The sequence below is a fragment of the Dyella koreensis genome, assembly GCF_044904565.1.
GTDB classification, from domain to species: Bacteria; Pseudomonadota; Gammaproteobacteria; order Xanthomonadales; family Rhodanobacteraceae; genus Dyella_D; species Dyella_D koreensis.
Map to the genome: position 1 here is coordinate 114,344 of NZ_JADIKD010000008.1, position 57,671 is coordinate 172,014.

44 protein-coding genes and 1 riboswitch (1 of these 45 cut by a window edge) are annotated in these 57,671 nt (G+C 63.3%); of the genes, 15 read left to right on the forward strand and 29 right to left on the reverse strand.

The annotated features are described in order from the left end of the window. Positions 1-55 precede the first annotated feature (55 nt). The 9 genes from ISS97_RS06270 (at position 56) to ISS97_RS06310 (ending at position 13,232) form a co-directional block, all read left to right on the forward strand. A complete protein-coding gene (locus tag ISS97_RS06270) occupies positions 56-508 on the forward strand; it encodes an ATP-dependent zinc protease family protein (RefSeq protein WP_379987114.1) in 453 nt (150 codons plus the stop codon). After that, a complete protein-coding gene (gene rimK / locus ISS97_RS06275) occupies positions 505-1,383 on the forward strand; it encodes a 30S ribosomal protein S6--L-glutamate ligase (protein WP_379987113.1) in 879 nt (292 codons plus the stop codon). The genes ISS97_RS06270 and rimK overlap by 4 nt, the downstream gene beginning before the upstream one ends. A gap of 317 nt (positions 1,384-1,700) precedes the next feature. Beyond that, entirely contained in the window at positions 1,701-2,387 is a 687-nt protein-coding gene (locus ISS97_RS06280) for a response regulator transcription factor (protein ID WP_379987112.1), read from the forward strand. Continuing rightward, positions 2,371-3,654 (forward strand): sensor histidine kinase, encoded by a 1,284-nt coding sequence (locus tag ISS97_RS06285; protein WP_379987111.1) that lies wholly within the window; start codon positions 2,371-2,373, stop codon positions 3,652-3,654. Before ISS97_RS06280 ends, ISS97_RS06285 begins: the two co-directional genes overlap by 17 nt. A 610-nt stretch (positions 3,655-4,264) precedes the next feature. Next, a complete protein-coding gene (locus ISS97_RS06290; RefSeq protein WP_379987110.1) occupies positions 4,265-8,293 on the forward strand; it encodes an amino acid adenylation domain-containing protein in 4,029 nt (1,342 codons plus the stop codon). Then, a complete protein-coding gene (locus ISS97_RS06295) occupies positions 8,286-9,626 on the forward strand; it encodes a glycosyltransferase (protein WP_379987109.1) in 1,341 nt (446 codons plus the stop codon). The genes ISS97_RS06290 and ISS97_RS06295 overlap by 8 nt, the downstream gene beginning before the upstream one ends. Further along, complete coding sequence (locus tag ISS97_RS06300; protein ID WP_379987108.1) at positions 9,623-10,966, forward strand: condensation domain-containing protein; 1,344 nt, start codon at positions 9,623-9,625, stop codon at positions 10,964-10,966. Before ISS97_RS06295 ends, ISS97_RS06300 begins: the two co-directional genes overlap by 4 nt. Further along, entirely contained in the window at positions 10,963-11,931 is a 969-nt protein-coding gene (locus tag ISS97_RS06305) for a glycosyltransferase family 2 protein (protein ID WP_379987107.1), read from the forward strand. The genes ISS97_RS06300 and ISS97_RS06305 overlap by 4 nt, the downstream gene beginning before the upstream one ends. A 5-nt stretch (positions 11,932-11,936) precedes the next feature. Next, positions 11,937-13,232, forward strand: a complete 1,296-nt coding sequence (locus tag ISS97_RS06310) for a condensation domain-containing protein (RefSeq protein WP_379987106.1) — start codon at positions 11,937-11,939, stop codon at positions 13,230-13,232. 87 nt (positions 13,233-13,319) lie between these two features. Here the strand turns inward: ISS97_RS06310 and ISS97_RS06315 are convergent, their stop codons facing one another. From ISS97_RS06315 to ahcY, 5 genes are all read right to left on the reverse strand, one after another. Next, positions 13,320-14,237, reverse strand: coding sequence for a branched-chain amino acid transaminase (locus ISS97_RS06315; protein WP_379987105.1), 918 nt, complete (start codon positions 14,235-14,237; stop codon positions 13,320-13,322). Between the two features lie 76 nt (positions 14,238-14,313). Further along, a complete protein-coding gene (locus tag ISS97_RS06320) occupies positions 14,314-14,949 on the reverse strand; it encodes a DUF4124 domain-containing protein (protein ID WP_379987104.1) in 636 nt (211 codons plus the stop codon). 28 nt (positions 14,950-14,977) lie between these two features. Further along, positions 14,978-15,805, reverse strand: coding sequence for a methylenetetrahydrofolate reductase [NAD(P)H] (metF, locus tag ISS97_RS06325; protein WP_379987103.1), 828 nt, complete (start codon positions 15,803-15,805; stop codon positions 14,978-14,980). 188 nt (positions 15,806-15,993) lie between these two features. After that, complete coding sequence (locus tag ISS97_RS06330; protein ID WP_379987102.1) at positions 15,994-17,184, reverse strand: carboxylate--amine ligase; 1,191 nt, start codon at positions 17,182-17,184, stop codon at positions 15,994-15,996. 224 nt (positions 17,185-17,408) lie between these two features. Then, entirely contained in the window at positions 17,409-18,842 is a 1,434-nt protein-coding gene (gene ahcY / locus ISS97_RS06335) for an adenosylhomocysteinase (RefSeq protein ID WP_379987101.1), read from the reverse strand. A gap of 38 nt (positions 18,843-18,880) precedes the next feature. Continuing rightward, a riboswitch (S-adenosyl-L-homocysteine riboswitch) is annotated at positions 18,881-18,962 on the reverse strand. A gap of 147 nt (positions 18,963-19,109) precedes the next feature. On the opposite strand from ahcY, the gene ISS97_RS06340 reads away from it, so the two are divergent. From ISS97_RS06340 to ISS97_RS06350, 3 genes are all read left to right on the forward strand, one after another. Further along, positions 19,110-21,629, forward strand: a complete 2,520-nt coding sequence (locus ISS97_RS06340; protein ID WP_379987100.1) for a S9 family peptidase — start codon at positions 19,110-19,112, stop codon at positions 21,627-21,629. A 209-nt stretch (positions 21,630-21,838) separates the two neighbouring features. Further along, positions 21,839-24,544: a phosphoenolpyruvate carboxylase gene (gene ppc / locus ISS97_RS06345; RefSeq protein ID WP_379987099.1), complete on the forward strand. Its 2,706-nt coding sequence runs from the start codon at positions 21,839-21,841 to the stop codon at positions 24,542-24,544. 63 nt (positions 24,545-24,607) lie between these two features. Then, positions 24,608-25,231, forward strand: coding sequence for a TIGR00645 family protein (locus ISS97_RS06350; RefSeq protein ID WP_379987098.1), 624 nt, complete (start codon positions 24,608-24,610; stop codon positions 25,229-25,231). A 79-nt stretch (positions 25,232-25,310) separates the two neighbouring features. Here the strand turns inward: ISS97_RS06350 and ISS97_RS06355 are convergent, their stop codons facing one another. The 3 genes from ISS97_RS06355 to ISS97_RS06365 form a co-directional block, all read right to left on the reverse strand. Further along, positions 25,311-27,185: an ATP-binding cassette domain-containing protein gene (locus ISS97_RS06355; protein WP_379987097.1), complete on the reverse strand. Its 1,875-nt coding sequence runs from the start codon at positions 27,183-27,185 to the stop codon at positions 25,311-25,313. A gap of 114 nt (positions 27,186-27,299) precedes the next feature. Beyond that, positions 27,300-28,499 (reverse strand): methionine adenosyltransferase, encoded by a 1,200-nt coding sequence (gene metK, locus ISS97_RS06360; protein ID WP_379987096.1) that lies wholly within the window; start codon positions 28,497-28,499, stop codon positions 27,300-27,302. A 225-nt stretch (positions 28,500-28,724) separates the two neighbouring features. After that, a complete protein-coding gene (locus ISS97_RS06365) occupies positions 28,725-30,650 on the reverse strand; it encodes a pyrroloquinoline quinone-dependent dehydrogenase (protein ID WP_379987095.1) in 1,926 nt (641 codons plus the stop codon). A 121-nt stretch (positions 30,651-30,771) separates the two neighbouring features. Between ISS97_RS06365 and ISS97_RS06370 the strand changes: the two genes are divergently transcribed. Beyond that, a complete protein-coding gene (locus ISS97_RS06370; RefSeq protein WP_379987094.1) occupies positions 30,772-31,476 on the forward strand; it encodes an SGNH/GDSL hydrolase family protein in 705 nt (234 codons plus the stop codon). 5 nt (positions 31,477-31,481) lie between these two features. On the opposite strand, the gene ISS97_RS06375 is transcribed toward ISS97_RS06370, so the two are convergent. The 3 genes from ISS97_RS06375 to dusB all read right to left on the reverse strand — a co-directional run bounded on the left by ISS97_RS06375 (position 31,482) and on the right by dusB (position 34,381). After that, entirely contained in the window at positions 31,482-32,399 is a 918-nt protein-coding gene (locus ISS97_RS06375; RefSeq protein WP_379987093.1) for an alpha/beta hydrolase, read from the reverse strand. A 78-nt stretch (positions 32,400-32,477) separates the two neighbouring features. Beyond that, a complete protein-coding gene (locus ISS97_RS06380; protein WP_379987092.1) occupies positions 32,478-33,308 on the reverse strand; it encodes a class I SAM-dependent methyltransferase in 831 nt (276 codons plus the stop codon). 83 nt (positions 33,309-33,391) lie between these two features. Next, entirely contained in the window at positions 33,392-34,381 is a 990-nt protein-coding gene (gene dusB, locus ISS97_RS06385) for a tRNA dihydrouridine synthase DusB (protein ID WP_379987091.1), read from the reverse strand. Between the two features lie 110 nt (positions 34,382-34,491). Here dusB and ISS97_RS06390 point away from each other — a divergent pair, with 110 nt between their 5' ends. Then, positions 34,492-36,255, forward strand: a complete 1,764-nt coding sequence (locus ISS97_RS06390; RefSeq protein ID WP_379987090.1) for a tetratricopeptide repeat-containing diguanylate cyclase — start codon at positions 34,492-34,494, stop codon at positions 36,253-36,255. Positions 36,256-36,650: 395 nt separating this feature from the next. Here ISS97_RS06390 and ISS97_RS06395 read toward each other — a convergent pair whose 3' ends face one another. Together ISS97_RS06395 and ISS97_RS06400 are read right to left on the reverse strand one after the other, a co-directional pair. Then, complete coding sequence (locus tag ISS97_RS06395) at positions 36,651-38,885, reverse strand: TonB-dependent receptor family protein (RefSeq protein ID WP_379987089.1); 2,235 nt, start codon at positions 38,883-38,885, stop codon at positions 36,651-36,653. A 130-nt stretch (positions 38,886-39,015) separates the two neighbouring features. Next, positions 39,016-40,287, reverse strand: coding sequence for a nucleoside permease (locus tag ISS97_RS06400; protein ID WP_379987088.1), 1,272 nt, complete (start codon positions 40,285-40,287; stop codon positions 39,016-39,018). Between the two features lie 225 nt (positions 40,288-40,512). Here ISS97_RS06400 and rhtC point away from each other — a divergent pair, with 225 nt between their 5' ends. After that, positions 40,513-41,139 carry a threonine export protein RhtC gene (rhtC, locus tag ISS97_RS06405; RefSeq protein WP_379987087.1) on the forward strand — a complete coding sequence of 209 codons (627 nt, stop codon included), beginning with the start codon at positions 40,513-40,515 and terminating at the stop codon, positions 41,137-41,139. 92 nt (positions 41,140-41,231) lie between these two features. On the opposite strand, the gene ISS97_RS06410 is transcribed toward rhtC, so the two are convergent. The 16 genes from ISS97_RS06410 to ISS97_RS06485 all read right to left on the reverse strand — a co-directional run. After that, entirely contained in the window at positions 41,232-42,602 is a 1,371-nt protein-coding gene (locus tag ISS97_RS06410; RefSeq protein WP_379987086.1) for an FAD-binding oxidoreductase, read from the reverse strand. A gap of 51 nt (positions 42,603-42,653) precedes the next feature. Beyond that, the gene (locus ISS97_RS06415) at positions 42,654-44,336 is read right to left on the reverse strand and encodes a type IV secretory system conjugative DNA transfer family protein (protein WP_379987085.1); all 1,683 of its coding nucleotides are present in this window, start codon (positions 44,334-44,336) and stop codon (positions 42,654-42,656) included. 287 nt (positions 44,337-44,623) lie between these two features. Then, positions 44,624-46,075 (reverse strand): XVIPCD domain-containing protein, encoded by a 1,452-nt coding sequence (locus ISS97_RS06420; RefSeq protein WP_379987084.1) that lies wholly within the window; start codon positions 46,073-46,075, stop codon positions 44,624-44,626. Next, positions 46,072-46,665 carry a hypothetical protein gene (locus tag ISS97_RS06425; protein ID WP_379987083.1) on the reverse strand — a complete coding sequence of 198 codons (594 nt, stop codon included), beginning with the start codon at positions 46,663-46,665 and terminating at the stop codon, positions 46,072-46,074. Before ISS97_RS06425 ends, ISS97_RS06420 begins: the two co-directional genes overlap by 4 nt. Positions 46,666-46,794: 129 nt before the next feature. Continuing rightward, positions 46,795-47,445: a hypothetical protein gene (locus ISS97_RS06430; protein WP_379987082.1), complete on the reverse strand. Its 651-nt coding sequence runs from the start codon at positions 47,443-47,445 to the stop codon at positions 46,795-46,797. A gap of 82 nt (positions 47,446-47,527) precedes the next feature. Next, positions 47,528-48,862 carry an XVIPCD domain-containing protein gene (locus ISS97_RS06435; RefSeq protein ID WP_379987081.1) on the reverse strand — a complete coding sequence of 445 codons (1,335 nt, stop codon included), beginning with the start codon at positions 48,860-48,862 and terminating at the stop codon, positions 47,528-47,530. 33 nt (positions 48,863-48,895) lie between these two features. Then, positions 48,896-49,612: a hypothetical protein gene (locus ISS97_RS06440; RefSeq protein ID WP_379987080.1), complete on the reverse strand. Its 717-nt coding sequence runs from the start codon at positions 49,610-49,612 to the stop codon at positions 48,896-48,898. A 195-nt stretch (positions 49,613-49,807) separates the two neighbouring features. Next, positions 49,808-51,091 (reverse strand): XVIPCD domain-containing protein, encoded by a 1,284-nt coding sequence (locus ISS97_RS06445; RefSeq protein WP_379987079.1) that lies wholly within the window; start codon positions 51,089-51,091, stop codon positions 49,808-49,810. Positions 51,092-51,146: 55 nt separating this feature from the next. Then, positions 51,147-51,737: a hypothetical protein gene (locus tag ISS97_RS06450; RefSeq protein WP_379987078.1), complete on the reverse strand. Its 591-nt coding sequence runs from the start codon at positions 51,735-51,737 to the stop codon at positions 51,147-51,149. 883 nt (positions 51,738-52,620) lie between these two features. Then, complete coding sequence (locus ISS97_RS06455; protein ID WP_404580050.1) at positions 52,621-53,118, reverse strand: DUF4189 domain-containing protein; 498 nt, start codon at positions 53,116-53,118, stop codon at positions 52,621-52,623. 46 nt (positions 53,119-53,164) lie between these two features. Then, a complete protein-coding gene (locus ISS97_RS06460) occupies positions 53,165-53,608 on the reverse strand; it encodes a type IV secretion system protein (RefSeq protein ID WP_379987077.1) in 444 nt (147 codons plus the stop codon). After that, positions 53,559-53,879 (reverse strand): hypothetical protein, encoded by a 321-nt coding sequence (locus tag ISS97_RS06465; protein WP_379987076.1) that lies wholly within the window; start codon positions 53,877-53,879, stop codon positions 53,559-53,561. The genes ISS97_RS06460 and ISS97_RS06465 overlap by 50 nt, the downstream gene beginning before the upstream one ends. Before the next feature lie 449 nt (positions 53,880-54,328). Further along, positions 54,329-54,820, reverse strand: a complete 492-nt coding sequence (locus ISS97_RS06470) for a DUF4189 domain-containing protein (RefSeq protein WP_404580051.1) — start codon at positions 54,818-54,820, stop codon at positions 54,329-54,331. Between the two features lie 16 nt (positions 54,821-54,836). Continuing rightward, the gene (locus tag ISS97_RS06475) at positions 54,837-55,931 is read right to left on the reverse strand and encodes a type IV secretion system protein (RefSeq protein ID WP_379987075.1); all 1,095 of its coding nucleotides are present in this window, start codon (positions 55,929-55,931) and stop codon (positions 54,837-54,839) included. 66 nt (positions 55,932-55,997) lie between these two features. After that, positions 55,998-56,783 (reverse strand): hypothetical protein, encoded by a 786-nt coding sequence (locus ISS97_RS06480; protein ID WP_379987074.1) that lies wholly within the window; start codon positions 56,781-56,783, stop codon positions 55,998-56,000. A gap of 30 nt (positions 56,784-56,813) precedes the next feature. Beyond that, a protein-coding gene (locus ISS97_RS06485) for a VirB4 family type IV secretion/conjugal transfer ATPase (RefSeq protein WP_379987073.1) crosses the window boundary here: on the reverse strand, positions 56,814-57,671 show its 3' portion. It continues 1,614 nt past the right edge of the window; 858 of the gene's 2,472 nt are visible here — the last part of the coding sequence; the start codon falls outside the window, past its right edge — the gene reads right to left on this strand; the stop codon is at positions 56,814-56,816.

Sequence of the window (57,671 nt, forward strand, 5' to 3'; positions counted from 1 at the left end):
TCCGCTCCGTTCCCCACTGAGCCCTCCTTCCCCCGAAACCCTGCGTGCGCTGAAGATGGCGGATGTGATTACCCTCGGTTGGCGGGAGCGCTTGGCATTGCCAGAGCTCGGCATCGCCACCCTCAAGGCCAAGCTCGATACCGGCGCGCGCAGCAGCTCGCTGCACGTCGACACGCTCGATAGTTTCGAGCGCGACGGCGCCATCTGGCTGCGTTTCACCGTCAGCACAGGACGCAAGCATCGCTTGAGTGTGCAATGCGAAGCGCCGGCACTCGATCGCCGCGTGGTGACCGATACCGGTGGCCGGCGTACCGAGCGCTGGTTCATCCGCAGCGAGGTGTCGCTGGCCGGCCAGCGTTTCAGCGTCGACATCAATTTGACTGACCGCCGCCATATGCTGTTTCCCATGCTGCTTGGCCGTACGGCCTTGCTGGGCCGCTTCGCGGTGGATCCGGCGCTCTCCTATACCCAGCCGCGGGCTTTGCCCGCGGTCACGGATACCCCATGAAGATAGCCATTCTTTCCCGCAATACCCGTCTGTATTCCACCCAGCGGCTGGTGGAGGTGGCGCGCGAGCGCGGCCACGTTGTCCGCGTGCTCGATCCGCTGCGCTGTTATGTGCGCATCGCGCCGGGGGATGTGGCGATCCGCTACAAGGGCAAGCCGCTGCGCGACATCGATGCGGTGATCCCGCGTATCGGCACCACCAGCACCTTCTATGGCACTGCGGTGCTGCGGCAGCTGGAAATGATGGGCGTGTACACACCCAACCCGTCCGACGCGGTGCTGCGCGCGCGCGACAAACTGCGCGCCTTGCAGATCCTGGCCGCGCAGGGGCTGGATATGCCGGTCACCGTGTTTGGCGATAACCCGGACGATACCTCCGACGTACTGGCCATGCTCGGCGACCCGCCGCACGTGATCAAACTCAACGAAGGCAGCCAGGGCACCGGTGTGGTGTTGGCCGAAAAGCGCAGCGCCTCACAGAGCGTGATCGAGGCCTTCCGCGGCCTCTATGCCAACTTTCTGGTGCAGGAGTTCATCGGCGAAGCCAACGGCAGCGATCTCCGTTGCTTCGTGGTGGGCGGCAAGGTGGTCGCCGCCATGCAGCGCGATGCCAGCCCCGGCGAGTTCCGCGCCAACCTGCATCGTGGCGGCACCGCGTCGGCCGCCGAGCTCAGCGCCGAAGAAAAGCAGATCGCGGTGCGCGCGGCCAAGGCGCTGGGACTGGGCATCGCCGGTGTCGATCTGCTGCGTTCCAAGCGCGGCCCGTTGATCCTGGAAGTGAACGCCTCGCCCGGCCTCGAAGGCATCGAGGCGGCCACCGGCGTGGACGTATCCGCCCACATCATCAAGCACCTGGAACAGCGCGCGAAAAAGTGACGCGGTCGTCGTGCGTCGTACCCGTGCTGAACGGTTAACAGCGAAGTGAGTACGGGTTAACTCCACCGTAACTCCACCCGCCCTATAAAGTCCCCACTGCAATTTGCTCGGCACTTCAACCGCTAAGGTCTAGTGACAGCAGATTACGGTATCGGGGCAGTAGCTTGGGCCCGGACGCAGCGACCTCGTCGCGTGCCCGGGCCTTTTTCTTTGCCGGCATTCAGCTAGTCGTTCACCCAGCGCCACCTACCGCGATGCAAGCTTGTTAAGCTTGACGCCATGGCCGGCTGGGTGCCGGCGGCGACACGGAGTGGCGTATGCGCGTACTGGTGATCGAAGACAACAGCGATATCGCTACCAATATCGGTGATTACCTGGAAGATCGCGGCCATGTGGTCGATTTCGCCGGCGACGGCGTGACCGGGCTGCACCTTGCGGTAGTTCATGATTTCGACGTGATCGTGCTGGATCTGACTTTGCCCGGCATGGACGGCCTGGATGTCGCGCGCAAGCTGCGCCACGAGGCACACAAGCAGACTCCGGTATTGATGCTGACCGCGCGCGACGCGCTGGAACAAAAGCTCACCGGTTTCGAGTCCGGCGCCGACGACTACATGACCAAGCCGTTCGCGCTGCAGGAACTGGCCGCGCGTCTCGAAGTGCTGGCGCGCCGTGGCAAGGGTCCGCAGAGCCGCGTGCTGAAAGTGGCTGACCTCACCTACAACCTGGATACCTTGACTGTCACCCGTGAAGGCAAGTCGATCCAGCTCAACCCGATCGGTCTGAAGCTGCTGCAAGCCCTGATGGAAGCCAGCCCTTCGGTGGTCACGCGACAGGATCTGGAGCAGCGCGTGTGGGGCGAGGAATTGCCCGACAGCGACAGCCTGCGCGTACACATCCACGGCCTGCGCGCGGCGATCGACAAACCTTTCGACAAGCCGCTGATCCACACGCGGCACGGTATTGGGTATCGCATGGTCGAGCCGGATGCGGTCCAGGCGTAAGCTTCGTTTTCGTCTGGTCGTCTCGTTCGCGCTGTTCGGTTTTGGCCTCAGCGCGCTGTTTGCCGTGGCGTCGCTGGATATCCGCACACGGGTGGAAAATCAGCTGATCACTTCGAGTCTTCAGGACGAGGTGGATCACCTGAATACACAAGTTCTGGAGCACCCGGATCGAGCGCCTGCGTTCGACATTGTGAAGGCGGCCTCGTGGAGCGACCGCACCATCTATAAAGCACCGTTGACCTGGCAGAACCTGGATACCGGTGTCCATGATGTTTATGAAGCCGGCCCCGACGGGCGCCAGCGTCATTACAAGCTCGCCGTACGTCGCAAGGACGGCATTATCAGCTTCCTGCAATACGACGTTTCACGCGATGAGCTTGGCAAGCGGCAACTATTGCTTGCCGTTATCGGTGCGGTTTTCCTGTTTGGCCTGCTCTCGCTCGCCCTTGGCCTGTGGCTGTCGCGCAAAGTGCTCAAACCGGTAACGCAGCTGGCGGAACGCCTACGCCATTTCCGTAAAAACGGCAAAGCCGAGCCGCTGGCACCGCATTTCGCTGACGACGAAGTCGGTGAGCTAGCCCTGGCGCTGGACGAATACTCCAATCGCCTCACCGCCATGGTGGAGCGCGACCGCGAGTTCAACTCCGATGTGAGCCACGAATTGCGCACGCCGCTGGCGGTGATCGCCAGCACCACGGAATTGCTGCAAGGCTCGCCCGATCTCACCGACAAACTGCGCGAGCGCCTCAAGCGTATCGAGCGTGCATCGCGCCAGGCGACCGAGATGATCGAAGCGCTGCTGCTGCTGTCGCGCGCGGAGCGTCGTGGTCCCACGCGCGGTGAAACCACCGAGGTTGCCAAGGTCGCGTCGGATGTGATCGAAAGCCAACGCCCGCAGATGCGCGACAAGCCGCTGGAAGTGGAGCTGGTGGTGCACTCATCGCTGAGCGTCAACGCGCCCGCGTCGGTGCTGTCCGTCGCGCTCACCAATCTGATTGGCAACGCCATCAAATACACGCTCGAAGGCACGGTGACCGTACTGGTGGAGAAGGACCGCATCGACGTGATGGATACCGGTCCGGGCATCAAGCCGGAAGACGCCGAGCGCCTGTTCCAGCGGGGTGTCCGTGGTGAGGGCGCGGGCGGCAGCGGCGCGGGGCTGGGGCTGGCCATCGTGCGCCGCCTGTGCGAACTCTACGGTTGGGACGTGTCCATGCGTCCGCGCGCCGACACTAATGGCGCCATCGCCAGCATCGTATTTCAATAATATTTCGCTCGGTGCGGGGCGCCGGGCGCATGCGTTTTTAAATGCATTAATCGGTTGACAAGCATTTCATGTTTGATCTGTTAATGCGTTTAGATAATCCGTTCCTTGACGCGGATTTCATCTAGTTGAAAATGGTGTGTATTGATCCGAATCGTCGTTCGGTAACATTTCACCATTAATTCCGCATTTCGAGAAACAAATACTGCTGCGTTGCACAAAGCGTGACGCAATGCACGCTTGCCCCCGTGGACAAATTCCAGGTCCGGCATGGACACTCATTGCCGAGAGCGGTTAGGGGCCTTTGTTTCCGCGTATCTCCATCTACGCTAGGCGGAATCCCCATTCCGTTATCGAGTGATAATCCAGTGAACGGTCATGCCTGATGTCGGCGCCTGAAAGGTGGCGATGCGGACGGCTGCGCATATAGAAAAATAATGTCACGCGGGATTTTGAAACTTGGCCGATATCGGCCAGGGCGGCCGTGTTCGGCCGCGATTATGGGCGGGATTCCCGGCCAAGGCTAATCCAGAGTCCGGGCAAATACAGCCGGTAATTGTTTTTCGCGGCGCAGTGGATGCGTGCGGCGATGGCGGTGACAGGAGGTAATGCGATGAATGACAAGCGCGACGATACCCTGCCTTTGACGACCGCTCAGCGCGGCCTGTGGGTGAACCACAAAATAGACGCCGGCGGCGCGATCATGAATATCGCCGAGGCCGTGGAAATCTGCGGGCCGATCGAACCGGGGCTGTTTCGCCACGCGCTACATCGCCTCGCCGATGAGGCCGAGATGATGCGCACTCATATTGTTGAGCGCGACGGCAAGCCGAGGCAGGTGATCCGTCCGGTCTATCCGGGCAACTTCCCGTTCTTCGACATGAGCGCCGAGGCAGACCCGCGCGCGGCGGCCGAAGCCTGGATGCAGGATGAGTTCTCGCGGAACCCGGACCTGGAGCAGGACCCGTTATGGGCCAGCGCTTTGTTCAAGCTGGCCGACGAGCGCTACGTCTGGTATCAGCGCGCGCATCACATCGTGCTCGACGGCTATGGCGGGGGGCTGTTGGCGCGGCGCTTGGCGGAGCTGTACACGGCCTTGGTGGAAGGGCGCGAGCCCGTGCCGTGTGAGTTCAGCCCCGCGGCAACTGCCGTCGAGATGGAAACCGCGTACCGCCACTCGGATCGCTTCCGCCGCGATCGCGAGTACTGGATGGAGCAGCTGGCCGGGCTGCCCGAGGCAGTCACCCTGTCGCGTCACCGCCATCGTCCTGGCCTGGGCGACCGCCTGTGTCGCAGCACGGGTTACCTGCCGCCGGAAACGGCGCGGCGGCTCAGCGAGCTGGGCAAAGCGACGGGTGCGAGCCTGCCGCAGGTCCTGATCGGTCTGGTAGCGGCGTACTACCACCGCGTCACTGGCGCAGACGATCTGGTCTTCGGTATGCCCGTGTCGGCGCGGCTCAACGCCGCAGCGCGCCAGGCACCGGGAATGTTTGCCAACGTGGTGGCGATTCGCCTGCATTTCGCGCCGGGCATGACGGCCGCTCAGTTGTTCGAGCAAGTGTCGCGCGTCGTGCGGCAGGCGCTGCGTCACCAGCAGTACCGCTATGAAGATGTGCGTCGCGATCTTGCGCAAGTCGGCCAGGGGCGCAGCGTGGCCTGGCTGGGAATCAATATCGAACCTTTCGATTATCAGCTCGATTTCGCTGGCGCTGGCACGGTGTCGCACAACCTGTCGAACAGTTCGGCGGAAGACTTGATGGTGTTCGTCTACGACCGCGGCACGGATTCCGGCCTGCGGTTCGACCTGGACGCCAATCCATTGCTGTACGGCATGGAGGAGCTGGATGAACACCTGCGCCGCCTATGCCGCCTGATCGAGAGCGTGCTGGCCGATCCGTCCGTGCCTTTGCAGCAGGTCGATCTGCTGGGCGAGGAAGAGCGGCATCGTCTGTTGGTGGTGTGGAATGACACGGCCGGGCCGGTCGAACCGGTCGGCTTGCCGTCACGTGTCGCGCGGCAGGCCGCGCTGACACCCGATGCACCCGCGGTAATTTTCAGCGACATCGTGTTGAGCTATCGCGAGCTGCACCAGCGGAGCCTGCGCCAGGCGCGGCAACTGCTCGCCGATGGCATCGAACCCGGCGACATCGTCGCGGTAGCGTTGCCGCGTAGCGAACAGTTGTTGATCGTGCTGCTGGCCATCATGCGCACCGGTGCGGCTTATCTGCCGATCGACCCGGATGGTCCGGCCGAGCGCATCGCCTTGGTGCTGGACGACGCGGCGCCGATTGCCCTCATAGCGACCAGCGAGATCCACGGTCGCCTGGCCGTAGGCGGCGTAGCGCGGCTGTTGCCGGAGCAGGTCGACGCGTCCGCGTTGGATCAGCCGCAAGACGCAGATTTCAGTCGGCCTGACGGTATTGCCTATGTGCTCTATACCTCCGGTTCGACCGGCCGCCCCAAGGGCGTGGAGGTGACGCACGGCAATCTCGCCAACTTTCTGCAGGGCATGACGCTGCAGCTCAAACCCACCGCCGGCGACCGTTTCCTGGCCGTCACCACGGTGATCTTCGACATCGCGGGACTCGAGCTGTACCTGCCGCTGACGGTAGGCGCCTGTGTCGTGATGGCTGGCAACGGTGCCGCACAGCAGCCGCTGGAATTGGCGCGCCTGATCCAGCGCAGCGGCGTTACGCATGTGCAGGCCACGCCTTCGCTCTGGCGCATCTTGCTGGCCAGTCCGGAAACTCAGCTGACACAGGTGCATGCGCTGGTCGGCGGCGAGGCCCTCAGTGCGGAACTCGCCGCGCGGCTCAAGGCCGCCGCAGCACGGGTGACCCAGTTCTACGGTCCTACCGAAACGACGGTGTGGTCGACGGCATGCGAGCTCGAGGAGATCGGTTCCGGCACGCCGCCGATCGGACGCCCCATTCTCAACACCCGCCTGTATGTCCTGGATGCCGCGCGAAAGCCGGTGGTGACAGGCGCCATCGGTGAGTTGTGCATCGGCGGCGCGGGAGTGGCCAAGGGATATCTGCATCGTCCGCAGTTGACCGAAGAACGTTTTCCGCTCGATCCCTTCGCCGGCGACGGCAGCCGCATGTATTGCACGGGCGATCTGGTGCGCTGGCGCGACGATGGACTGCTCGAATTCATCGGGCGCGTCGATACCCAAGTGAAGATTCGCGGGCACCGCGTTGAATTGGGCGAGATCGAAAGTTTGTTGGCCAAGCACGTCGCGGTCGCCGCCGCGGCGGTGACCGCGACGTGCGATGCCAGTGGCACGGTGGCGTTGGCCGCCTATGTCGTGCCGCGCGAAGCCTTCGTGCTGGATCTCGACGAGTTGCGTGTGTTTCTGGGCCGCCGGCTGCCGGAGCACATGCTGCCAAGCAGCTTCACCGTGCTGGACGCCATGCCGCTGACACCCAGCGGCAAGCTCGACCGTCGCGCGCTGCCGGCGCCGGACCGTGCCGGCAGCGCGGCTTTCGTCGAGCCCGGTACCGCCATCGAACGCAAGTTGGCCGGGTTGTGGCAGCGTCTGCTGAGCGTCGAGCGGGTGGGCCTGCACGACAATTTCTTCGAACTCGGCGGAGACTCGCTGACCGCCATGGAGATGGTGGCGAGCTTCCCCGAGGAGTTCGGCATGGAGTTGCCCTTGGCTAGCCTGTTCGAAGCCTCCACGGTGGCCAGCCTCGCGGCCTTTATCGAACGGCTCAACGGCGGGCACGACGATCCGTTGGGTCAGATACTCGTGTTGCGCGCGCCACCCAAGTTGCGCGAGGTTGGCAAGGCGCAGCCGCGGCCGCTGTTCTGCATCCACCCGATCATGGGACTCAGCCTGGGCTTCTCCAGCCTGCTGCGCCATCTGGATCCCGCTGTGCCGGTATATGGTCTGCAGTCGCGTGGCCTGCGCGGGGACACGCGGTTGCCGGGTAGCATCGAGGAAGTGGCAGCCGATTACCTGACGCAGATCCGGAGCATCCAGCCGGAAGGGCCGTACCGGCTGGTCGGGCGTTCGCTAGGCGGCCTGATCGGCCACGCCATTGCCGGGCAGTTGCTGGCCATGGGCGAACGGGTAGAGCTGCTGGCCATGATCGACAGCTACCTGTTCACGACCAGCGAGCGCTCCCGGCCGCGCGAAGAAGCCAAGGAAGTACGGGCCGCCCTGAGTTTCCTCGGGCTGCACCATCACGCGCGCGAGAACGCGCCGCAGACCCTCAAGGAGCTGGCCGCCCTGCTGCTGCATGGCTATAACGCGCGCTCGATCCCGCTGGTGCAGGAGATCATCAAGAGCCATCCGCAGTTCATCGAGCACTTGTTCGCAGTGATGCGCAACAACCTGGATCTGGCGCGGCAATACGCGCCGCACAGGGCGGATCTGGATCTGCTCTATTTTCACGCTACCCAGAGCGAAGGCGACCTGGAGGGGATCCTCGATCATCGGCCCTCGGCGTGGCGGCCCTTTATCGCGCGGCGCATCGAAGTGCATGAGCTGGCCTGCCACCACGAGGCGGTATTGGATCCCGCATCGGCGGCGCAGATCGGCACGGTCCTGCGGCACCGCCTGTCCGACATTCTGGAGGAGCGCTTGCCAGCCGCACCGCCGGCGGGGCAGCCGGATTTCGCCGCGGTGTATGCCTGAGCGGGCGGCGGGCATGCATAAGCCCATCGTGATCTTCACTATCGGCACCCAGGGCGACGTGCGGCCTTGCGTGGCGCTGGGGCAGGGGCTGCGCCGCGCGGGGTATCCGGTGCGCATCGCGACCAGCGGCAACTTTGCCGGGCTGGTGCGCGAGGCGGGACTGGAGTTCTTCCCGCTGACCGCCGATTTCCAGGCGATGCTGGAGACCGACCGCAGCATCGCCGATCAGGGCCTGGACCTGCGTGCGATGGCGCGCATCTTCCGCGAGCGCTATGCGCAATGGGCCGTGCACTGGGTCGATGAAGGACTGGCGGCGAGCGAGAACGCCGGCCTGCTGATCGGGGTGAGCAACAGCACCTTGTTGGCCAAGGCCCTGTCCGAACGGCGCGGAGTGCCTTTCGCGATCGCGCGGCTGCAGCCGTTGACGCCTTCGCGCCTGCTGCCGCCCATGGTGCTGAGTGGTTCGCGCGAACGCCTGCCCGGCGCGCTCAGTCTTGCAGCACATCACCTGCTCTATCTGCTGGTGTGGCATGTGATGCGTCCGGCGATCAACGACATCGTGCGACCGCGGCTGGGCCTGCCTCGCTATCCCTGGCACGGTCCTTATCTCGGGCGCGGGGCGTTGGACGCCAAGGTGATCAACGGCTTCAGCCGGCACGTGCTGGCGCGGCCGACAGATTGGCCAGACAGCTCCCAGGTCACCGGCTACTGGTTTTTCGATCCGCCGGCATGGACCCCGCCGACCGACCTTGGCGACTTCCTCGCCGCAGGACCGAAGCCGGTTTATATCGGTTTCGGCAGCATGGTCAGTAATCAAGCTGCGGCGTTCACCCGCACCGTGCTGGACGGCGTGCGCAAGAGCGGCCAGCGCGCGGTGTTCGCCGCCGGTTGGGGCGGCCTGGACATCGCCGAAGGGGTGCTGGACGAACAAATCTACGGCCTGCGCCAGGCGCCGCACGACTGGCTGTTCCCGCGTATGGCCGCTGCTGTGCATCACGGCGGCGCGGGTACGACGGCGGCGGCCGCGCGCGCAGGCATTCCCTCGGCCATCGTGCCCTTCTACGGCGACCAGCCATTCTGGGCGCGCTGCCTGCAGCGTCGTGGCGTGGCACCACCTGCGCTGGATCGCGAGCATCTGGACGCGAACGCCGTGGCGGCGGCGCTGGCCGCGATGCGGCAGCCGTCCATGATCGAGGAAGCGGCGGCGCTAGGCCGAGCGGTACGTGCGGAAGATGGCGTGGGCGAGGCGCTGCGTCAGTTGCGGCGCTGGGGCTTGCTCGGCGAGCCGGCCGCCATCGAAGCATCCCAAGGACAGGCATGGAGCGTGGCATGACGGCTAGGCGTCCCTTCACGTTGTTCGAGCGCGGCATGTATTTGGACGGCCAGCGACCCGTCGCCCTGGTGCTGCCGGCAACCCTGGCCGGCGCACTGGATGAGGAGCGCTTGCGCCTTGCCCTGGATCGCGTGCAGGCCCGGCACGCGGTGCTGCAATGCCTGGTGGAGCACGCCGCCGACGGGCATCCCTGGTTTGTGCAGCAGGCAACACCTCCGCCCATCGCTCTGCGTATCGTTGAGCGACAGACCGAAGACGATTGGCAGGCGCAGGCACGCCTCGAGTGCGAGCGCTTGTTCGACGGGCAGCGCCAACCGCTGGTTCGCCTGGTCTGGCTACGCGGTGCAGAGCGCAGCGAGTTGTTGCTGAGCTGCCATCACTGCATCTGCGACGGCCTGTCGGCCGTGGGATTGATGCACGACATCCTCACTGTCTGTGGTCGGCCCCATTCGAAACTCGGGCGCCGTTTCGCGCTGGGCAACAGCGAAGATATCGTGCCGCCCGAGGCGCAGGGCGACCGTTGGCTGCAGCGACGCGCGCGCTGGAAGGCTGCACTGTTCGCATGGCTGATCCGCCTGCAGCGGATCGGCCCGCCGTTGAGTTACGGTCCAGCGTATACCTTGCGCTGGTCGATCGAGCCCGCGGCGACGCAGGCGCTCGTGCGGCGTAGCAAGCAGGAAGGCGTCAGCGTGTTTGCGACCCTGAGCACCGCTTTCATGCTGGCCTGCTGGTCGGTGCGCGGCGCCCGCGGCGTGGACAAATTCGTTGCGCCGGTCGATGCGCGACGTTACCTGCCGGCACTGCAAGGCGGCGCGCTGTTCACGATGGCACCGACGGTGCAGCTGTCGTTCGGTAGCCGCAAAACCCTGGCCGAGATGGCTGATTTCTGGGCTCTGGCGCGGGCCTTGAACGACGATATGCGTCGCAAGATCGACCGCCTGGCGCCCATGGTCTATGAGCGCCTGCTTGGCCTCGAAAGGCTGCATCCGCTGTTCGATCGCCTGATCGCCTATTCGCGATCGCGGCGAAGCGGCCGCAATGTCTCGCTGTCTTACCTGGGGCGGCTGGACGCCTCGACGCAGGACTACGGCAACCTCCACCTGGAAGCCATTCATGCTCCCTCGGCGCTGCTGGAGCCTACGCCCGCGAACCTGATCACCATCGTGGCTTTCGCAGAGCGGCTGGATATCGCTTTCATTTCGGATGAGAGTTCGCTTCCGCGCGCGCAGGCGGTGCAGATCCGCCAACTGGCGATGGAGCTGCTGCAGACCGCCATCGCATTGCCGGCTTCGGTCGCGTCCGGCATGAGTGCCGGCCCCTTGCCCGTGGAGAGCTTATGAAGCGCTACGGCCTGATCTTTGTGCTCTACCACCCCACCGAAACGTTCCTGCGCAATCTGGATAAAGCCGCGGCGGCGGGGCAGAACCTGATCGCCGTGGACAACTCGCCGCAGCCTGATCTGGCGCTCTACGAGTTGTTGCGGCAGCAGGGCATGACGGTGCTGCACAACGCCAATCGCGGCGGACTTGCGGGAGCCTACAACCGCGGTGCCGAGATGCTGCTCGAGCGCGGCTGCGAGGTGATCTTCCTGCTCGATCAGGATTCGGATATCGGCGAGAACTTCTTCGGCGCGATGATGCAGGCGTGCGAATGCATGGAACGCGAGGAATTCATCCTCGGCCCGAAGATCTACGAGATCAACCTCGAAAAATTCATGGTGGTGCTGTCACCCGGACGACGCTGGCCCAAGCTGATGAAGATGAGCGAGCCGACGGAAGGCCTGTTCGAAACTCTGTTCGTGATTTCCTCGGGCTCGGCGATTTCGGCGCAGGCCTATCGCCGCCTGGGCGCATTTCGCGAAGACTATTTCATTGAGTACATCGACATCGAATATGGACTGCGCGCCAACAGTCAGGGCATCCCGGTCTATATGAATGCGGCGGTGACGATGCGTCAGACCACGGGTGATATCGAGCGTCACGGCCGCATGTTCACCACCAATCATGCGGCCTGGAGGCGCTACTACGGCGCGCGCAACGGTGTTTTCACCCTGCGCATGTATCGGTCGCATTGGGCGCTGCATTGGCTGGGCGGCCTGCTGGCCCTGCATCAGTCGCTCAATGTCCTGCTGTTCGAGCCACAGAAACTGCGCAAGTTGCTAGCGGTCGCCTGGGGCTACCTTGATGGACGTCTGGGGCGGCTTGGTACGTTCGAAAGCCTGCATCCGCGTATCGCCTCGTTCTGCAGAAAGATGCCGACGCAACGCGAAACGTTGGCCGGTGGCTCGTCGGTCGCGGCGGAATAGCGGCCATGAAGCGCAAACTCACCACCATCGAACGCCTGATCGACGGCAACCTCAGTTATCAGCTCGCCATTGCCGGCGAGCTATCGATGGAACGCCTGCGCACTGCGCTGGACTGCGTGCAGAGCAAACATCCGGCGTTGCGCATGCTGATCCGCGAAGAGCGGGACGGGCTGTACTACGAGCTGGATGCGGCCGGGCCGGTGCCTTTGCGCGCGGCGATGTGCAGATCGGAGCCGGATCTTGCGCGCGAAATCGAGCGCGAGGAGGCGGTCGCTTTCGCCCCTCACGAGCCGCAGTTGCGTGTGGCTTGGCTGCGCACCGATCATGGCGGGCTGTTGCTGATCACTGCCGCGCACCGCATCTGCGACGGCATGAGCGTGCTGATCGTGGCAAAAGAGCTGCTCGGCGGGCTGCATCGCGAGCAAGCGCTACTGCCGTACGCGCCGGTCAGTCCCCTGGACGTCGCCGGCGCCGCGCATGGCACGGACGAGTGGAAGCGCCGCTTGGCCGCTGCGGCGATCAATGGTTTGATCGGACTGGTTCCGCCTTCGCACAAGCCGTTACGTCGCGATCCCGTGCGGCGGGAATGGCAAGTCGATACGGGACTGACTGCCGCCTTGAAGGACCGCTGCAGGCGCGAGCGAGTGTCGATGCATGCGGCTTTGCTGGCGATCCTCGATCAGGCCCTGCAAGCGGCTCTGGGCAAGCGCGCGCCCACGCGTATTGACAGTCCGATCGATGCGCGGCGCGGCCGGTTGCCCCTGCTCAAGGACGACATGCTGTTCTTTGGCGGCGGCAGCTTCAAGATCGCGGTCGGTCGTGAGCGCGGCGCCGATCTGTGGGAGCGGGCGCGCAATATCTATCGGGAGATGGGCGAGAAGATCGAGCAAGAGCTGCGAGACATTCCGGGCAAGTATCGCTTCTGCGAGATGCTCAAGCCGCCCTCGGACGACAAGGTCCGTTCCATCGTGCGGCTCGGTGATGCGTTGAGCCGCAACGGCAACTGGAACCAGTTTTCCTTTTCCAATCTGGGGCCGATCGATCTGGTGGGGCCGGATGCGCCGTTCCGCCTGGAGGAATTCAGCGTGTCCGTGCGCTCCTTCGGCGTGCGTATCCTTGGCTTGATGGCCTTTTCGCTGCACGGCCAGTTGCGCTTCGTCTACGTGGGCGAGGAGCAGTGCATGAGCCTGGCCGAGGTCGATGCACTGGAGCGCGCCTTCATGGAGCACTTGCGCGCGCAGGTCGCGCGTGGGGAACGCGCGACCGGGCTTGCGAGGGTGTTGGAGGTAGCGAGTGAATAGGTGGAACGCTGCGGCCAGCCTCCACTTCTCACCCGGCCCTATCTTGTACGCAGGGCAGGGAAATCACGGACGACGTGATGGGGCTGCTTACACCGGCTCCAGCCAGCCCCACTGATCGTTGGTCTTGCCGTTGAACAGGCCGAAGAACAGCTCCTGCATACGACGCGTGACACGTCCAGCCTTGCCGGCGCCGACCTGCTTGCCATCCACCGAGCGGATCGGGGTGATTTCAGCGGCGGTGCCGCACATCAGCAGTTCGTCGGCGAGATAGAGGAATTCGCGCGGGATATCGCGCTCGATCACTTCAATGCCGTCTTCGCGCGCCAGCGTAATCAGCGTGTGGCGGGTGATGCCGGTGAGGATCGAGGCGCTGGCCGGCGTGGTGTGCAGCACGCCGTCGAATACCAGGAACAGGTTCTCGCCCGCACCTTCACTGAGCAGGCCGGTGGACGCCAGCGCAATGCCCTCGCCGAAGCCGAGACGGCGCGCTTCACGCGCGATCAGCTGGCCGGAGAGATAGTTGCCGCCGGCTTTGGCGCCAGCCGGAATGGTGTTGGGCGCAAAGCGCTGCCAGCTCGATACGCAGGCGTCGATGCCGCTTTCCAGCGCCTCCGGCCCGAGATAGGGGCCCATCGGCCAGGCCGCCACGGCGACGTCGATCGGCGTTTCGGCCGACAGGCCGAAACCGCCCAGGCCGCGGTAAGCCACCGGGCGCAGATAAGCGGCGCCGAGGCCGTTCTTCTTGATCACGTCGCGACAGGCAGTGGCGATCTCATCCTGCGTATGCGGCAACACCATGTCGTAGATCTTGGCCGACTGATACAGGCGCTTCAGGTGATCCGTGAGACGGAAGATCGCGGCGCCGTCCGGCGTGGCATAGCTGCGGATGCCTTCGAACACCGACGAGCCGTAATGCAGCGCATGCGACATCACATGCGTGGTGGCTTCGTGCCAGGGCTTGATCTGGCCGTTCTGCCAGATCCATTCGGGATACTGCTGCGCCATGTCGGTTCTCCGGAAAAATGAGCGACATGATACCTGCTGCCGCTACAGCGGGCCTTTCAGCAGGCTTCCGAGGTATTTACTCGGCGTTGCGCAACCACAGGCAGCCGGAGCGGCGCACGATGGCGAAACGGGTCTCGTGCGGTACGCCGCTGCCGTCGGTGGCGGCGGTGCGCAATACCAGCTGGCGTTCGGTGGACGCGGGCGTGGGTGGCGGGGGCGGGGCGCTACTGCTGCTGCCCGCCATCGGCGTTGTATCGAGGTTGTATAGATCGTTGGCCGGCGGCGCGGCCGGCTGTTGCTCTGCACGGTCCTCGCCGAAGTCCAGCAAGGGCTGCTGCATCAGGGTGGTCAGGGCGCGGATATCCGCCACCGCGGCGTTGCGGCCATAGCCGCCCCACAGCATCAGTCCGGCCAGGCGATTGGGGTCGCGAGTGGCAAAGGCGTCGGTGACGCTCTGGCGCAGCTCGGCGATATTGGACGCACACAGAATCGGCGGCGGCACGCTGGCCGGCATGGTTGTAACACTGGGTGTGCTAGCGGGCTGGGGCGCTGGCTGCACCGGCGTTGCGTTCAGCGCAGCACACTGTTGATCAGTGAAAAGCGGATGACCATCGGCGCTGATGCATCGATGGATGCCGGCCTGGGCAAAGCTGGTGGCGGGATGCAGTGACACGCACAGCAACAGCAAGAAGACGAAGAAGGAAAGGCGCATCCCCCCAGCATACGCTGGCTGCACAGCGTCAACCGTGCAGCCGGTCCAGAATCGCCAGCGTCGCCTTGGCGCGGTTGAGTGTGTAGAAGTGCAGCCCGGGCGCACCGCCTTCTAGCAGGCGGCGACACAGCTGGGCAACGACGTCGGCGGCGAGCTCGCGGATCGATTCGACATCGTCCCCGTGCGCCTGCATGCGCTTGGCGATCCAGCGCGGAATCTCAGCGCCGCAGGCGTCGGAGAAGCGCTTGAGCTGGCTGAAATTGGAGATCGGCATGATGCCCGGCACGATCGGCACCTGCACGCCCAGTCGCCGCACGTCCTCCACGAAACGGAAGTACGCATCGGCGTTGAAGAAGTACTGAGTGATCGCGCCGTTGGCGCCGGCATCCACCTTGGTCTTGAAGTGCTGAAGGTCGATCAGCGCGTCGTCGGCCTGCGGGTGGGTTTCCGGATACGCCGCCACTTCGATATGGAAGTGATCGCCGCTGTGCTTGCGGATAAAGCTGACCAGTTCCGAGGCGTAGTGGAAATCGCCCGGCGAAGCCATGCCCGAAGGCAGGTCGCCGCGCAGTGCGACAAGGCGGCGATAGCCGGCCGCGCGGTAGCTATCCAGCAGATCGGCGATCTCGGCGCGCGTACCGCCCATGCAGGACAGGTGTGGGGCCACGTCGAGGCCGTGGTCGCGATGCAGGCGGGCCACGGTTTCGCCGGTGTAGCTGAGGGTGGACCCACCCGCGCCGAAGGTGACAGATACGTAATCGGGCTTACGCGACTTCAGCGACCTGGCGGCACGGTCCAGCTGGTCGCGCTGCTCTTCGGTCTTGGGCGGGAAGAATTCGAAGCTGATCGATGACATTGCTCGGGTCCGGCGGGCAGTGCACGGAGTATATATCTCTCCCTCGCGATAAAGCGATATATGCCCCGATGTGGCCATGGTAGGAGCGCACCCTGTGCGCGAAAGCCCTGCGCAGCAGGGCCGCTCTTTTCTCCGCATGTGGCAAAGACAGCCCTGCTGCGCAGGGCTTTCGCGCACAGGGTGCGCTCCTACAGGCGCCGCTTCAGTTGCTGCGAAATCACTTGCCCTGCGAAACGCAGCCCCGGCCGCGGGTCGTCAAGCCGGAACGAGTGGAAATGGGCGCTCGCCCATTGGCCCAGGATCGTGAGCATCGGCCCGCGCGCCGCGGACGACTGTGCGCGCACCGTGCTGAGATCGCGATAGAGATCCACGCAGCCCGCGCCGATTGGGTAGCTGGTCGGAGACCGCGTTACCGGCAGGCCCAGCGCATCCTGGTAGGCCATCTCGCAAACATTCACCCCGCAGCGCGCGGCGAACTCCACATACGTCCATGCGCGCGTATTCACCTCGAGGATGCGAAACACCCCGTCGCGCGCGTCGCGCTTGAACTCGGCGCTGAAGATGCCGCGGTACTGCAAGCTGGCCAGCAACGCCGTCATGTATTCGATGGGCGCCTGCACCTGCGCCAGCGGAATACTGCGGCAGTAGGAGCTGTTGCCGAAGTCCGGTGGCGAGATGCGGATGCGCTGCCGTGCGAACAAACCTGTCAGCACGCCGTCGCGATCGCGGAAACCATCGACAAAAAAATGATCGGCGGGTGTGCCTGGCACATACTCCTGCGCCATCAGCGTGAAGCCCTGTGCGTGCAAGCGCTGCCAGTTCTCGCGAAGATCTTCACGGCGCTTGACCCAGACACCCTTGACGCCGGTGACTTCGCTGAACTGCTGCGAGTTCACCGGCTTGATGAAGACGCGATCCAGCGATTCGAGCGGAATCGCCTCGATATCGGCGATCGTGTCGATGCGATACGTGCGCGGCTTGGGAATACCCAGCGTGTCGAGATGGGCGGAGAAGCGCGCCTTGTCCTGCAGGATTTCCTGGGTTTCGCGCGAGCTGGTGCTCAGTGAAAAGCGCGCGCCGAGATCGCTTTGCGGCAGGCCAGTCAGCCATAGCGCGGCGTCGTCGGCGCCCGGAATCAACACCGCGTGTTCGAGTGGGATGTCGCGCAGAGCTTCGTAACCCCGCGACCCTAGCGAGCCATCCCAGGGCGGCGACCCTGGCGTGGGATGGAACCAGCGCGAATGGGTGGTCAGATCATCGGCGGGGCAGGCGACATAAGCGGGAATGCCTGCGATATGCAGGCTGCGCAGAATGCCCAGCGCTGTGGCGCCACGGCCAAGCACGATCGCCGGCATTCGATATTGACGGAGCTCCCCCATAGGCACCATCCGGTTATCCAACGAAACGTCAGGGCGTCATCGTTTGTGCGGCGATGCTAGCACTGCGTTTCGGTGTGCGGATCAGGCAAGTTCACGGCGCAAGAACACGCGGCATGGCGCGTCATGGCTAAGTTGAGGATTGTCTGGCGATGTTCTCGCGCCACAAAAAAGCGCGCGGCTGACGCCGCGCGCTTCATTTTGCTGCATGCCCTGACAGCAGCCGATCAGTAGCGGTAATGATCCGGCTTGTACGGACCTTCCACCGGCACACCGATATACGCAGCCTGTTCCGGCGTCAGCTTGGTCAGCTTCACGCCGATCTGCTCAAGATGCAGGCGGGCGACTTCCTCGTCCAGCTTCTTCGGCAGGCGATACACGGTCTTCTCGTACTTGTCCTTGTTCGCCCACAGGTCGAGCTGGGCCAGCGTCTGGTTGGAGAAGCTGTTGGACATGACGAAGCTCGGGTGACCGTGCGCGCAACCCAGGTTCACCAGGCGACCCTCGGCCAGCATGTAGATACTGTGGCCAGTCTTGGCGAAGGTGTAGCGATCCACCTGCGGCTTGATGTTCTCGCGGGTGACGTCCTTGGCGCCGTTGAGGCGGTCGATCTGGATCTCGTTGTCGAAGTGGCCGATGTTGCACACCAGCGCGTTGTTCTTCATCGCCGCCATGTGCTCCAGCGTGATGATGTCCTTGTTGCCGGTAGTGGTGACGTAGATGTCGCCGATGCCGAGGGTGTCTTCGATGGTGGTGACCTGGAAGCCTTCCATCGCCGCCTGCAGGGCGTTGATCGGGTCGATCTCGGTCACGATCACGCGCGCGCCGAAGCCCTTCAGCGAGTGCGCGCAACCCTTGCCCACATCGCCATAGCCGCAGACCACGGCGACCTTGCCGGCCACCATCAGGTCGGTGGCGCGCTTGATGCCGTCGGCCAGCGACTCGCGGCAGCCGTACAAGTTGTCGAACTTGCTCTTGGTGACCGAGTCATTGACGTTGATCGCCGGCACCAGCAGCTTGCCGGCCTCGGCCAGCTGATAGAGGCGGTGCACGCCGGTGGTGGTCTCTTCGGAGACGCCCTTCCACTCGGCCGCAACCTTCTTCCAGAAGCCCGGGCGCTCCTTCAGCACGCGCTTGAGCAGATCCTTGATCACCTGCTCTTCGTGGTTGCCGCTGGGGGTGTTGACCCAGTTATCGCCGTTCTCGAGTTCCAGGCCCTTGTGGATCAGCAGGGTGGCGTCGCCACCGTCGTCCACGATCAGCTGCGGACCGAGCTCACCCGGGTGGGTCAGCATGTCGAGCGTGCAGTCCCAGTACTCCTCCAGCGACTCGCCCTTCCAGGCGAACACCGGCAGGTCGCCGGCGGCCAGCGCGGCGGCCACGTCGTCCTGGGTGGAGAAGATGTTGCACGAGGCCCAGCGCACCGAGGCGCCCAGCGCGCGCAGCGTCTCGGCCAGCACAGCGGTTTCCTTGGTGACGTGCAGCGAGCCGGACAGGCGCACGCCCTTCAGCGGCTGCTCCTTGGCGTAGCGGGCGCGGATCTGCATCAGGCCCGGCATTTCCTCTTCCGCCATGCGGATACGGCGGCGGCCGAGCTCGGCGAGGGAGATGTCGCGGACCTTGAAGTCCTGCGTGGCGGAATCTTTGGTGACTGCGTTCATGGCGTATCTCCGGTGATCGCGACGAGGTATGTCGCATCGTTGACCGGGCGCCGTTACAAAGGCTATCCGCCGAGCCTGGCCGTGGCTAAACCATCCACGGTCGCAGCGCCCCTCGGCGAGAGCCGCAGATTATAGCGTCAGTCCCCTCCGGGTTCTCCGGGTCGGCGTTTGACGGCCGGCACCGAGGCACATGACTGATGGCCTAGGGTCTGGCGCCCGCGGCGCCGTTATGGTCGCAAATTCCTTCGGCTACGGTGCTGACTCGACATGGATAGATCCCTTTCACGCCTCGCTCTTGCCGGTCTCCTGCTCGCGGCGCTGCCGCTGGCGATGCACTCGACGGCGGTGTATTCGCAGGCAGCACCGGTGGCTGTCGCGGCTGCGCCAGCCGGCGGCTATCAATTGCCGCCCAAGCCGCTGCAAGCGCTGGTGGACGCACCCCGCCCGCCGCAGCTGTCGATCAGCCCGCATCGCGATCTGCTCGCGCTGACGCAAGCGCCAGCGCTGCCCGGCATCGATGTGGTGGCCCAGCCAGAATTGAAGCTGGCCGGCTTGCGCATTAATCCGCGCACCTATGCGGAAAGCCGCTTCCTGTTCGGCAGCGACCTGTGGCTGATGGAGATCGCCAGCGGCAAGGAGATCCACCTGCAGGGCCTGCCGCAGCCGCTGTCCATCGCCAGCTCCAGCTGGTCGCCGGATCAGCGCTACCTCGCTTTCAATCAAGTCGATGCCAAGTCGGGCAGCAATGAACTGTGGCTGGTGGACGTGGCGGCGCGCAGCGCGCGCCGGCTCACTGACCTCCCATTGAACACGGTGGCCAGCCGCGGTTATGCCTGGATGCCCGACAGCCAGCAGCTGCTGGTGCAGCTGCGTGCAGAGGGGCAGGGCGCAGCGCCGGTATCCAATGCCATTCCCTCCGGGCCGAACGTGCAGGAAACACAGGCCGGGCAGGGCGTGAAGGCCATCCGCACGTATCAGGACATGCTGCGCAACGAAGACGACGCACGCGTGTTCGAACATTACCTGCGTTCGCAATCGGCTCTCGTCGACCTGCAAGGCAAGGTAACCCGCGTGGGTGAGTCGGCACTGACGCTGTCCGTCGACGCGTCGCCGGATGGCCGTTATCTGCTGCGTCAGCGTGTGGAGCGTCCGTTCTCCTATCTGGTGCCGGTCACCGAATTTCCCCGCCACATCGAAGTGCTCGATCTCAACGGCAAGCTGGTCAAAGAGATCGCCAGCCAGCCGCTGATCGAAGGCCTGCCCACCGGCAACGATGCCGTGCGTACCGGCGTGCGCGATATCGAATGGCGCAGCGATGCGCCCGCCACCCTGGTATGGGCCGAGGCCCAGGACGGCGGCGACCCTGCACGCAAAGCCGATATCCGCGACGCCGTGCTGATGCAGACGGCGCCGTTCGACCATGCGCCCGTCACCCTGGCGAAGCTGGCCACCCGCTACCAGGGCACGTATTGGGGCAACGGCAATCTGGCCCTGATCAGCGAGTTCTGGTGGAAGACGCGCCAGGTGAAAGAGTGGCGCGTGGCACCGGATCACCCGGAACAGGCTCCCAAGCTGGTTCGCGAAGGTTCTTCGGAGGACCGCTACAAGAATCCCGGCAAGCCGATCACCGTCAGGGATGAGCATGGTGAATCGCGCCTGCTGATCGCGGCCGATGGCGAAAGCATCTTCCGGCTTGGCGAAGGCGCATCGCCGGAGGGCAATCGTCCCTTTGTGGACAAGGTTGACCTGCGCGATGGGCAGGCCGCGCGTCTGTTCCATTCGCAGGCGCCGTATTACGAAGCGCCGCAGGCCGTGCTGGATTCGGAAGGACAGGGCCTGCTGACCTCACGCGAGTCGCCCGATGAGCCGACCAACTTCTTCGTTCGCGATGGCAGTGCCAAGGGTTCGCCGCTGCGCGCGCTTACGCACTTCCCGCACCCCACGCCGCAGCTCAAAGGTGTGAAGAAGGAACAGATCCGCTACAAGCGCAAGGACGGCGTGGAACTCACCGCCACGCTCTACCTGCCGCCCAAGTACGACCCGAAAAAAGATGGCCCGCGCCCGATGCTGATGTGGGCCTACCCCACCGAGTTCAAATCGGCCGAGGCGGCCAGCCAGGTCACCGATTCGCCATACCGCTTCAACCGCATCGGCTTCTGGGGGCCGCAGGTGTTCCTGGCGATGGGCTACACCGTGCTGGACAACTTCGCGGTGCCGATTGTGGGCGAGGGCAGCAAGGAGCCGAACGACACCTACATCCCGCAGCTGGTGGCGAGTGCCGAAGCGGCGGTGGACGAGGTCGTGCGTCGCGGCGTGGCCGACCGTAACCGCATCGCCGTGGGCGGCCATTCCTACGGCGCCTTCATGACCGCCAACCTGCTCGCGCATACACGGCTGTTCAAGGCCGGCATCGCGCGCAGCGGCGCCTACAACCGCACACTCACACCGTTCGGCTTCCAGTCCGAAGAGCGCAACTACTGGCAGGCGGAGGAGGTGTACAACACCATGTCGCCGTTCAACTACGCCGACCACATCAAGGACGCGCTGTTGATGATCCACGGCGAGCAGGACAACAACTCCGGCACCTTCCCGATCCAGAGCGAGCGCCTGTATGCGGCGATCAAGGGGCTGGGCGGCACCGCCCGGCTGGTGATGCTGCCGAACGAGGCGCACGCCTACCGCGCGCGCGAATCGATCATGGAAATGCTGGCCGAGTCGAATGAGTGGCTGGAGCGTTACGTGAAGCAGGCGAAGCCGGCGGGTGATGCTGGTAAGACCGTGCGCTGAGTCGATCGGTCGGCCAGTTCAAGAACGGGGCGCCAGGCGCCCCGTTCTCATTTGTAGGAGCCCACCCTGTGGGCGACCGGGGTAGCGGCGCAGCCGTGGTTCGCGCACAGGGTGCGCTCCTACAGGGACAACAAGCCTTTGCGGCGGCGCACAAAAGACGGAAATCTTGGAGTAGTCTTGGCCGTCCAGACATCCAATCCGTGGCATCGATGAGCCAGCAACGCAGTCCTGAGTTCGCCCCGCACGACGCCCCACTCCGCGAAGACGTACGCCGCCTCGGCACCCTGGTCGGCAACATGCTGGCCGAACAGGTCTCGCCGGATTTCTTTGATGAAGTCGAACGTATCCGCACCGCCGCCATCGCGCGCCGCCACGAAGGCGCGCCGCTCACCTTGCTGGCGAGCTTGCTGACCGGGCAGGACACGCAGCGTGCCGAAGCACTGGCGCGCGCCTTCGCCACCTACTTCCAGGCCGTCAATATCGCCGAGCGCGTGCACCGCATCCGCCGCCGCCGCGATTACCAACGTACCGAAGGCGCACCGCAGCCGGAATCGCTGCTGGATGTGCTGACGCGACTGAAAGAGCAGGGCGTAGGCGCGGCCGAGTTGCTGGAATGGCTGGCGCGGCTGCGCGTGGAGCCGGTGTTCACCGCGCATCCCACCGAGGCGATGCGCCGCTCGCTGCTGGAGAAAGAGCAGGCGATCGTGCGCGCGCTGATCGACAACTTCGATCCCAGCCGCACACCGCAGGAACGCAAGGAAGACGACGACCGCATCTTCATGGCGCTGTCTTCGGGCTGGCAGACGGCGGAGGCGTCGCCGATCCGCCCCAGCGTGCAGGACGAGCACCATCACGTCGGCTTCTATCTGGCCAACCCGATCTACCGCATCGTGCCCGCGCTGTACGAGTCGCTGGCCGATGCCTTGCAGGAGGTCTACGGCGTGGCGGTGGCGCTGCCGCGCCTGCTCGCCTTCGCCACCTGGGTAGGTGGCGATATGGACGGCAACCCGAACGTGGGCGCCGACACCATCGCCGCCAGCCTGGGCACGCAGCGTGCGCACGTGCTGGAACACTACGCCGCCGACATCGCCGGCCTGGCGCGTTTGCTCAGCCAGACCGAGGGGCGGGTCGCCGTGGACCGGGGGCTGGCGCAGCGCCTGGCCGACTACCGCGAGCGCTTTCCCGAAGCGGCGGCGCAGGTGCGGCCGCGCCACGCCGACATGCCTTACCGCAGTTTCCTCACCATGGTCGGCGCGCGTCTGCAGGCCACCCATGATGACGATCATCCGGAGGGCTATACCTCTACCCAGGAACTGATCGGCGACCTGCAGCTGATCGCTGACAGCCTGTTCGACCATCGCGGCCTGCATGCGGGCGCTTACGCCGTGCAACGCCTGATCTGGCGCGTGCGTACGTTCGGCTTCCATATGGCGCGGCTGGATGTGCGGCAGGATTCGCGTGTGCACGACGACGCCCTGGCGGCGCTGACGGGTGACGCCGATTGGGTTTCGCTGAGTCCGGCGGCGCGCATCGAGCGACTGCATGCCTATGCTGGTGGCGAGCGCGCTTTTGGGGCGAGCGACGACGCTGGCGCGCAGGCGTTGAAGGCGGTTTTCGCCACATTGCATGACGCACGAAAGCGCTACGGCGCCGAAGCCCTGGGGCTGTACATCATCAGCATGGCGCGTTCGGCAGCGGATGTGCTGGCGGTGCTGGCGCTGGCACGACACGGCGGACTTATTGCAGACGGCGGCGTACCGCTCGATATCGCGCCGCTATTCGAAACCGTCGACGACCTGGCGAACGCGCCAGCGACGTTGCGCGCCTTGTTCGGCGACCCTGTCTATCGCGCGCATCTCGATTCGCGCGGTGGCCGCCAGTGGGTGATGCTCGGTTACTCCGACAGTGGCAAGGACGGTGGCACCCTGGCGTCGCGCTGGGGCCTGCAGCGTGCGCAGGTGGAATTACTGGAAGTTGCGGGCGAGGCTGGCGTGCGCCTGTCTTTCTTCCACGGCCGCGGCGGTTCCGCCAGCCGCGGTGGCGCACGTATCGCGCCGGCGCTGATGTCCTCGCCGCGCGGCTCGGTGGCGGGCGTGCTGCGCGTGACGGAGCAGGGCGAGGTGATCCATCGCAAGTACGGCATCCGCGCACTGGCGTTGCGCAATCTGGAACAGACCGTGGGCGCGGTGCTGCGCGCCAGCCTGCGGCCACGCGAGGTGGAGCAGCGCGAAGCGCTCTGGCGCGAACGCATGGCCACGCTGTCATCCATCAGCCGCCAGACCTATCGCGCCTTTGTGGAGCGTGACGGATTCATCGACTACTTCCGTTCCGCCACGCCTATCGACGTGATCGAACGCATGACGCTCGGCTCGCGCCCGTCGCGCCGCCGCAGCATGCGCGGGGTGGAGGATCTGCGCGCGATTCCCTGGGTGTTCGCCTGGACCCAATGCCGTTCCATCATCACCGGCTGGTACGGCCTGGGCACCGCGCTGGAACGTGGCGCCGCCGAATTCGGCGAGGCCGCGCTGATCGAGATGGCGCGCGACTGGCCCTTCTTCGCCAACATGCTCGACGACGTGGAGATGGTGCTGGCCAAGAGCGACCTCGCTATCGCGGAGGTATTTTCGCGCCTAGCCGGGCCGCTGCATGAACCCTTCTTCGGCCTGATCCGCGACGAGTTCGAACTCACCAGCCGCTGGCTGCTGCGTCTGAAGGGCAGCGACGAATTGCTGCGCGACACGCCGAAGCTGGCCGTGTCGATCCGCTTGCGCAACCCCTACATCGACCCGATGAGCCTGCTGCAAGTGGATCTGCTGCAGCGCTGGCGCGCGTCCGGCAGCGAGGACGATGCCTTGCTGCGGGCGCTGGTGGCCTGTGTGAACGGCGTATCGCAGGGCCTACAGAATACGGGTTGATTCGTCTTGCGTAATTTCTTGCGGAGCCGCTAGGCTGGCCGATCTCTCCCCGCATCGAAGTCTATGCAACCCTCGAACAACCCCCGCCTCGGCCCGCTGCCGTTTCTCATCTTCAGCTCGCGCTGGCTGCAGTTGCCGCTATACCTCGGCCTGATCGTGGCGCAATGCGTCTACGTCTTTCTGTTCGGCAAGGAGCTGTGGCACCTGATCCACGAGGCGCCGAGCCTGGGCGAGCAGGAGATCATGTTGATCGTGCTCGGCCTGATCGACGTGGTGATGATCTCCAACCTGCTGGTGATGGTGATCGTCGGCGGCTACGAAACCTTCGTGTCGCGCCTGGGCCTGGAGAACCATCCCGATCAGCCGGAGTGGCTGTCGCATGTGAATGCGTCGGTGCTGAAGGTGAAGCTGGCGATGGCGATCATCGGCATCTCCTCCATTCACTTGCTGAAGACTTTCATTGCTGCCGGTTCGCTGGGTGGATTGCCGTTCTGCTCCGCCGACGTACTGGCAACCATCGCGGAGAACGCCGGCAGTGGCGCGGCTCTCAAATGCGCCACGCTGACGCCGCAAGGCGTGATGTGGCAGACCATCATCCATGTGGTGTTTATCGGCTCGGCCATCGGCATCGCATGGACCGATCGCCTGATGCAGTCCCACGTGGGGAAAGCGAAAGACCATCATTGATTATCTGTAGGAGCGCACCCTGTGCGCGATCGCCTCACATAACCCGGTCGCGCACAGGGTGCGCTCCTACCGATGGACGTCAGCTATCCAGTTCCGTCCAGCGCGCATAAGCCGCATCCAGTTCGGCCTGCACCTTCGCCAGCGCTTCGTTCGCCTTGATGATCGTGGTGCTGTCCTGCTGGAAGAATGCCGGTTCATTCATCGCCGCGCTGCGGGCGGCAATGTCGTTCTCCAGCGTTTCGATCCGCGCCGGTAGCTGTTCGAGCTCGCGCGCATCCTTGAAGCTCAACTTGCGCTTGGGTGCCGCTGGTGCGGCAGGTGCCGGATCGTTGCGTACCAGCCCTGGTTTGGCCACGGCTGCGGCGAGTACAGCGGCAGCCGCAGGCCGCTGACGCAACCAGTCGCTATAGCCGCCCACGTACTCGCCGATCTGGCCGTTGCCTTCCAGCACCAGCGTGCTGCTCACGACGTTGTCGAGGAATTCGCGGTCATGCGAGACCAGCAGCAAGGTGCCCTGGTATTCGGTAAGCAGTTCTTCCAGCAGCTCCAGCGTCTCGACGTCGAGATCGTTGGTCGGTTCGTCCATCACCAGCAGATTGGACGGCTGCGCGAACAGCTTGGCCAATAGCAGGCGATTGCGTTCGCCGCCGGAGAGGCGGGTGATCGGCGCGCGCGCGCGTTCCGGCGAAAACAGGAAATCCTGCAGATAGCCGATGATGTGTTTGCGCTGGCCATTGAGCTCAATGTATTCGCGACCCTCGGCCACGTTGTCCAGCGCATTGAGCGTGTCGTTGAGCTGCACGCGATGCTGATCGAAGTAGGCGATCTGGATACCCGTGCCGATACTGGCTTCACCACGCTGCGGCTTGAGGTCGCCGAGCATGATCTTCAGCAGCGTGCTCTTGCCGGCGCCGTTCGGGCCGATGATGCCCACGCGGTCGCCACGCATGATGGTGGTGGACAGATCGTCGATCAGCACACGGCCGCCGTAGGCCTGGTGCACGTGTTCGAGATCGACCACTTTTTTGCCGGAAGCCTGCGCATTGGCCAGGGTCATCTTGACCGCGCCGACCAGATTGCGGCGTTCCGCGCGCTCGTTGCGCAGGGCTTTCAGCGCGCGCACGCGGCCTTCGTTGCGGGTGCGGCGGGCCTTGATGCCCTGGCGGATCCACACTTCTTCCTGCGCCAGCTTCTTGTCGAACAGCGCATTAGCCTGCGCTTCGGCGTGCAGGCGCTCCTCGCGGCGGCGCAGGTAGTTGTCGTAGTCGCCGGGCCAACTGGTGAGCTGGCCGCGGTCGATCTCGACGATGCGCGTGGCCAGCGAACGGAGAAAACTGCGGTCATGGGTGATGAATACGATGCTGCCGGCGAACTGCTTGAGGAAGTTTTCCAGCCAGGCGATCGCTTCGATGTCGAGGTGGTTGGTCGGCTCGTCCAGCAGCAGCACGTCCGGCTTGCGCACCAGCGCCTGCGCGAGCAGCACGCGGCGCTTCATACCGCCCGACAACGCGGCAAAATCGGTATCGGCCGGCAGTTCCAGCTTGGTCAGCACTTCGGTGACGCGGCGGTCGAGATCCCAGCCGTGCTGCGCTTCAATCTGCGTCTGCACTTCGCCCAGCGCGTCGAAGTCGTGCTCGGCGAGCAGATGGTGATAACGCGCCAGCAAATGGCCGAGATCGCCAAGGCCTTCGGAGACCACGTCGAACACGCTGCCGGACGTATCCTGCGGCACCTCCTGCGCCATGCGCGCGACGACCACGCCGCTCTGCACGCGCACTTCGCCGTCGTCGGCTTTCAACTCGCCGGCGATCAGTTTCATGAGGGTGGATTTGCCTTCGCCGTTGCGACCGACGATGCACACGCGCTCGTTCGATTCGATCGAGAGATCGACATGTTCGAGCAGGAGAGGGCCGCCGATACTGAAGTCGACGCGCTGAAGCTGGATCAGGGACATGGGTGCATTCTAGTGGATGCGCGGACTTTCCCCGCGCTCGTGGCAAACAAAAACCCCGCGGCAAGCCGCGGGGTTTTATAGGCCGGCAAGCAAAAAACTCGCTTGCGCTGCGCCTTACTTCAGCTTGGCATCCGCGCGCAGTGCCTCGGCCTTGTCCGTCTTCTCCCAGGAGAAAGCGGTGTAGGTCTTGCCGTCCGGACCCTTCACTTCGTACGGGGTACGGCCGAAGTGACCGTAGCTGGCGGTCTGCTGGTACATCGGGTGCACCAGATCCAGCATCTTGATGATGCCGTACGGGCGCAGGTCGAAGTGCTTGCGGATCAGCTTCTCGATCTTCTCGTCGCTGATCTTGCCGGTGCCGAAGGTGGTGACCGAGATCGAGGTCGGCTCGGCCACGCCGATGGCGTAGGAGACCTGCACTTCGCAACGATCGGCGATGCCGGCGGCGACGATGTTCTTCGCCACATAGCGCGCCGCGTAGGCGGCCGAACGGTCGACCTTGGACGGATCCTTGCCCGAGAACGCGCCACCACCGTGACGGGCCCAGCCGCCGTAGGTGTCGACGATGATCTTGCGGCCGGTCAGGCCGCAGTCGCCCACCGGGCCACCGATCACGAACTTGCCGGTCGGGTTGATGTGGAACTTGGTGCCCTTGTGCAGCAGCTTGGACGGCAGCACCGGCTTGAGGATGTGCTCGCGCACGGCCTCGATCAGGTCTTTCTGCTTCACGCTCGGATCGTGCTGGGTCGACAGCACCACCGCGTCGATGGCGACGGCTTCGCCGTTCTCATAGCGCAGGGTGACCTGGCTCTTGGCGTCCGGGCGCAGCCACGGCAACGGCGAGTTCTTCTTCTTGCGGACCTTGGCCTGCTGCTCGACCAGGCGGTGCGAGTAGTAGATCGCCGCCGGCATGTAGTCCTTGGTCTCGTTGGTGGCGTAGCCGAACATCAGGCCCTGGTCGCCAGCGCCCTGTTCTTCCGGCTTCTTGCGGTCCACGCCCTGGTTGATGTCCGGCGACTGCTTGCCGATCAGGTTCAGCACGCCGCAGGTCTCGCCGTCGAAACCGACTTCGGAGGAGTCATAGCCGATGTCGACGATGACCTTGCGGGTCAGCGCTTCCAGGTCGATCCAGGCGCTGGTGGTGATCTCGCCGGCGACGATGGCCACGCCGGTCTTCACCATGGTCTCGCAGGCCACGCGAGCACGCGGATCCTGCGCGAGGATCGCGTCGAGGACGGCATCGGAGATCTGGTCGGCGACCTTGTCCGGATGGCCTTCGGAGACCGATTCGGAAGTGAAGAGGAAGTTGCTCATCGCGGGTTATATCCTTCCTTACGGATAGAGAGATGAAAGAGGTCCGGCATGATACATGCCGGGCCCCGGTTTTGCAGCTACAGCATGTGGGCCGCACATGACGATTTCATGCCGATTCAGCCGTTTGGACGGCCATGAGGCTGTTTGTCGCGCCCTCACGGCGGGCCCGGCGGGCCGCCCGAAAGCGTCGGAGAATAGCCCAGACGAATCGCAATGCGGCTGCGATCAAGGCGGAGAATCCTGGTCTGGCAGGGCGTACGCCACGATCGCGTCCGACTGCGGTTCCTCGGTGATCTTGGCGCTGCCGCCGGCCGCGATCACTACGTACTGCCGGCCGTTGGCCTCATACGTCATCGGCGTGGCATGGGCGCTGGCGGGGAGCTGTGCCTTCCAGAGTTCCTTGCCGCTATCCAGGTCGAAGGCGCGCAGGAAGGGGTCGAGCGTGCCGGCGACAAAAGCGAGCCCGCCCGCAGTGACGATGGGGCCGCCGAGACTGGGCGAACCGGGTGGGAGGTCCTTGATGGCGGGCGCGAGTACCTGCAGCGATCCGAGCGGCACCTGCCAGCGGATCTTGCCGGCAGCCAGATCCACGCCAACCAGGGTGCCCCACGGCGGAGGCGAGCAGGGCAGGTGCGATGGCGACAGCAGGGCGCGGCGATACAGGCCGTAAGGCGTGCCGTGTTGTGGCGCGAACTCGCCGCCGTGGCTGTCGCCCTTGGTGGCTTTGGCGTACTCGGCCTCGGGGATCAGTTTCAGCTCGAACGGCAGGGCGGTGACATTCACTATCAGCAATTGTCGCGACGGATCGAAGGCGTAGCCGCTCCAGTTCATACCGCCGATATTGCCGGGCACCGCGACGCCGCCCTGCACGCTGGGTGGCGTGAACACGCGTGAGCTATCGCGGCCATGCATGGCCTGTCGGCAGGCCTCGCGATCTTCCGGGCGCGGTCCCCATACATCCGCGGCGGCGAGCGATTGCGGGCCGAGCGCGGGCAGGGTGGTGGGAATCGGTTGCGTGGGTGAGGTCAGTTCGCCAGGCACGTCGCTTGGCGGGACGGGGCGTTCCTCCACGGGAAACACCGGCTTGCCGCTGTCGCGATCGAGTACGTAAAGGAAACCGGTCTTGTTGCCCTGGACCACTACCGGCACGTCGCGTCCATCGCGTTGCAAGGTGGTGAGCAGCGGCGGGGAGGCTGTGTCGTAATCCCACAAGTCGTGGTGCACCAGCTGGAAGCCCCAGGCCAGCTTGCCGGTTTTCGCATGCAGCGCGACCACCGAATTGGCCCAGCGGTTGTCGCCCGGGCGCAGGCCGCCGTAGTAGTCGGGGCTGGCGCTACCGGTAGGGACAAACACGAGCCCGCGCGCTTCATCCGTCGCCATGACCGACCAGGCATTGGCCGCGCCACTTTTCCAACCCTTGGCCGGATGCCGGGCGATCGGATCCCAGGCCCAGCGCAGGGCGCCGCTGCGCGCGTCGTAGCCGCGCACCACACCGCTGGGCATGTCGACGCGGTTGTTGTCGTTGATGGACGAGCCGACCACCACCACGCCATCCACCACCACGGGCGGCGAGGTCATGTGGTACTCGCCGGCGCTGAAGCCGGGGACGTTGGTGAGGCTGACTTCGCCGCTCTTGCCGAAATCCGCGCAGGGTTGGCCAGTGGCGGCATCAAGGGCGATCAGGCGCGCATCAAGCGTGGCCTCGTACAAGCGGCGGCGGCAGGGCTGGCCGGCCTTGCGCGCGTCGTCCAGCCAGGTGGCGACGCCGCGGTTGATCAGTCCGTCGCCGTAATCGTGGTGCGGGTCCAGCTTGGGGTCATAGGCCCAGCGTTGCTTGCCGGTGATCGGGTCGAGCGCGATCACGCGATTGAAGGGCGTGGTCAGGAACAGCGTGCCGTCGACCATGATCGGCGTGGTTTCCAGGCCGCTGCGCGGCGTGTCGTGCTTGCCGTCGGCGATGTCGCCGAGATGGAAGGTCCAGGCCACCTGCAATTGAGTGACGTTGTCGCGGTCGATCTGCTTCAGCGGCGAATAACGCATGCCGCCGGGATCGCGGCCGTAGTTGGGCCAGTCACCGTCATCGGCCGCGAAAACCGTGCCGGCCAATATCAAGCCGGCAAGCCATAGTCCGTGTCGCACGACGATCTTCATCGATAGCCCCCTTCGTCCCTACGCATAGGCGCGGCAAGAGGCTACTCCAGTGTGATGAGGGGTGGTACAGCGAGGGCATAATCGGGCGGCGAATCCGCAGAAAGCTGACGAGGTTACGACAGTGCAATGGTTCAGAAGCGCGAATAGCCGCTGGATGCTGATGTTGGTGTGGTTGCTGCTGGCAGCGTCGAGCACCGTGGGAGCAAGAGAGGCCGGTCCGTCGCAGTGGCGCGATGCGATGGATGCTTTCGCCACGCAGGATCAGGCCCATCCCCCGCCGCCACACGCGGTGCTCTTCATCGGCAGTTCGTCGTTCAACTATTGGCACACGCTGGCGCAGGACTTTCCTGGCATCCCGGTGATCAATCGCGGCTTCGGCGGCTCGGTCATCGCCGATAGCACCTATTACGCCGACCGCATCGTATGGCCTTATCGCCCACGCCTGATCGTGATGTACGCGGGCGATAACGACATCGCCGAAGGGGCGACGCCGGATCGCGTGCTTGCTGCCTTCCAGGCGTTCGTGACGAAGGCGCGCGAACGGTTGCCCGGCGTGCCGGTGGTCTGCGTATCGATCAAACCCAGCGTGGCGCGCTGGGCACTCTGGCCGCAGATGCACGAGGCGAACGAAAAGATCCGCGCGTGGGCGGCGACGCAGCATGAAGTGCGTTATGTCGATATCGGTCCCGCGATGCTCGATGCGCAGGGTAAGCCGCGACCCGAGCTGTTCATTGCCGATGGCCTGCACATGACTCCGGCGGGTTATGCGTTGTGGATTACTGCGCTCAAGCCGGTGCTGGCCGAATACGGTTTCCGCACGCGCTGACTCTGTCAGCGCGATGCCGTGGTGCTTCCCGCGACCGGATGGGAGCGGATAAAGCGGATCACATCGGCCAGGGTCGGCGCGTTGCCGCGCAGCGGGCGGGACAGCGCAAAGACCAGTGCGTTGTGGCCCAGGCCGGGATACAGGTCCAGTGTCACGTCCTCATGCCGCGCCTGCAGGGCATGCGCCAGCGAGATCGCGTTGGCGGGATCGACTTCATGATCGGCATCGCCTTGCAACAGCAGCATGGGCGGTTCCATACCGCGAACGAAACGCACCGGCTGCGCGCGGGCCTGTTCCGCGGCATCGCGGCCGAAGATGGCGAGCATGTCCGTTTCCTCGGCGGGAATCGGCATGAAGTCGTAGCAGCCGGCCAGGCCGATAAAGCCGGCGAGATCGGTCGGATGCAGGTGATAGGGCGCGAGCCAAGACGGATCGGTGGCCAGCAAGGCGCCGATCTGGCCACCGGCCGAGTGGCCCATCACGAACACGTCATCGGCGGCACCGCCCAGCTCGCTGGCGTGATCGTGCACCCATGCGACAGCGTGCGCCGCATCCTGCATGAAACCCTCCATGGTCACCTGCGGGTACTTGCGGTAATCGGGAATCACCGCGATGGCGCCTTCGTTGGCCAGGGCCGTGCCGACGAAGCGATACCACGCGCGCTCACCGCGCACCCAGCTGCCGCCGTAGAAAAACACCACGATCGGCGCGTGCAGGATCCCGGCAGGCCGATAGACGTCCAGACGCAGCTGGTGCGTGGTGTCGAACACGATGTCACGCGACGCATCGATGCCTGCACGGCGATCGGTCGCGTTCAACCCGGCGAACAGGCTGGCTTCACAGCCGCTGAGCAGTAATACGCAGGCCAGCACCGCGAGGCGCGACAGGATGAGTGAGCGGCGGGTACGAGGCCGGATAAGCATCGAGCCAGAGAGAATGGGCAAAGTCCCGATGATGCATGGATCGGCGTCGCAAGGGTTTGCGGAACGCGAGGACGAGGCTCAATAAACACTCGCCCGCGCCTGCACAAAGGCAAAGAAGAACACCGCGTTCGGATCGTTGCGCACCGCCTGCAGCTCCTTGCGCATACCGTTGACGGTGTCGCTGTCGACTTTGTTCTCGTTGATCAGCGACTCGGCGGCGGACAGCAGAAGTTCTTCCCAGAACTCGATCATGTGTTTGCGTTTGCCCGGCTGGCGATTGTCCAGATGAAAGCTTTTCACTTCGGTCTGCACATCGCGATAGCCACCCGCGAGCAGAAGATTGCCGAGCTTGGCGCCGATAAAAGGATCGCCACCGCTGTCGTACTGGTAGTCGTTGAAAACCATCCAGTAGCGCAGCAGATGCGGTGAATAAGGGTCGAGGAAGAACGATGAGTTGAGTACTTCGGTGACGTAGAGCGTGGCGCCGGGACTGAGTACGCGACGTACTTCGCTCAGGACGCGCGCCGGACTGGGCATGTGCTCCAGCACCCAGCACAGATAGGCCGCGTCGAAACTGCGTTCGGGGAAGGGAAGGTCGGTGGCGTCAGCCAGCTGCAATGCGTAGCGCGAAGCGCACCAGGCGGTGTTGCCCAGATTGTGCTCGGCGGCAGCGAGCTGGGTAGCGGAGCGGTCCACACCGGTGACGTGCAGTTGCGGAAAGCGGCGCAGCAGGATTTCGGTTTGCGCGCCGACACCGCAACCCACTTCCAGCAGGCGCGTGGCGTCGCTGTAGTCGATGTGGCTGAACAGGCTGGTCTCAAACATGCGCGCCTGCCGTACCAGGCGGGCCTGCTCTTCGTTCGAGAAGCCGTGGATGTAGGGAAATTCGCCGGTGGCCGTGTTGCTCATGATCGGCGCCTTGTGTCGGGAGGCGCGGTGAGCTTAGGCCAGTGGCTGCGTCCGGAAGGTGACGATGCCCGGTGGGCGAGCGCTCAGGCAGCGACCTGCAAGCCTTCCGCCGCCTGCTCGTCGAAATACTCGCGTGTCAGCCGCAGCTGCTCTTCCGCCGTCTCCGCCCGATTCACCACGTGGCGGAAGGCGGCGTTCTCTGGACGATCCTTGGCATACCAGCCCAGGTGCTTGCGGGCGATGCGCACGCCCTGCAGTTCGCCATAGAAGGCGTAGAGCTGCTCAAGATGGTCGACCAGGATCGCGCTGACTTCGGCCGGTGTCGGCTCCGCCAGCATCTGGCCGGTGGCGAGGTAATGGGCCACTTCGCGGAAGATCCACGGCCGTCCTTGCGCACCACGGCCGATCATCACCGCATCCGCACCGGTCACGTCCAGCACATGCTTCGCCTGTTGCGGTGTCATGACATCGCCGTTGGCGAGCACGGGAATGCGTACGGCGCGTTTCACCGCGGCGATCGTTTCGTACTCCGCCTCGCCTTCGTACTTGTCGGCGCGGGTGCGGCCATGCACGGCGAGCGCGGCGATGCCGGCATCCTCCGCGATGCGCGCGATGGTGAGTGCGTTCTTGTTCTGGCGGTCCCAGCCGGTGCGGATCTTCAGCGTCACTGGCACCTCCACCGCATCCACCACCGCCTTGACGATGCGCGCCACCAGCGGCTCGTCCTGCAGCAGGGCGGAGCCGGACCACACGTTGCACACCTTCTTGGCCGGGCAGCCCATGTTGATGTCGACGATCTGGGCGCCGTTGTCGGCGTTGTAACGCGCCGCCTCGGCCAGCATGGCCGGGTCGTAGCCGGCGATCTGCACGCTGACCGGCTCCGGCTCGCCTGCATGGTCCATGCGGCGCAGCGATTTGCGGGTCTGCCACAGGCGCGGATCGGACGCCGTCATCTCAGACACGGCCAGCCCCGCGCCCAGCCGTTTGCACAGCAGGCGGAAGGGCTTGTCGGTGACGCCGGCCATGGGGGCGAGCACTACGGGCGGGTCGATGCGGTAGGGGCCGATCTGCATCCGCCTATTGTAACGGCGGCGGCACTTGTGCGCTGCGTCACCTATTTCGATGATGGCGGCGGATGGCGCTTGTTGGGGGGAATGAGTTGCCGGCTCACAGGGGTCTCATCGTGGCTGTGTGGCTGCTCGCGGCGTTGGCGCATGCCGACGGCGTACCGGAGCGCTATGCCCAGCGCTATCGCACGGTGAGCGATCCGCACGGCCTGATCGAGGACGTGCGCAAGCAACTCGATACGCACAGCGAGACACTGCCCCCGACGCAGGAACGCGAGTTGCTCTGGCTGATGGGCAACGCCGCCATCAACAGCAATGACGATGCCGCACTGGCCGAGGCGACGCTGCGCTTGGACAGCCTCGCCGCCGCGCGGGACGACACCGTGGCTTCCGCCGCAGCGGGTTTCCTGCGTTCGCGCCACGACATCGAGAATGGCGACGGCGACGGATTAAGCGAAGCGCTGCGGGCGGCGGCGAAGATGCAGGACGTGCGCGATCCCGTGGTCGCTGCCTGGGCCAAGTACGCCCTGTGCGATTCGTACACCCTGGTCGAAGACGCGCGAAACGGCCTGCCGCTATGTCAGCAAGTGCAGATGAATTACCGCGAGCTGGGCGATACCTGGGGTCTGGCCGAGGCGGAGAATGACGAAGGCGCGAATCTCGCCACCCTGAATCGCGCAGCGGAGGCGGCCAAAGCCTACGAACGTTCACGCGCGCATTTCCGCAGCGTGGGTGCCGATCAACTGGTGGTGATGGTCGGCGACAACCTGGCGCGGATGTATCTGGAGCTGGGACGCGCTCACGAAGCGCTGGCCTTGTCGCAGGCGTCGCTGGCGCAGGAGCAGGCGACGGGGCGCGTCAGTGATGCCTTGCTTTCGCGCGCCAACATCGCGCGCGCCTATGAAGCCATGGGGCGTCGTGCCGATGCGCTGGAGCAGATGAAAACCACCATCGCCGATGCCCAGGCCGCCGGCAAGGAAGGCCTGCTGCCCGATCTGCTGCAGACCCGCAGTGGGATGGCTGAAAAAGCTGGCAACAACGCGCTGGCGCTGGCCGATGCACGCGAAGTGATTCGCCTGCTCGCTGACCGCCGGTCACCGGCCCTGCGCTCCACCGAGTCCGCGCTGGAGGCGCGTTATGTCACGCGCGAGAAAGAGCTGCGCATCCGCGATCTGGAACACCAGAACCGCCTGAAGGATCTGGCGCTGAAAGCGGCGCAAGCCGAAGCGGAGCGGCAGGACGAAGCGCGCCGCCGGCAAACGCTGAGCAGCATGATCGCCAAGCTGGTGGCCGGCGGCTTGATCCTGATCGCCGCGCTGCTGTTCCTGCTGCTGCGTGCGCAACGCCGGCATGCCGCCGAACTGAGCGAGCAAGCGCTGCGCGATCCGCTCACCGGCGTCGGCAACCGTCGCGCCTTCCTGCAACGCGCGTCGGCGCTGGTGCGGATGCATGGCGATCCGCGCCAGCCGCCGCACGTGCTGATGCTGATCGACTTCGATCACTTCAAGCGCATCAACGACAGTGTCGGTCATCCGCAGGGTGATCGCGTGCTGGCCGTCGTAGTGGACCATCTGCGGGAAACCGTGGGCAAGTTTGGTCACCTTGCGCGTATTGGCGGCGAGGAGTTTGCGGTGCTGTGTCCGCACTTCGGCGCCGAGGCGGGAATTCGGCTGGCGGAAGTGCTGCGCGCTGGCGTGGCTGCGTTGCCGCTGCCGGCGGAGGTGCAGGTGGAGCATGTCACTGTGAGCATCGGGCTGGCGTTGCTCGATGGGGTGCGGTGTAGCGATCTGGATGGGTGGATGCGGGCGGCGGATGCGGCGCTTTATGCGGCTAAGTCGTATGGCAGGGATCGGGTGGTGGCGAGCGCGCTCGTTTCTTGAATTTTTCTTTCTTCGAGGAAGGCTCGGCGCCTGCGACGTTTCTGCCTACTTCGTCATTCCTGCGTAGGCAGGAGGCGCTTTACAACAGCGAAGCTGGTCATCCAGTGGCGTTGTCGCTTGGTTGTTGCGACTGCATGCCCTGGCCGCTTATGCAGCGGGCATTTCGGACGCCTGCCGGCGTCCGAGTTACTTTCTCTTTGCTGGCCCAAAGAGAAAGTAACCAAAGAGAAATGGCCTCAGGAGCAGGCGGTGCGCTTCGTAGCTGCGCATCTTCCAGTGCCAGACCTCGGGATGGTTTTCTTCGTTGCCTGATCGCCGCGCTTCGCTCCTGCCCCTCCCCTGCTAGCAGGGGGGTAGGCCCTTGGGACAACCTTTCCTACGCTCTTCCGCACGACTCAAAAATCGACCGAAGCCTGCACGAAGTACGTGCGCGGTTGCCCCACATACAGACCGTTGTTGTTGTCGGTGGAACGTGTGAAGTAACGGCGGTCGAAGAGGTTCTTCACGCCAGCGGCGAATTTGAGGTAGGACAGCGAAGGGCCGAAGCGGTATTCGGCGCGGGCGTTCCAGGTGGTCCAGCCGGGGATGTCGCCGTAGTCGCCGGCGGGGGTGCCGATGGTGATGTAGTCGGCGGGTTTGGTGGGGTCGAAGCTGGGGGTGCCGGGGGAGTGCTGGCGCGATTGAGAGAAGGCATCCAGGTTGAAGGCCCACTGTGCGCGTTCGTAGCGCAGGCCGAGGTTGGCGGTGCGGCGTGAGTAGAAGGGCAGGTCGCGGCCGGCGAAGGAGCCGTAATTGTAGGTGGCTTTGGTGAAGGTGGCGGTGCCCCACAGGCTGAGGCCGCGCAGGCGTTCGTCGAAGGTGGAGAAGTCGAGATGCGCGGCGGTTTCCAGGCCCTTGTGGGTGGTGGCGCCGAGGTTGGTCCAGCCATCGTGGGAGTTGGCGACGTTGGCGATCTTGCCAACCAGTTGCAGCTCATGATCGAAGTTGATGCGGAACGCGGTGGCTTCAGCTCCCCACACACCGTTGTCGTAACGCGTGCCGATTTCGTAGGTGCGCGCCTTTTCTGGTGCGAGGCCGTCGGCGAACTGGTTCTGCGCGTTCTTCTGGCCGATCTGGAAGTACTGCAGGCTGCCGAAGGAGGTTTCGGCGTTGGCGTAGAGCTTCCACTGCTCGGACAGGTGATAGACCACGTTGAGCGACGGCAGCGGCTTCGAGTATTTCTCGCGCCGGTAGGCTGGGCCTTTCACGATGACGGTGGCATCCGGCAGCGCCTGCCACCAGATGTTGATGCGCTCATAACGGAGGCCGGGTGTGATGGTCCAGTGGCCGGCGTTGATGGTGTCGTCGATATAGAAGGCGTGGGCCTCGGTGCCGCCGACGTTGTTGCCGGTGCGCACGTAGAAGCCGTCATAGGGAGAGGTGTCGAACGGGGTGTAGTACAGCGCCGAGGTGTACTGGTTGTTGCGCAGGGTACGCTCGTGCATCGCCTCGTTGAGGTAGCGGTAGCCGACGCTGATCTCGTGCTTCCAGTCACCCCAGTCGAACAGCTGCGAGTAGCGCGGCTCGATGGCGAAGGTGTGGTAGTTGCGCGGGTAGGCGTTGAGCTGGTGTGTGTACTGCCCGGTCTTGCTGTTGAGCGCGATGGTTTCGATGTGGCTGCCGCGGAAGCTGTCGGTGTAGTAGGTCTGCACTTCGAAGCTGCGGCGGTCGTCGACGTGGCTGTACTTGAGCACGGCGTCCTTGCGCAGGCCGCGGAAATCGTCAAACGGACGGCGCGACTGGAAGGGATCGGCGTTGTAGTCCGCCTGGCTCAGGCCACCGGGCATATCCGCCTGCCCGCGGTAGTAATGCAGGCTGCTGCTCAACGTGTCGGTGGCGCTGAAGGCGTAGCGCGCCTTGAGCATCACGTCATCGATGTTGGTCTGATTGTGGCGCTCGCGATAGCCGGGCCCTTTCACCCCGGAATAGAGCAGGGCGATGCCCAGCCCTTGCGCCGTGGTGCCGCCTACGAAGGCGTTGCTCTGGGTCTGGATGCCGCCATGTGCGCCGCCTTGCAGCATCACACCTGCGGTGCCGCCGAAGGTTTCCGGAATCTCGCGCGTGACGAAGTTGATAATGCCGCCCACGTTCTGCGGCCCGAAGCGCACCGAGCCACCGCCGCGTACCACGTCGATGGCATCCAGGTTGCCCACCGCCATCGGCATCATCGACACCTGCGGCTGGCCATAGGGCGCCACCGCGATCGGCACGCCGTCCAGCAGGATGGTGGAGCGCGGTGACAATCGTGCGGTGAGGCCGCGCACGCCGACGTTGAGCGAGATATCGCTGCCGCCGGTGCCGTTGCTTTCCTGCACCTGCACGCCGGGAATGCGACGGAGCATGTCGCGCACCTGCGTCGGTGCCGCTTCCACGATCTGCTCGCGCCGGATCACCGTGCGGGCGCCGGGGTGGTTCTGCACATCGCGGCTGGTGGCATCGCCCAGCCAGTCGCCGGTGACGTGGACGCCTTCGAGGTTGGTGGTGGGTGCCTTCTCGCTGTGCGGGGAGCTGTCGACGGAGGCGGTCTGTGCGTAGAGTGGGGCGGCACTGGCCAGCAGGGCCAGGGCGATGGCGCGGGAAAGAGACGGCATGGGCGGCTTTGGGGGAGGGCAAAGCGCACAGTTTAAATGAGAATAATTATCATCTCAAATTCTTGCGACGTCCCCAAAAGCCAAGGGCCGCAGCAGGTGCGGCCCTTGGCAGAAAAAAACCGGCGATCGCTCAGTGGGCGGCGTTGCGTGCCGCCGCGCTCTGCAAGGCCGCCGGATCGTGCTTATGTTTGAACAGGAACACGAACAGCACCGCCACCACCAGCGAATACACCGAGAACGTGGTCCAGATGCCGTGCCAGTCTTTGCTGTTGTCGGGGCGAGTGAAGAAGGCCTCGATTACCAGGCCGCTGATCGAGCTGCCCAACACGGCACCTATGCCGTTGGTCATCAGCATGAACAGGCCCTGCGCGCTGGCGCGGATCGACGGATCGGCCTGGCCTTCGACAAACAGCGAGCCGGAGATATTGAAGAAATCGAAGGCCATGCCGTACACGATGCACGACAGCACGATCATCCACAGCCCCGCGCCCGGGTCGCCATAGGCGAACAGGCCAAAGCGCAGCGTCCACGCCAGCATGCTGATCAGCATCACCGTCTTGATGCCGAAGCGCTTGAGGAAGAACGGAATCGCCAGGATGAACAGCGTTTCCGAAATCTGCGAGATCGACATGATGATGGCCGGGTAGCGCACCGCCATCAGGTCCTTGAATTCGTCGTGCTTGGCGAAATCGTGCAGGAAGGTGTCGCCATAGGCGTTAGTCAGCTGCAGCGCCGCGCCCAGCAGCATCGCGAAGATAAAGAAGATCGCCATCTGCGGATTGCGAAACAGTGCGAACGAGGTCAGGCCCAGCGTATCCAGCAGCGACTGGTGCTCCTTGCGCTCGAACTTCGGCGGGCACTTGGGCAGGGTGAAGGCATACAGGCCCAGCACCAGCGCCGCGCCGGAGGCGACAAAGAACTGCCCCTCGGTGGTTTCCAGATGCAGCAGGCTCACCGTCCACAGCGCCGCGATGAAACCCACCGTGCCCCACACGCGGATCGGCGGGAAATCCTTGATGATGTCCTTGCCGTCGCCTTTGAGCGCGTTATAGGCCACCGCGATGGAGAGCGAAATGGTGGGCATGTAGAACATCATGTTGATCAACATCACCCAGAACATCAGCCCGGGTGAATTGATCGTCGGCACGATAAACAGCACGATGGCGCCGCCGATATGCAGCAGGCCGTAGAGCTTTTCCGCGTTGATCCACTTGTCCGCGACCACGCCCATGATCGAGGGCATGAACAGCGAGGCGATGCCCATGGTGGAGAAGATCGCGCCGAACTGCGCGCCCGACCATTGCTTGTTCTGGAACCAGTAGGCGCCGATGGTCAGCAGCCACGCACCCCAAACAAAGAACTGCAGGAAGTACATGACGATCAGGCGGAGTTTGATGCTCATCAGGTGTCTTGATCCAATGAATGCGGTAGCTTTTGCGCGATGGCCGCACCGGGCACGCGGATACCGGGCAGCCAGCCCTGCTGGTCCCGCCCGTTCCGGCAACTCGGTATTCCCCCTACGGGTGGCCGTGGAAAGCCAAAACGCTGGCAGCGTAGAGGAATCGGCTCCGTCGCGACAAGTTGCGGGGCCGCAAATATCCAGTGGTTTATTGCGTCGGAGCGTCTCATGAGCCTGTTCCTGACTATCGCCTTCGTCCACCTGATCGCCCTGATCAGCCCGGGCCCGGATTTCTTCTTTGTCTCGCAGACCGCGGTGAGTCGCAGCCGCCGGCAGGCGCTGTTCGGCGTCGCCGGCATCGCGCTCGGCGCGATGGTGTGGTCGGCGCTGGCGCTGCTCGGGCTGCAACTGCTGCTGCACCGGCTGGCCTGGCTGGGCCGGTTGATGGCCGTGGCCGGCGGTCTTTACCTGGCTTGGATGGGCGTAAAGATGCTGCGCGGCGCATGGCGCGCTCCCGCTGGCGGCCCATCGATGACGCCCCAGATCGAACGCAGCGACCTTGCCACGCTCCGTGCCGGCCTGCTGACCAACCTCGCCAACCCCAAGGCCGTGGTCTATTTCGGCAGCGTGTTCTCCGCCCTGATCGGCGACGGCGCGAGCGCCGCCACCCGCTGGGGCCTGTGGACCCTGGTCGTCACCGAAACCTTTCTATGGTTCACCCTGGTCGCGGCGTTTTTCGCTCTGCCGGCCATGCGGCGCGGCTACCTGCGGTTGTCGCGGTGGATCGATGGGGTGGCTGGAGCGGTGTTTGTGCTGTTCGGACTGCATCTGATCATCAACCGGCAGGCCCGCTGACCACCCTGTAGGAGCGCACCCTGTGCGCGAAGGTCTTGCGACACCGTCTCAAGAGCGGTCGCCCACAGGGTGGGCTCCTACCGAGCAAACCATCAAGGCAGCAACTTTCCCGGATTCAAGATGCTGTCCGGATCGAACGCAGCCTTGACGTTGCGCATCAGCCCAAGCGTCGCCGGCTCCAGCGCGAGCGGCATGAATTCGCGCTTGATCAGGCCGATACCGTGTTCGCCAGACAGCGTGCCTTCCAGGCGGATCACCAGCGCGAATACTTCGGCGAGGCAGGCGTGGGCGCGTTCGCGTTCAGCGTCGTCGCGCGGTAGCAGGTTCACATGCAGATTGCCGTTGCCGGCGTGGCCGAAGCTGACGATCAGCACATCGTGTTTGGCGGCAAGCTGTTTGATGCCGTCGACCAGTTCAGGCAGGTGGCTCACTGGCACCACCACGTCCTCATTGATCTTATTGGGTGAGATGGTGCGTTGCGCTGGCGACAGCGCCTTGCGTGCGGACCACAGCGCCTGGGTTTCCTCAGCGGTCTGTGCAACCTTGAGTTCTTCCAGTCCATCGCCGCGCGCCGCGCGCGATACAGCGTCCACCGCGCTGGGCAGCGTTTCCGGTTCGCCGTCGACTTCGATCATCAGCATCGCACCGGCCAGCGGCACGCCGTCGCCACCGTAGTCGCGTGCCAGCTTCAGCGCGACGTCGTCGATGAATTCCAGCGCGCATGGCGTGACGGGCTGGGCCATGATGCGTGCCACCGCGCGCGCGGCGGCACCCACATCGCGATAAGTAGCGCGCAGCGTGCGCAGCGCGCTCGGCTTGGGCGCGAGCTTCAGCGTCGCCTCGGTGATCAGCGCCAGCGTACCTTCGGAACCGATCAGCAGACGGGTAAGGTCGTAGCCTGTGGAACCTTTGCTGGTGTACGTGCCGCAGCGAAAACCTTCGCCCGTGCCCGCCACCGCGCGCAAACCCAGCGTGTTCTCGCGCGGGCTGCCGTACTTCACCGTGCGTGGCCCCGCCGAGTTGCAGGCCAGGTTGCCGCCGATACTGCACCAGGGCGAAGAAGTTGGATCGGGCGGCCAGAAGAAACCATGCGGCTTCAGCGCGTTCTGCAGGTCGCCGTTGAGCACGCCCGGCTCGACCACCGCCAGGCGGTTATCCGGGTCGATGCGCAGGATGCGGTTCATCCGCTCGAAGCTCGCCACCACACCGCCTTCCACCGGCACCGTGGCACCGGTGGTGTTGGTGCCGCGCCCGCGCGCTACTACCGGAACGCGATGTTCGCGGCATGCGCGTACCAGCGTCTCCACCTGCTCATGCGTGGTAGGGAACACCACCGCATCAGGCAATGCGTTGCGGCGCGAGTTGTCGTAGGCGTAGGCGAGGCGCTCGCCTTCATCCACCGACAGAGCGTCGGCGGCGAAGGCGTGGCGCAGGATATCGAGCAGGGCGGGAGGCAGCGTCATGAGCCAAGTCTAGCTCTGAAGCTGCCCAGGGGCCGTAGCGCCCCTGAGGGCTCAGATGGCCAGAACGGGAATATCCACCTTCGGCAGCAGGCGCGCGGTGAAGTACTTGTCCTGGTAGTAGCGGATCTTTTCGCACATCACCGGATGCGGAATGCCCTCATAGAGGAAAACCTCCTTGTCCGTACCCATGGCCTTCAGCTCCTGCGGCAACATCAGCGCACGACGCTCCTCGGTCTGGCTGCGCGACACGTCGCCGCGACCCTTGCCTCGCGTGACGTTCTCCTTGCGCACGGTGGTGTAGCCAAGCATGTCCGAGTAGTCGTTGGCGTCTTGCTGCTCGCGCGGCGCGTAGATGATCTGCAGCGCGTGGTTGGTGATCAGCGTACGTGAGACATCCTTGCCATAAGTCGCGTCCAACTGAGCCATGCTCTGGATGATGGGTAGCAGGCGCACGTTGTAGCCGGCCATGTACGACACCGCCGAAGCGATGATCTCCACCTTGCCGATCGAGGTGAACTCGTCCATCAACAGCAGGCACTGGTGCTTCAACGCTGGATTGTTCTGCGGCAGCTCCTTGGTGTTCTGGTTGATCAGCTGGCTGAAGAACAGATTCACGATCAGGCGGCTCTCAGCCAGCTTGTTGGGCTGGATGCCGATATAGATGGTCATCCGCTTCTTGCGCACGTCTGTCAGCAGGAAATCGTCTTCACTCGTGGCGGCGTCAAGCACCGGATTGATCCATGCGTTCAACGGCTCCTTGAACGTGCCAAGGATCGAAGAGAAGGTCTCGTTCGCTTGCGATAGCAAATTAGCGAAAGCTGATTGGGCATGGCCACTGAGGAAAGTCTGCTGTGACATCCATTGGTAGAGTTGGCGCAGATCGGTGCCATCGCCTGAAGATAGGCGATAAACCGCCCCGAGCGTCGGCTTGATCCGCAGCACCAGTGGTAGTCCGCTCTTCTCGTCGTGCTCCCATTTGTCGAACAGGTACATCGTGAATGCCATGAACGCATTGCGCGCCTGGCTGACCCAGAATTTTTGCTCGTCCGAGCCATCCGGGTAGAGCATCGCTGCGATGCTCATCAGATCAGATACACGAAAAGCTGGATCTTTCGACACATAGCTCAACGGATTCCAGCGATGCGTACGCCGGTCTTCCGCAAAGGGATTGAACAGATAGATCTCCTGCCCCTGGCTGGCGCGCCAGCCACTGGTGAGCTCGTAGTTCTCCTGCTTGATGTCCAAAACGACCATCGATTCCTGGTACTCGAGCAGGTTGGGAATCACCACACCCACGCCTTTGCCCGAGCGCGTAGGCGCCGCGAGGATCACAAACTGCTGACCGCTCAAGCGAACCAGGTCACCCTTGTACTTGCCGACCAGAACGCCGTTGTCCGAAGGCTTGAACATGCCGTGCTTGCTCAGATCGCCTGCATTGGCAAAGCGGGCATCGCCGTGCATGGATTGCTTCTTGCGCCTGGACAAGAAGTAGAGGGTGATCAGCCACAAGGCAACCGGAAGGCCAAAGCCGATATAGCCCGACCATTTAATCCGTCCGACATAGGGCTGGACCTGCGGCAGGTCCAGGGCAATGGCGTACTGGTAGTACGTATTCCACGATAGCGGGACGTCCACTTTGAGGAGCAGCCGGACCAGCCAGCCAGCGAAAAAGTCACCCAGCACAAGGGCAACAACAAACAACCCTGCCGCCCAATACCACTTGGCCTTACTCATACTTTCACCCTGTAGCTTGCAGTGTTCACCGGACGCGGACGTCCGGGGTTCATCGAATCGATAAGGTTTGCCGCGCGACGCGAAATCCAACGGACTCGCGTTACCCGGCCGTGAACGCGACCGACTTTCGATCAGTACTTGAGGTCTAGCCGGCCCGCTCGAACGTGGCAGTCGCGAACAAGACGGTTGCAGCAAAAATCCAGACTTTCATATCGTTGCCCTCGCTTCCATTCTCGATGCCATCTACGGCTGCGTTGTCGTTGGTAGTCCAGTTGCCGCGCGCGTCGTCAGCGCCCGGGTTGGGGAGTCTGTTGCTCCGTTTGTGTCTGCGACTGAGCGCGCCGCTCCGCAAGTTGTGCTTGCTGGGCAAGTTGCTCCCAGGCTGCGCTGCTCTTGTCTACCGGTGTATTGACACCCTCCTGCGTCGGGATGTCTGCATACCGCTTGAAGGGCGATTGCAGATCGCCCTGCACCGCATAGGCACGGCTGGCATCCTCGCTCAGTACGACATGGTCGATCCGCTCCAGGCCTTGGCGACGAGCCGCAACTACCAGTGATGCAGCAAAGTTGTCGCTTTGTGTGTCGGAAGAGCGCTGGTGTGCGGCGTCCAAAGTCTGAACGGCCTGGCGGGCCTGGGTAAACAGCGTGTGATCTGGATGACTGGGATGATCCAGATGAGTGGTCTCGCCTTCGCGCTTGCTGTCGAACCAGGAGCCTGGGTGGGTCAGCGTGTTGAAGATGCGAGAGGTGCGCTCGGCTACGGCGTGTTCCGCTGAGCGAATCGCTTCTCCCGCAGCTTCGAATTTTTCCGAGACCTCATGAGCAACGCTCTGCACAGCATGCTCGATAGCGTGCGCGCCCTCGGTGATCTTTTCCGCCGCCGCATGGCCCGCGGCTTCCACACCATGCACTACCGCAAGTGGCACTTCCCAGCCGGCAGAGAGCACCGTGCGAATGTCCCGGACATCGCTGCGATACCGATCGATCATTCCCTGGTGCTCGCGGTAGAGCGCTTCGCCTTCTGGCCCGATGATCGAATGTCCAAGCAATTTATTGTCGGGCACGAAGTTATCGATGCCGTGAGCACTGAAGTCGGTGGCCTTAATCGGATTGCGCGGGCTCAGTGGACCGCTGTCGTCGCGATAGCCGGCCTTGGTCAGGGTCTCGATGTCTTGGGGTGCTGCGTAAGTATGCACTTCGCCGAAATGCGGACTGGCGGCACTTACCAGATCCCCCGCACGGATATGGTCGATCACCTGATGACCGCCTTCGGGGATGCCATACAGAAGACCGGCGGCACCATAGGCGTTGAACGTCTCGCCCTTGAGATCGAACTTGGCGGCAGTGATCTCGGCCAGCGTGCCGCCGAGCGAGTGGCCAGTAACGGTGACTGCATAGGGATAGCCGGCTTGGGCTGACTGCTTCTTTGCTTCGTCGATCACTCGCTGGGTGAAGGCGATGGCATCAGGCGACTGGGCGTTCAGCCCGGTCAGCACCATGCCGGCATCGACACCGCCGTCATGCACCGGCTCCCGGTCGAATTCGGTGCCTCGATGGGCGATCACCACCTCGCCGCTATCCACGCGCTGATAGGCCGTGGCCTGGTAGCCCGTGTGGGGGTTGTTGGTGTGATCGAAAATCTTGTATTTCACTCCACCCAGCTCGATGACTTCGTTGAGCGAGTGATCCTTGTATGAGTCACGCGCGAGCAGCGCGTTGTCCGTGGTGTTGATGCTCATTGATCGACCTCTCTGGCCGTCAACGTCATCGAGAAGATGTCGGTGCGCGATTCGGGCAGGAACAGCCCGCGGTTGGGCGTACCGAATGCGCTGCGTTCTTCACCGCTGTTGAAGTAGTCGCCCCTGACGAAATAGGTAGGCACGGGCTTCTGCGCCAGTAGCTCCTTTGCATCCATGGCGGGTGAGAAATCGACTTTGTTGATCTTGAGTGTGGCCCAGGCGGTATTCACGGCCCAGTGGCAAACGCCCATGCCGTAGTAGTCCTCGTCCTGAAGCAGGTCGGCATACAGCGTGGCCTTGTAGACGTGATCGCTCACGCGGTTGAAGGTGAGGGGCTCGTTCTTCTCCGGTGCGAGCGTTGCGCCGCTGATGGGGGTCATGGGCACGCAGCGTTCGTTCTCCACTTTGTAGTGGACAGTGCCGGTCACTGAGTCGAATGGTCCAGGCGCGTTCTCGAGGGTGAGAGTGATCTCGTAACGCTTCTTGGGATTCGGGTTCTGTTTGATGTCTGGATTTTTCATAGGAAGACCGAAGGCGGTAGTGGTGAGGGCCAGAAACAGCGCAAGCGCTTGGCCCAGTGTGATGATCATGATGGCGGCCCCGGTGCGCGATGTCGCATGAGTCGCAGACGCTCCCGGGCGGAAGGCCGCTGACGTTGCAGCATGTGGCTCGGCGGCGCGATGTTCATGACCGAAGTTGTGATCAGTCGTTGGCATGGTTCAGTGCACGGTGACCCGGAACGGCAAATGCTTATCCGGATCGGCCAGGCGGTAATACTCTCCGGCGATTGCCAGGTCCTTGCCGGCCAGATGCATACCGCTCTGGCCTTTGTCCACCCAGGCTGAGTACGCATCAGTCACGCCCGCAACGACGATGTCGCGGATGCCTGTGGTAGCGCCCTTGGCCAGGTCCAGCTCGACGACTTGCAACAGCGTCTGCGATGTCGTCTGAGCTGGTTGAGTATCGGATTGCAGCAGTACGTACAGCGTTCCGCCCTTGCGCAGGCAGTGGGTGGCGCGACCTTGAAAGGTGTTGGCGGGGAGGTCGAGTGACCTGCTCCATAGCACCCGGTTAGCCACGATGTCCTCCACGTAGACGAGGGGCTTCTGGTTCATGCCGTCCTCGTCAGTCACTGCACCGACTACGCAATGCCGATTGTCGCCCAGTGACTCGGAGGTATAGGAGGAAAACCCCTGAGGGATAACGGTGACTGTGTTATCCGCTGCTATATCGGCCAAGCTGGTTTTGTCTTGCGCTGCGGTCGTGGGCGGGGAGGTCGATGCCTGGTCGTCGCTGCCGGCACGCGCGACATGGGCGCAGATGGTCAGCGTTACGAGAAGTCCGGCCGAAATCGCTGGTTTGAACCACATGTATTGACCTCTGCGGATGAGCGGGCTGCATTGATTCGCGACGACCCCGGCCAGCGAAAACCTGCGACCGGGGTTCTTGCGGTCAGATGGACATGGTTGGGTTGGTTTGCCTGGAAGTTTGTTGTGGATCCTGTTGCTGCTGGGCCTGTCCGACCTGACCTTGCGCCTGCGATGCCGCGGCCTGCTCCCAATCCGCGCTGCTCTTCTCCAGCGGTGTATTGGCCGCCTGCGCGGTAGGTACTTCGGCGAGCTTCTTGAAGGGCGAGTTGAGATCGCCCTGTACCGCGTAAGTGCGCACGGTGTCATCGCTGAGGACGGCATGGTCGACTCGCAGCAAGCCTTCGCGTCGCGCGGCGACGGTCAGCGAGCCGGCCAATTGGTCGCTCTGCTCGTTGGGTTCGCGGCGATGCTGGGTATCCAGCCGATGCACGGCGTCCAATGCCTGTTTGTACATGGCGTAGTCTGGATGCGCTGGGCTGTCGAGACGCAATGGCGTGCTTCCCTGCGTCGGTGCGTGCTGTGCCAGCTCAAGTTGCTGTCGCAATATTTTTGTGGTCTCCGGTCCAACCGTGCCATCAGGTTTCAAGCCGTGATCGCGCTGGAAGGCTTTCAGGGCTTCGTCGGTCCTCAAGCCGAAATGGCCGTCCGCGTTCAGCGGCGCCTCGCGCGAGGGGTAGCCGAGCTTGGCCAGGTCGAGCTGCAGACTGGCGACATCACCGCCGCGGGATCCTTTGTGGAGATGGTTTTCGCGGTCGTGATTGTCAGGCTGCGCCACATGCGGCGCCTGATCACGCCGCGTAACCATCGGGCCGTTATGCGCGTCCGGGATATCCACTTTGGCATGGCCGTGCGCCGGTTCGTGCACTTGGAACTCGGGTTTGGGGCGTAAGGCCCCGACGATCTTGAAGTCGCCGCCATTCCAGTAGCCCAGCTTGGTGTCGGTAGGCGCCATCGCCTTGGTCAGCGCCGGGCCGGTGCTTACCTGGGAGCCGTAGAACTCGATATTTCCCTGGGTGTCATATCCCTTGAAGATGCCCACATGCCTGCCGTGACTGCTGTTGAACATCAGGATATCGCCCGGTTGCAGCGAGCCGGGTGTTTTGCGTGCATCCTCGGCGGGAACCACGTCGAAATGTTGCTTGGCGTAGTTTGTTACCTGAGAGCCGGTGAAGAGTTTGGACGTGGCGAACGGTTCATTGCCGACGTCGTAGCCGGCGTTCTTCAGGCCGCGCCATACGAGGGAGGAGCAGTCGACGCCGTACAGGCCATCACCGTCCAGGTCACGCTCGTCCCGGCTAGGATCCGAGCGTCGATTGGGTGAATTGTTTTTCAGGGTTATGTCATCGCGGCCGTACTCATACTTGCGGCCCTCGAGCTCGAAGTGACGATAAGCCTCATCCAGAATTTCGCGACCCATACATTCTCCTTGTGGTCGTAAAGAAAAGGCTGCTCAAAGTCCCATTGAAAACTCTGCGAAATCGGAGGCACTCACCCAACCGGCGGCGCAATCGGCGTACTGCCCGTGCTCAAGGCGGCAAGCTCCCTGAGGCGATGCTTTGACCCATTCCACCTTTGGGGTGCCTGGGTCGCCGCAAAGCTTGCTGTGCTTGCAAGCCGCCACGGATTCCGCCGGAATGGCCATGACGTAGTACCAGAGAGGTTCGCCCACCTGCTTTCGCGCGGTGGCTGCGATGCATACGAATTGCATGTCATGCAGTTTGGCCACCGAATCGTTAGGAAAGGGCGGAAAGCCCGTTCCTAACGAAGCCGATGGCTTGTCTCCGGTGAGGATCTGGCCATAGAGGCCGTCTCCGCTACAGCCTTCCATATTGACGACGATCCGGTACTCACCGGCGCTGCACTCTGGCGTCCAGTCCTTTCTCTTCTGGGTGCATGTGACTCCAGGCAGAGTGGCTACAGGTGCCGGCAGCGGTCCTTCCATAGCCGCGTCTTGCGACAGTGCCCCCTGTTTCGATGGAGAGGCATTCGCCGGCGCGGTGGTAGGTGCCGTTGCGTTCAGTGGATTACTGGCCGGTATGGCGGAAGCCGCCCGGGCAGCAGAGGCCTCACCGGATATGACTGGCGTCCGGCTATCCGACGCCGAACCGTTGCATGCCGCAAGCAGCAGGCAGGGCAGGAGGCGAAGGAAGTAGTTGATGCAGGCCATGGCGAGAACGCTCCTAGCGGATCGGGTCTTATGGTTTCCCGGTGGTGCGGCAGGGTAGGTTGTCCTGTGCTGGCGACCGACCGATGCCGGTCACCACACTCACTGCGATTCAACAGGTTTTTCAGGAACTTTGCGCAGATACGGTGAAAGGCTCAGGCCAGGGCGTTGCAACGCCACCAGCCTGCGCCGGGTTCATTACCTTTGCTGCGATGCTTGTGCCTGAGCCTGTTGCGCCGCGTCGTGCGTCTGTTGTTGCGAAGGACTCGCGGCATGCTGCTGGCCCGCCTGAGCCAAGGCGCGGCTGCTCTGCTCCACCGACGTGTTGACGGCCTGTTCGATCTGCACTTCCGCGATGCGTTTGTGCGGGGAGTTCAGGTCGCCCTGCACGGCGTAGACGCGGCTGCGATCCTCGCTGAGCACGACATGGTCGATGCGATTGAGGCCGGAACGGTGAGCTGCGACCACAAGAGATGCGGCCAGGTTCTCGCTGAGCTGGTCCGGAGCGCGCTGGTGCTGGGCGTCGATCTTCTGCACACCCTGGAGCGCTTGCTGAAAGACGCCGTGCGACGGGTGCGCCTGGTTGCCGAGATGTTGTCCGCCACGTTGGGCTTCGAGTGCCTGCAACTGCTTGTCGATCGCGGTCTGGGTCTGGTGCCCCACGACGCCGTCCGGCTTGAGGCCGTGACTTTGCTGGAATGCCTTCACGGCTTCCTCGGTGCGCGGGCCGAAGTGGCGATCCGCTTGCACGTCATACCCCAGTCGGCTCAACTCGCCCTGCAGCTTGCCCACGGACTCGCCCTGGGCGCCCTGCTTAAGCGTGACGGGCGTGGTCTCGTGGCGGGCCGGTTCAGATGTGTGTTGGCCGGGGGCGCGGTTCATCAGCTGGTTGAGGCCATCACGGTTGCGCGTGATGTCGTGCATGTAGTCGTAGTTGCTGGTGCCGTTGCTGTCGCGCATGACGCGGCCGCCGGTAGCCGCGGCCACGGCGCCACCATAGCCGGCAATATGTCGGGCCTTGAGGAAGCCGGCGATCTTTTCCGGGCTGTCGTCCGCATGCAGCACGCCGTTCTTGATGGCCTGGTTGTAGGCCTTGCCGCTGTTGATGCGGAAGGCGTCGTCCTGGAGTTCGGCGGAGGCCTTGTATTTGTCCAGGCTCAGGCCGTTCTTCCAGTTGGAGGGGTCGTTGAGGAATTCGGTCATATGGCCCTTGGAGGCCCACGCCCATTCGCTCTTGTAGCCGTCCATGGCCTTGGCCAGCTTGTCCTTGTCCACATAGCCCGCATCGGCGAGCCAGCCGGCACCGGCCTGGTAGCGGCCAACATAGCCTTGCTTATTGGTGATGGTCAGGTTGCCGCCATTACTTTCCGTCATGACGGTGGATGCAACCAGACGGCGGGTCATCGCGTCGTCCAGACCGGCGATGTTGCCCTGGTGGTAAGCCTGTGCAGTGGCCACTGCATTTTCTCGTCTATCAGCCATGATGCTTGTCCTTTTGGATATGACGATGGTTGTGATGGATCAGGTGTAGCGGTAGTTACGACTCCTTACAGCGCATGGCCGCCATCCGCTGCGCTGGCTTGCTCCGGTAAAACACGAACGTGGTGGCGCCGGGACCCTGGTTGCCGTCTTCCTCGTCCACGTAGCCCTCGGCATAGATGGGGGTCGAGCCTGCGCCTAGCGTGATCTGGAAGAACGCATTCTTCTGCGTGTTGGCCGCGGTGGTCCCGAAATCCAGTTCGCAGGCGCCGCCGACCGGTTTGATGGTGGTGCCACCGCTCAACTGGTGCTGGATGATTTCCTGGTAGTTGTCGCTGGGATAGAACTTCACCAGGGCGATGGAGTGCACATTGGCAGCGTCGCCATTGAGGGTAACGCCAACGTTGCCCTCGTTATCTTTCTTCGTGCCGGCATCCGCGCCAACTTTGCCATCAGGCACGTCGACCTCGCCGAAACCGGACAGCAGCAAATTGCCGCCACGGTAGTGCGACATATCCGGGCCGGTGGCGTCGGGGTTATCCAGAGGCTTGGGATCACGCCATTGCACACCAGGTACGGCATCGAAAGCCGGCCAACCGGAAGCGTCGTGCGCAGCGAAAACGCCGAGAAGGGTCTGCAGGGGAGACATGGCACTCTTTCCTTGAGTTTCGGCAGGAGCGGGCGGCATGGCAGCCGTCGCCGCCGGTTTCGGCGCCGAGGGTGTGGCAGGACTATCGGGAGACTGAGACGAGCCGCATGCGCTCAGCGAAACGAGCAGGGCGGTCAGCAGGAGCGTTCTTGGGCTCATGGTGAGTTGTGTGTCCTTTCAATCAAGCCAAGGGGCGAGCCCTTGAACGGTTCCATTGGTGGCCCGGGAGGATGGATGGGCCGGTTCGCCAGATGAGCGAACCTAACTGCATGAGTCAGCTCCGCATTTGACCTGCTTCAATAGCCACGGGCAAGTGCTTGCGACGAATGCGGTTCAGTTTTTTAGTGTCGGCCATCACATTGCCTGACGTAACGAGTTTCATGGCGGTGTCGCCTCAATCGTCGACGTGATGACAATTTGAAATGGGTTTTCACTTCTTCGGGCCGGCTTGCCCTGTGGGTATTTTGCAGGCGCCTTCACGCCTGTCCCTCTACGGGCTAACCCGCAACTCAAGTGGCGTCGCCGCGTGGATGTGGATGTCTCAATCAGTTGGCGTTAGCCGGATCACCCGAAGGCGTGGATGACATGGTCTTTGCGTCGGCAGCCTGCTCAGTGGGAAAGCCTTGGGGCACACCCGCGCGAACATGGCAGCTGAGACCGGGTTGAAGCCGTACGGATTGGTGACGGTGAACGTACCCTGTTCCTTTGTGATCAGTGCCCAGCAATCTTGCGGCACACCGACCGTGCAGAAAACGAAAGAGTCATTGCCATAGTAGGGGATGGGCTCGTAGAAGCCGTTTTGGGCTACGGCGCCAGCACTGATGGTGGCTAGCAACAAAACAGTAGGGGCTTTTTCATGGGCATTCCTTGCTGATGAAAGAGGTTATTGGATGCGTTGAGGGAGGCTACAGCCGGAGTAATAGACGTGGCATCCATCGGATTCTGCGTTACACATGTCCATTCCCGATTTCTTGGCCCCTTCCAGTGTGGAGGCGGTCTGCGTATTAAATCCCTTGTTGCCCAGAACCATAACTCCACAGCCATTTGCGTAAGAAAGTTGCAATTTGCACTTCGATCCACTTTTGGCTTGACAGTCTTCTAGGGCTTTCTGTTCCGCTTCATCTTGCGATGACGCGTCGGTAGAGATTCCTAGGGTGCCCGTTGGCGTATCGGTTGCTATGGCGCCCCATTTGGATGCCCATCGCATTGGTGGCGCTTGTGGTCGCGATTGTCCTTGACCTTGGTCATAGCCAGGAATGGGCCTACATGACATGACGCCCTGGCCGCCTTCGGGAATCATTCCTGGCGGGCATCCACCTTCAGCATATGAAGCAGCACTGAGACTGAGCATGCACAACAGTAAAAGTAGCTTCAATTTCATGGATCAGCTGTCCCGGATTTGAGGCGCATATTTCATCTGGTCGCCACTAACGGCTCTCGTGCTGCCAGTTACACGCGTAGCCGTGTTGGTATGCGCGCTCCCAGTAGGCAGGGGGCCGGCCTTGTCCTGGATTGATGGTGCTCAGGGCGATCTGCGTATAGGCCAGGTTCTTGTCGATGGCGCTGGCGGTGGTCTCGTCGGCGTTGCCGGCGAACAATCCATGGACCTCCTTATTCAGGCTGATGGTGAGCCAGTCGTGCAGATCGGCGCCGCTCACGACCATGGTGGTGGAGGCAGTGACGATCACGGCGACGCGGCCCATGCCGGTGACCAGATGCATCATCGACTCGCGCGACTGGCTGGTGACCATGCGGTAGCCCTGGATCATGATCCAGAGTGTGACCAGGGAAAGTGCACGCCGAAGGCGTGCACTTTTCCATTCATGGGCTATAACCCCACTGCGTGATGATGGTGTTGAGAACGGCGGCATTGGTGGAAACCTGAGCCCCGGGGCACGTCATCAGGAAAGTCCTGCGCGCGGCAGCGGTAGCCCCACTGTCGAACTTCGGATCCCACACCTGGATGGCATGGAAGGCGGCGATGGCGCCGGCGCATTCAGGCCCTCCGGTAGTACCGTCGCCGGAGATGCCGGCCATGCATACATAAACCGAGCAGGGGTCGGCAGCTTGGGCATGCACGGGAGCAACAGCTAGTCCGGTGGTACCGATGGCAAAGGCGGCGAGTAGAGCGCGTGGGTTCATGGCTTGACTCCTGTCGTATCCGTGTTGTGTGACTGAAAGGCTTGGAAGAAAAAACCTCGATCAGCGGTTCATGGCCCGCAGGCACAGGGACAAATGTCTGCGTGTCTCGATGGCCCGGAGCCGTCTGCACCACATCTGAGTGCCGTGCCGAAGGCCCCGAGTTAGCACCCCAGTGAGGGCGATACGTGCAGCTGCACGACTTGTTGTGCTTGACGCGCTTGCTCGCCCACTTCCCGCTGTAGCGTTGCCTGGGCCCATGGCGTGTTGCTCTGTGCCATCGGTGCCCCGCAATCTTGGGGCACACCGACTGTGCAGAAAACGAAAGGGTCATTGCCGTAGTAGGGAATGGGTTCGTAGTAGCCGTTTTGGGCTACGGCGCCAGCGCTGATGGTGGGTAGCAACAAAACAGTAGGGGCTTTTTCATGGGCATTCCTTGCTGATGAAAGAGTTTATTGAATGCGTTGAGGGAGGCTGCATCCTGAGTAATAGACGTGGCAGCCATCCGATTCGGCGCTACATTGCGCAATGCCTTTCCGCGTGGCCTCTTCAATAGTTGCGGCGGACTTGGCGTTGAATACCTTGTTTCCAAGGACCATGACGCCACAGCCATTGCTATAAGAGACTTGTAGTTTGCAGTTTGCTCCGCCTTTAGATCGGCAGTCCGCTATGGCGCCTTCTTCTGCTCGATTTGCAGACGATGCTCCGTTTACCGCGCCTAGACTTCCAGTAGTTGCATCAGTGGCGATGGCCCCCCATTTTGAGGCCCATTCAACAGGAGGCTGTTGTTGCTTTCCTTGGTCATATCCTGGGATTGGTCTGCATGACATCACACCCTGCCCACCTTCTGGAATCATTCCGGGAGGGCATCCACCTTCTGCGTGAGCGGCGGAGTCAATGAACATTGTGCAAAGTAGTAAAAGCAAGACTGCTACGGCGCGCATACGGGTTCCCTCACCATTACTGGGTGCGAGTATTCATTGTCTTCATGACGTCAGCCTGAGCATTGTTTTGAGTCGAGGCGACTCGAACCCCAGGCGCGGGAGTGTTAAAGCCTCCAGAGGCTTGGTTGCCAGTATCGGCATGCCCTTGGTTGTAAGAAGGTGGTGCGTAGGAGCCCGCCGGCGCCCCACCCGGCCCGGGTCTGCCAGCTGCCGCCCCACCCATACCAAACGCCGAGTAAGTCAAGAAGTTACCCATGGTGCCCTGGAAGAACACCGCAGCCATCGGCGGCACCGAAATAATGAGCACGGTAAGTAACAGTCCAATACCGCCCTGCTGCATCGCCTGACTGGTCAAGCCCTCCGTATCGTTGCCCAGAATCGAATTGGCAATCTTGGATGCCCATACCGCCTCGCTGATCTTGATGGTGAGTTCCAGCACCATGGCACTGACCACGCTGAGCAGGGCCATCGAGAAGATGGTGCCGATGCCGTAGAGCAGCCAGCGGCGGAACAGTTCCTTGGTTTGTTCAAATATCAGACACAGAATGAACAGCGGCCCCAGGCCGATGAACAGGGCGATGGCGAACTGGTAGAGCAGCAGCATGGCGCCGGCGGCCATGGGCGGACTGGCGGTGCCGAAGGTGGCAATGAGGGTGGAGCGCTCTTTGGCGTTCTGCATCTCGCCATCGCCGGGGGCGATCTGCACGGCATTGATGGTGCCCAGGGCGATCTGCGTATAGGCCAGGTTCTTGTCGATGGCGCTGGCGGTGGTCTCGTCGGTGTTGCCGGTGAAGAGCTGGTGCACCTCCTTATCCAGGCCGATGGTGAGCCAGTCGTGCAGGTTGGCGCCGCTCACCGCCATGGTGGTGGCGGCGGTAACGATCAGCGCGATGCGCGCCATATTGGTTATGAGGTGCATCATCGACTCGCGCGACTGGCCGGTGACCATGCGATAGCCCTGGATCATGATCCAGAGCGTAACCAGGGTCAGCGCGATGGCCGCGGCCCAGGTCATCATGCGGCCCATGAGGTCCATGCCGAACGTGTTGATCTTGTCGTTGAGGTACTTGTAGACCAACGAGTAGTAAATGTAATCGCCAATATTGGGCATGGTGCCTCTTCCTTGTGCCGCCAGGGTGCGCCCGGCCTTGCCTGCTGAAGACGGAAAACGTCGGGCTTACTGGGAGAAGGCGGCCTTCATGGCCGCGGTGTTGACCAGGGTGCCCAGAGGGCTGGGGCTGCCGTTCATGGCTCGGCGCGACAGGATGCCCTGCATTTGCTGCAGCATCTGAATCTGCGTATCCAAGGTGGTCATCTTGCTACTCCAATCGGCTTGGTTTTTGACGATGCGCCCCTGAAACTGGCTCAACTCGTTGCTGTTGGCTTCCAGGTCGCCGGGCGACTTGGCCGTGCTCATGCGCTGGGCCTGAATCTGGTAGAAGCGGTCGCTTTCCTGCGCAGTGGACTGCAGATAGTCGACGGTGTCGTTGTATTTCTGATTCTTGGTCAGCACGATCAGCTGACACAGATCCCGCTGCTGCTTGACGACATCGCCGCCCATATTGGGCAGAAAGCTCTGCAGCGCGGTGGTGATATCGCCAGCCAGACCGCCGGTCACGCCAGGGCAGGCATCTTTCACGCCGTAGTCGGCGGGGATCTTTTTGAACTGGTTCTGCATGGTGAACAGCGTGAAATTCAGCGATTGCAGCTTGACCAACTGCTCCTGCCAGAACGCGACCTGGGCGGTGTAGTGATCGATGGTGGCTTTGTACTGCTGCACAGTGTCGATCCAGCGCTTGGCCTGCTCCGCGTACTCGGCGATGGCCTTACCCATGCTCTCCGGATCATTGACGATGACCCCCAACTGGGCCTGGCCCGAACCAGTGAACAGGCTGCAAGCCAGCATAAGGCCGGCAATGAGGCCCTTCCTGCGGCTGGCGCGACGAGAGGTTGAGGTCTTCATGGCGATATCTCCGTAGGTTATGTCGATGGGTCAGGCGCTGGCCGAGCGCGCGGAGCGCGGCGTTTGCGGCGGTTGCGAAGGCCTGGGTTTGCCGCTGCCCCTGCGGTTTTCATAGAACGCCGGCAGCCATTGTTCGGGGCGCAGGTCGTCTACCGGGATGCCCTCCGCGGTGGCGCGCTCGCGCATGACTTCGTGCATGATTTCGATGTTGTCGGTGGAGGCGGAGATCACCGCCAAGGCATCGTCCAGGCCGCGCAAGTTCAACTGGCACACCGACGAAGCATGACCTTGCTTGACCAGGAAGCAACGCGAGCGTTCGTCCAGGCCTACGACCACCTGGTATTCCGCTTCCGTGAGCTTGAGGCCTTCGATGTAATCCTCGCGGCTCGCGTTGGGATTCGGCAGCAGGATCATGGTGGCGGTCTGCTCGATCAGGGCGGCAGAGATGTCGCTCGCGAGCGCATCTTCCGGGCTCTGGGTGGCGAAGATGCCGAGGCCGTTCTGCTTACGGATGGTTTTCTGTTTGTTCTTGGCGAATTCCTTCAGGCCGCCCTTGCCGTCCAGAATCTTCCAGAACTCGTCCATCACGTAGATCAGTGGGCGGCCGTCGATCAATGCCTCCAGGCGATGCAGGAGGTAGTTGATGACGGGTGCGCGCACTTCCGTGTTGTCGATGATGTCGGTGTAGTCGAAGCCGATGATGTTGGCCTTGGCAAGGTCAATGGTGTCCGTCGGATTGTCGAATACCCAGCCCAGCGAATTGCCGGCGGTCCATTTGCGCATGCGTACGAAGAGGCCGTCGTCGCCCATATTGGGCAAGCTCTTCTGGAAGTTGGTCATGTTGCGCAGGTGCATGGGCGTGTCGAGCATGTTCTCGACGGCGCGGAA

What these genes read in the sequence shown, in the direction of transcription:
- ISS97_RS06270 (WP_379987114.1), top strand. Translation starts at nt 56, where the DNA reads ATGGCGGATGTGATTACCCTCGGTTGGCGGGAGCGCTTGGCATTGCCA.
- rimK (WP_379987113.1), top strand. Translation starts at nt 505, where the DNA reads ATGAAGATAGCCATTCTTTCCCGCAATACCCGTCTGTATTCCACCCAG.
- ISS97_RS06280 (WP_379987112.1), top strand. Translation starts at nt 1,701, where the DNA reads ATGCGCGTACTGGTGATCGAAGACAACAGCGATATCGCTACCAATATC.
- ISS97_RS06285 (WP_379987111.1), top strand. Translation starts at nt 2,371, where the DNA reads ATGCGGTCCAGGCGTAAGCTTCGTTTTCGTCTGGTCGTCTCGTTCGCG.
- ISS97_RS06290 (WP_379987110.1), top strand. Translation starts at nt 4,265, where the DNA reads ATGAATGACAAGCGCGACGATACCCTGCCTTTGACGACCGCTCAGCGC.
- ISS97_RS06295 (WP_379987109.1), top strand. Translation starts at nt 8,286, where the DNA reads ATGCCTGAGCGGGCGGCGGGCATGCATAAGCCCATCGTGATCTTCACT.
- ISS97_RS06300 (WP_379987108.1), top strand. Translation starts at nt 9,623, where the DNA reads ATGACGGCTAGGCGTCCCTTCACGTTGTTCGAGCGCGGCATGTATTTG.
- ISS97_RS06305 (WP_379987107.1), top strand. Translation starts at nt 10,963, where the DNA reads ATGAAGCGCTACGGCCTGATCTTTGTGCTCTACCACCCCACCGAAACG.
- ISS97_RS06310 (WP_379987106.1), top strand. Translation starts at nt 11,937, where the DNA reads ATGAAGCGCAAACTCACCACCATCGAACGCCTGATCGACGGCAACCTC.
- ISS97_RS06315 (WP_379987105.1), bottom strand. Translation starts at nt 14,237, where the DNA reads ATGGCGCAGCAGTATCCCGAATGGATCTGGCAGAACGGCCAGATCAAG.
- ISS97_RS06320 (WP_379987104.1), bottom strand. Translation starts at nt 14,949, where the DNA reads ATGCGCCTTTCCTTCTTCGTCTTCTTGCTGTTGCTGTGCGTGTCACTG.
- metF (WP_379987103.1), bottom strand. Translation starts at nt 15,805, where the DNA reads ATGTCATCGATCAGCTTCGAATTCTTCCCGCCCAAGACCGAAGAGCAG.
- ISS97_RS06330 (WP_379987102.1), bottom strand. Translation starts at nt 17,184, where the DNA reads ATGGGGGAGCTCCGTCAATATCGAATGCCGGCGATCGTGCTTGGCCGT.
- ahcY (WP_379987101.1), bottom strand. Translation starts at nt 18,842, where the DNA reads ATGAACGCAGTCACCAAAGATTCCGCCACGCAGGACTTCAAGGTCCGC.
- ISS97_RS06340 (WP_379987100.1), top strand. Translation starts at nt 19,110, where the DNA reads ATGGATAGATCCCTTTCACGCCTCGCTCTTGCCGGTCTCCTGCTCGCG.
- ppc (WP_379987099.1), top strand. Translation starts at nt 21,839, where the DNA reads ATGAGCCAGCAACGCAGTCCTGAGTTCGCCCCGCACGACGCCCCACTC.
- ISS97_RS06350 (WP_379987098.1), top strand. Translation starts at nt 24,608, where the DNA reads ATGCAACCCTCGAACAACCCCCGCCTCGGCCCGCTGCCGTTTCTCATC.
- ISS97_RS06355 (WP_379987097.1), bottom strand. Translation starts at nt 27,185, where the DNA reads ATGTCCCTGATCCAGCTTCAGCGCGTCGACTTCAGTATCGGCGGCCCT.
- metK (WP_379987096.1), bottom strand. Translation starts at nt 28,499, where the DNA reads ATGAGCAACTTCCTCTTCACTTCCGAATCGGTCTCCGAAGGCCATCCG.
- ISS97_RS06365 (WP_379987095.1), bottom strand. Translation starts at nt 30,650, where the DNA reads ATGAAGATCGTCGTGCGACACGGACTATGGCTTGCCGGCTTGATATTG.
- ISS97_RS06375 (WP_379987093.1), bottom strand. Translation starts at nt 32,399, where the DNA reads ATGCTTATCCGGCCTCGTACCCGCCGCTCACTCATCCTGTCGCGCCTC.
- ISS97_RS06380 (WP_379987092.1), bottom strand. Translation starts at nt 33,308, where the DNA reads ATGAGCAACACGGCCACCGGCGAATTTCCCTACATCCACGGCTTCTCG.
- dusB (WP_379987091.1), bottom strand. Translation starts at nt 34,381, where the DNA reads ATGCAGATCGGCCCCTACCGCATCGACCCGCCCGTAGTGCTCGCCCCC.
- ISS97_RS06395 (WP_379987089.1), bottom strand. Translation starts at nt 38,885, where the DNA reads ATGCCGTCTCTTTCCCGCGCCATCGCCCTGGCCCTGCTGGCCAGTGCC.
- ISS97_RS06400 (WP_379987088.1), bottom strand. Translation starts at nt 40,287, where the DNA reads ATGAGCATCAAACTCCGCCTGATCGTCATGTACTTCCTGCAGTTCTTT.
- rhtC (WP_379987087.1), top strand. Translation starts at nt 40,513, where the DNA reads ATGAGCCTGTTCCTGACTATCGCCTTCGTCCACCTGATCGCCCTGATC.
- ISS97_RS06410 (WP_379987086.1), bottom strand. Translation starts at nt 42,602, where the DNA reads ATGACGCTGCCTCCCGCCCTGCTCGATATCCTGCGCCACGCCTTCGCC.
- ISS97_RS06415 (WP_379987085.1), bottom strand. Translation starts at nt 44,336, where the DNA reads ATGAGTAAGGCCAAGTGGTATTGGGCGGCAGGGTTGTTTGTTGTTGCC.
- ISS97_RS06420 (WP_379987084.1), bottom strand. Translation starts at nt 46,075, where the DNA reads ATGAGCATCAACACCACGGACAACGCGCTGCTCGCGCGTGACTCATAC.
- ISS97_RS06425 (WP_379987083.1), bottom strand. Translation starts at nt 46,665, where the DNA reads ATGATCATCACACTGGGCCAAGCGCTTGCGCTGTTTCTGGCCCTCACC.
- ISS97_RS06430 (WP_379987082.1), bottom strand. Translation starts at nt 47,445, where the DNA reads ATGTGGTTCAAACCAGCGATTTCGGCCGGACTTCTCGTAACGCTGACC.
- ISS97_RS06435 (WP_379987081.1), bottom strand. Translation starts at nt 48,862, where the DNA reads ATGGGTCGCGAAATTCTGGATGAGGCTTATCGTCACTTCGAGCTCGAG.
- ISS97_RS06440 (WP_379987080.1), bottom strand. Translation starts at nt 49,612, where the DNA reads ATGGCCTGCATCAACTACTTCCTTCGCCTCCTGCCCTGCCTGCTGCTT.
- ISS97_RS06445 (WP_379987079.1), bottom strand. Translation starts at nt 51,091, where the DNA reads ATGGCTGATAGACGAGAAAATGCAGTGGCCACTGCACAGGCTTACCAC.
- ISS97_RS06450 (WP_379987078.1), bottom strand. Translation starts at nt 51,737, where the DNA reads ATGTCTCCCCTGCAGACCCTTCTCGGCGTTTTCGCTGCGCACGACGCT.
- ISS97_RS06455 (WP_404580050.1), bottom strand. Translation starts at nt 53,118, where the DNA reads ATGAAATTGAAGCTACTTTTACTGTTGTGCATGCTCAGTCTCAGTGCT.
- ISS97_RS06460 (WP_379987077.1), bottom strand. Translation starts at nt 53,608, where the DNA reads ATGCCGCCGTTCTCAACACCATCATCACGCAGTGGGGTTATAGCCCAT.
- ISS97_RS06465 (WP_379987076.1), bottom strand. Translation starts at nt 53,879, where the DNA reads ATGAACCCACGCGCTCTACTCGCCGCCTTTGCCATCGGTACCACCGGA.
- ISS97_RS06470 (WP_404580051.1), bottom strand. Translation starts at nt 54,820, where the DNA reads ATGCGCGCCGTAGCAGTCTTGCTTTTACTACTTTGCACAATGTTCATT.
- ISS97_RS06475 (WP_379987075.1), bottom strand. Translation starts at nt 55,931, where the DNA reads ATGCCCAATATTGGCGATTACATTTACTACTCGTTGGTCTACAAGTAC.
- ISS97_RS06480 (WP_379987074.1), bottom strand. Translation starts at nt 56,783, where the DNA reads ATGAAGACCTCAACCTCTCGTCGCGCCAGCCGCAGGAAGGGCCTCATT.